Here is a 57671-nt window from a genome sequence, read left to right as displayed (position 1 = left end):
CCGAACGCAGGAAGTACAGGTCGCCGGTGGCGTTGGCGTAGGTGCGGATCGGGTGGTTCTGGAGGTACTCGTGCACCCGCGGGTTCTGCTTGTCCCAGTTGGTGTGCGGCACGCACTGCAGCATCCCGCCCACCTCGGGGCCGGGCGCCTGGATGATCCAGATCAGTGTGTAGCTGAAATCTCCCCAGTGCCATCCATGGGTGTCGCCCGGCTGGTCCTGACGGATGATGACGTACTTCTCGCCCTCCCACGGGCACAGCAGTACGTCCGCCTGGGCGATCTGGCCCAGCACATCGCGGATGCTCGCGGAGTCGTAAATCGCGGAAATGAGCTGGGAGTCGCGGGCGATGTCGGACGCGCTGACCGTGTGCATCTTGCGCGGCGAATTCCCGGTCTCTTTGAGTTCGATGTCGATACGTTGGGCGTGCTGGTCCAGCAGGCGGTTGACTTCACTGGTGACCTCGGCGAACAGGTCCGTCGACACCAGACCGGCGAGCTTGACGTAACCTTCCCGGCGGAACTGCTGCGAGTACTCAAGGATGGGGGCGTTCTCGGAGAATTCCTTGAGGTGGCGGTCGAATGCGTCCTGGTCGAGCGTACGGACACCGGTTGCAGGCGTATTCGTGGTCATCGCTATCTCCCTGGGTTGGGGATGAGATCTACGACGGCCGGGGCATGACAAATTGTCCCCGCTGGCGGGCGACACTATCCCGCCAGATCGGCCTTCCTCAATCCGATTTACGACCGGGCGCTATCCGTTTTTCGCACGCCGGACCAACGTCGACTCTGCACGCTGCCGCACCGTCGGCGCCTGCTGGCGTATTGCACCAGCCAAACCAGCGGCTGCGTACATGACGCACCTACGAGCGAGGGACCACGAAGGAGACGTGACCCGGTTCGAATGTCCCGAGGCGTGATCGTCACCGACAGGACGTCAACTACCAAACCTGCGGCAGGTACATGCAGTTACCCGGGGCATTGCGGTGGTCACCAGGCGTTGATAAATTGACGAAGGCCGTGGACTTCGCTGGATGTCCAGACTGGATTGGATCTTCACCCGTCGAGGCGTGACTCAGGACGCCTTGCCGTCTGGGCTGCCGGCCTGGATCGTCGACTGTCGTAGTGCAAAGGATAGAGCAAGTCATGCAATCAGCCGGCTGTGGGCTCAAGCTGACGATTTTCGCCAGGGATGACGACGTGTGGAACCACCGGCCCCTGTACTACGAGATCGTGCGGAGAGCTCGGAACGCCGGATTATCCAGGGCAATTGTGCTTCGCGGCATAGAAGGCTACGGCGCGGATGGCATCGTGCACACCTCTCGCCTGCTCTCGCTGTCACACTCACTGCCGCTTCTGGTGGTCATCGTCGATGCGGAAGACCGGATACGCCGCTTCGTTCCTCAATTGTCAGAACTGATTGAGGAAGGAATGGCGACTCTGGAGAAAGTCGAGATTATCACGTACGCGCCGACCCCGAGGTAGAGCAACCGGTCCATTGAACCAGCCGCAGATCAGGGTCGCGCCGCAGCACCAAGGCCCTGCGCCGACCCAGCGGTGGTCAACTCCGTCGGGCCGAAGCGCAGCTCCATGCCCCCGGCAGGTCTCATCAGCCAACAGGCCGAGGCCGGGATACCCATGGCGTTCAGGGCCGGGCGAGGCCGAGATGCTCGCGCAGGGTAGTGCCCTGGTAGGTTGCGCGGGCATACCCTCGCTCCTGCAACAGGGGTATGACCTCGCTGAGCAGACGGCGTCCGTCCACGCGCTGCGAGGGAGGAATGAGGATGAAGCCGTCGGCCGCGGCAGCCTCGAAATAGGTGATCATCTCGTTGGCCATGCGTTCCACATCGCCGACGGCCACCTGGAGCCCCGCCGCCGTGGCCTCGACCTCAGTCAGGCGCCGCAGGGTTTCACCGTCTTCGATCAACTGCCGGTAAAGATCGAAGCGGCCCTGCCTGCGGTTGATGGTCGTCGGGTCCGGCAGGACGTCCAGCGGCAGCTTCTCGTCGAGGTCGTAGTTGGTCAGGTCGATCCCGCCGAGCTGGAAAGCCACCAGTTGTTTGGCATAGTCGATGTTGAGGAGGCCGGCCAGGGCGCGCTGCCGCTCCTCAGCGTCCTTCTGGGTGTCACCGAGGATGGGGCTCAGACCGAACAGGACCTTGATCGAGTCCGGGTCGCGGCCCAGCCGCTTCGCACCGTTCTTGATCTCGTCGTAGTAGCGCTTCGCCATGGGGAGTCCCTGATGCGCCGAGAAGACGACCTCGGCGTGCCTGGACGCGAAGGCCATGCCATCAGCGGACGTTCCGGCCTGCACCAGCACGGGGTGCACTTGCGGTGGCCGGGGAATGTTCAGTGGCCCGGAGACCGTCAGGTGTTCGCCCTGGAAGTTGATCGGATGCACCCGTTCCGATCTGGCGTACACGCCGGAATCCCTGTCCACCGCCAAGGCGTCGGCGTCCCAACTGCGCCACAGTGCCTTGGTCACCTCCACGAATTCCCCGGCGCGTTCGTAACGGGACGCGTGCGAGGGGAGGGGGTCGGAGCCGAAGTTCTCCTCACCGAACGCCGAGGTCACGATGTTCCAACCGGCTCGGCCCCGGCTGAGGTGGTCCAGTGAGGCGAACTGGCGCGCTACGTTGAAGGGCTCGTTGAACGTCGTGCTGGCAGAACCCACCAGGCCGATCGATTCCGTACGCATGCTCAGGGCCGACAGCACGGTCACTGGTTCCAGATGCTGTGCCGGCGCGTGCGCCTCCCGGCCCAGCATCGCAAGGTGGTCAGCGATGAAGACGGCATCCAGCTTCGCGGCCTCGGCCCGCTGCGCCACCTCGGCGTGGAAATCGATCGAGTCGGCCAGTTCGATGCCGCTGTCCGGTTCGCGCCACGCGCCATGATGCTGGCCGACGTTGCCGATGACGAGAAAGAGATGCATGTGCCGTGGCTTGCCTGTCATGGGAGAACCTCCTTTATACCTGGTGCTTCGGAACGCAGTGGCGTGCGTTCCCCGGGCCGGTGGTAGGAGAAGAAAGTCGCCGTCTGTCCCAGGAACAGTCGATTCAGCCGGACGTGCAAACGCCGTGGCCCCGAGCTTCCCATATGACGCTTACGCAGGGATGGTCTACCCCGACTCCCAGGTGACACGTCGCGGGAGGCACAGGACGAGCAGGGCGGCCAGGACACTCATCGCAGTGAGAGCCCACCAGAGCAAGGTCGGCCAGCTATCGAGCAGGGTCGCCGCCAGTAACGGAGCAAGCGCGGCGCCCACGCCGACGAAGAGCTGGTTAAAGGCCATGTAGCTACCCAGCTCGGGCTGCGGAGGAAGGCTTGTCAGCATCACCAGACCGGCCTGCGAGACAGCCATCTCTCCCAGCGTGTACACGGTCATGGCCACCAGCAGGACCCCCAGTCCGACAGCACGAGGAGCGGATCCGATCATCACCACCGTCACGTACAACGCGACGAAGGCGCACCCTCCAACAGCCAGTACGGGACCTGGGCGGAAACGTTCGAGGAAGCGGCTCACCGGCAATTGCAGCAGCGTGAGCAAGGTGGTGTTGACGATGAAGAGCACGCTCACTGTCCATGTGGGCAGGACCAGTTCATGAAGGACGAAGACCGGCAGCGCAGTCTCCACCACCAGAATCGATGTCCGCAGGACGGCATTGGCGCCCGCCACGTGCAAGAAGGAGGTATTGCACCACGGGCGGCTGCGCACGGCGCCCACTGCCTTCGAAGCCGTGGTTCGTGTGGGGGGTACCCGAACGGAAAGCTGCAGGTAAAGCAGAGCGGTCAACACGAAACTGACCGCGTTGGCCACGCCGAGCACGGCGAATCCTGATGGTGAGTCCATGACGAGCAGCCCTGCGACCAGGGCACCTGCCCCGATCCCGGCGTTGAAGACTACCCGGGACAGAGCGAGCCACCGGCCGCTCTGTCCCTTCCCGGCCAAGTCCACCGCGAGTGGCAGAACTGCGGCCTGTTCGGCGCGGTTCCCCACGGCGAAAGCGATGTTGAACAGGGCAAGTGGCACGATGCCCCGCATCGAGACAAAGCCTACGAAGCAGCCGGCGCGCAGCAGAGCCGCCACGATGAGCACCTGGCGCGGCCCGAACTTGTCTATGAGCAGACCGACAACAGGTAATCCCGGCAATGCGGCAAGCGCGGTGATCGTGAGCACCACCCCCACTGTGCTCAGCGACAGACCCGACAGCTCCGCGAAGAACAGGAGCGCGAACGGGTAGAAGAATCCGGTGCCAAACGCATTGACGAATCCTGAGGCGCCGAACCACACAACTCCCGGGCCGCGGGGGAGTATGCGCGTCGGCCTGTCCGCATCCGTGGCTTCTGCCGTGGTCACGTGTCGTTACCCGAAGCGGCGAGCAGTTCGGCGACGGTCGCCCCGGGCGTGGCTGCCGCCGACTCGGCCAGTGCGATGAGGAGGTCGGTCAAGCGCTGGGCATCGGTGTCCTCGATGAACCTCCGGTCATGAACGATGTGCACAGTGAGGCGCTCCGGGGTCTCCAGGAGCTCGACGATGAGAGGAGCTGCCGGCTCGGTGGCTCCCACACTCAGTGGGGACATACGCACCTGGTCGAGTACGGGAGTGATCGAGGCATTGAGTAGGTCCGCCGCGATGAAGTTAACCATCGCGTATGGCTGGGAGGACGGTATGCCGAATGCTTCGGGGTCCAGCCTGCGTACGACTTCCGCCAGCGCCAGGCGCTGGCGGGCCAAGACCTCCATCGTCTGCCCCGCGGCCTGCTCGACCTGATGCGTGAAGGGCTTTTCGGGAGCAACGTCCTGATGTACCGGCAGGCCGTGTGCGGCGTACGCGACGAGCCGATCCGAGCCTGCTGCTTCACGGTTCGCCATGGGGATAATCGCCCCGATGCGCTCCTGACCGGTCATCCCGGACAGACCTATGGCGACCAGTGCCAGCAGGGCGTGGGCCAGGGACGCGCCATGTTTGCCGGCCGTAGCCGCCAGGCGGTCGGTGACAGTGTGGGGCAGATATACAGTCATCGATCCGGCCACGGGCTCGTGCGCAGCTCTCTCCGTAGGCCGGGACAGGCCCTTGAGTAGGCAGTACGGCGCTTCACCGGTGAGATTTTCGCGCCACGCCGCCAGGGCTTCGTCGGTTTCCGGTGACGCCAGCCACGCTGCCTCTTCCAGAAGGAAGGCTCGGTAGGTCGGATCCGGGCCATCCCACGGCGCTGCTGTGCCAGCGAGCCGCGCGGCGTAAGCACGCTGCAGATCACCGATAATTACGGCCATCGAGACCAGGTCGGTGACCACGTGGTCGCACACGAGCAGGAGAACGCCCGTACCGTTGCCGCAAGCCCAGTGGGCCGCCCGAAGCAGCAGGCCGGAGCCGAGATCGAAAGGTTCATTGGCCACTTGAACGACCGCCGACGAAGGCATGCCCTGCCCAGGGGATGCGGTTTCGCGGCGGATACGTATCGATTGGACGAGAGCGATCTCCTGGCGTACGGCGCCTGTTTCATCCCAGAGGAACCGTGCTCGAAGAGCCTCGTGGCGGTTCACCACATCGGTCAGGGCCTGCTCCAGCTTGTCCAAGTTCAAGGGGCCCTCGACTGTGCACGCAATGGAGACGTTGTGGGTCCCGGGGCCGAGGTCGTGCTCCAGCCGCCGCTGCTCCTTGGCCAGGCGGAGGTGCTGTTCTGGCGAGACCGGCAAGAGCGACTTCGGCGCCCTGGCGTATGTCGGCGTCGTAGCCGATGTCGGTGGTGTCTGGTCGATGCGCTCGGCCAGGTCTGCCAGGACGGGAGCGTCGATAAGGTCTCGTACCGTAGCCGCCGCGCCCATCTCCTCGCGGATGCGGGCGACCAGCTGCATCGAAAGCAGCGAATGCCCGCCGAGGGCGAAGAAGTCCTCCTCACGGGACACCGACCGGTGGTTCAACACCTTTTCCCACAGCTGGGCCAGTGCACGCTCGGTCGGCGTACGCGGGGCAGAACCGGACCGGTCCTGGTCCGTGGCGACGCCGGGGTCCGGCAACCGGTTGCGGTCGATCTTGTAAGTGGCGGTACGCGGCCACTCGGCGACCTGGACGACGGTGGACGGCACCATGTACTTCGGAAGCCGATCAGCGAGAAAATCAAGCAGCTGACCTGTGGAAATCTCACCATCTCCAACAGGCCGGACATAGGCGACCAATTGGACACCGGCTGCCCCGGGGAGGGTGCGCGGTACCACCACAGCGCTCTCCACACCCTTGTGCGCCGAAAGTTGGTTTTCCACCTCGCCGGGCTCGATGCGATGCCCTCTGATCTTGACCTGGTCGTCCGCCCTCCCGAACAGTTCGATAGTCCCGTCCATCCGTTGGCGACCCAGGTCGCCGGTTCGGTAGAACCGTTCTGTAGGTGGATCACCTGGGATCGTGCGAAAACGATCTGCCGTCAGTTCGTCCCGTCCGCGATAACCGACACCGACCCCTGTGCCGCCGATCCAGAGCTCTCCGACCTCACCCCGCGGCTTACTAGCCAAGTCCTCACCGAGGACGCGGACTTCGGTATCAGGCAGGGGTCGGCCCACAGGAACGTTCCCGGTGTCCCCGGGGCCGACTCGATGTGCACTGGCATAGATGGTGGTCTCGGTCGGTCCGTAGGCGTTCCACACTTCGTCACAGCGCTCGTACAGGGCCTTCGCGAGGACCGGGTGCATCACCTCACCAGCGCACAGCGCGAGGCGCAACCGCCCTGTCCAGCCGTCCTCGAGCAGCATCCGCCAGGTCAGAGGAGTAGCCTGCAATACCGTCGCGTGGCTCTCTGCCAGCAGAGTATGCAACGCATCTCCTGCCACGACCTGGTCGTTGTCCGCGATGACGATTCGTCCTTGGGTCAGCAGAGGAAGAAAAAGGTCCAGCAGACTTGGGTCAAAGGACGGGGAGGTGACCGACAGCCAGACATCATCGTTCTTCGGACTCACCACCGAGGCCATCACCAACACGCCCTTGAGAAACGCCTGGTGGCCGATCTCAACACCCTTAGGGCGCCCGGTGGAGCCCGAGGTGTACATGATGTATGCGAGGTCGGTGGGACGGACAGTGGGCAGACTGGTTTCCGCAACGTCGGTGCGGAGTGCATCGATGAGGATGACCGGGCGGGTGCCGTCCACCTCGCCGAGTAACCGGCTCAGGGTCACCGTCGCTCGCGCGCGCGAATCCTGATGCATGTAAGCGCGGCGCTGGGCTGGGTAGTCGGGGTCGACGGGCACGAAGGCGGCGCCGCTTCGCATCACTCCCAGCAGTGCGGCCGGCAGGTGCGCACTGCGGTCCAGGACGACGGCGACCACGTCGCCGCTGCCGATGCCGGCTGCGGCGAGTTCGGCGGCGATCCGGGCGCTGCGACGGTCGACTTCCCCCAGGGTCATGCGGGTGCCGCCGCGCTCCACGGCTGTTCGGTCAGGAGCCTCACGAACGGCCTCGGCAAAGAGCTCCAGAATCGTCCGTCCGGTCCATGGGTAGGTGTCCAGGGAGGCAGGGGCATGCGCCATTACTCGACCTCGATCCCTATCTGGCCAATCGCCGCATCAGCCCTCTGGAGGGCCTCGCCGCCGTTTTGACCGCACGCCACGATGCTGCCAAGCAAATCAACGCTGTTCTCCGGGATCCGCACCTCGTCGCCAGGCGCCACGTGCAGGTCCACCTCTACCACGCCCGGGATGCGTCCGAGCAAGTCAGTCCCGTGCACCGCGCGCACCGTGCCGCTTCGGGGCGCGAAGAGGAACCGCGCCGCCGCGACGCCGAGCGGGCGCAACGTAAGGTCCGGTTCTTCTCCCGTGTGCATTCGTATTTGCTCGCGCTGGAGGTGGAGCCCGGTGCTCTCACGTATGAGACGGGTGATCTGCCCTCCGGGCATTCGGGCGTTGATCTCGATGAGCTTGGGGCCGGAAGCCGTCATCCTGACCTCGACGTGGGCGCACCCGAAGTCGTGTCCGACGGCATCGAGCGCAGCGAACGCCGTGCTGACTAACTCCTTTTGGACGCTCTGCGGAAGAAGCGAGGGAAAGACTTCACCGGCTTCGACGAAGTAGGGATGCGCACCGAGCCCCTTGTCGGTCACACCGATCAGGGTGCGCTCACCGCGGAAGGTAAAGCACTCGACGCTCACTTCGAACCCAACGAGGTACTCCTCCACCAGCGCCCCGGGAATGCGCTGCCCGCCAAAGTAGTCGGTGGGAACCGAGGCGATGGAGTGGTACTGCGCGGCCACTTCCTCGGCTGTGCGGCACAGTTTGACGTCCAGGCTGCCGCCGTCTGTCATCGGCTTGACCACGCAAGGCAGCCCGATGCGCTCGGCGGTGGTCACGGCCTCCTCCTCCGAGCGAACCCAGGCCCACGCGGGGACTCCCACACCGTCCGCTTCCGCGGCTCGCCTTGTCTGCAGCTTGTTGCGGCAAGCGTAGGCCGCGGTGGGGTTGAGCCCGGGCAGTCCTAGAGTGCGCGCGGCCTCAGCCACGACCGGGACGTAGTGGTCGAGGGTTGTGTAGACGCCGCGCAGATCACTCCGCTCGTAAGCCTGATCGAGAGCCGTGACCACCGCGGCGCTGTCGTGTACGTCCGCCTCGATCACATCGTCGACGCATGACTCGAACGCCTCACGGGCCTGGCGGTTCGGGGTGTAGCGGGACACATCGCGGGTCACGAATGCGATGTGCAGTCCTTGGGCGCGTGCCGCATGCAGTGGTGTGCGCCCCAAGGCTCCCATGAAGCTTTCGATGACTGCGAACACATGTTGCTTGCTGTTGTGCGGCACACCGGCCCTTTCGGTGTTTTGAATTGTCAAGATGGCCTGCCCTCACAGGCTCAGCACGTAGCAGAACTGATCGGTGGCTACGCAGCCGCGTGAGCGCTTGGTGTCCTCGCTGCCGTGTCCGTAGTAGACGGTGGTGACGCCCGCCGCGGCGGCCTCCTCTACGAGCCGGTAGTAGAGGAGCTCGAAGTACAGCGGCAGCCGCTTGTGTCGCTGGTACGCGTAGTCGAAGCCGCTCTGCCGTGCGTACCAGTGATCGTTGTGCCGCAGAATCAAGGCGAACCCGCGGATCAGCCCGTCGGCCCGGGCGACGAGCGCGAAGGCGTCGTCGCCGAAGCGGTCTCGGATGTGGGTGTACGTAGGCAACGACTGGTCGTCTCGCCACTCGATGCCGTACTTACGCATCAGCTCCGCTTCGAGTTCGGCGAAGCGGACAAGGTCGGCGCCGCCGAAAGGCTTTACGGAGATTCGGCAGCCCTCGTCGTACAGCTTGCGGCGCTCAGCGGCGATGGACACGCGCCGTTTGCGTGGAAATGCGGCAAGGTACCCGGGGAATCCGTCCGCTGGTACGCGCAGAGAGCTGTAGCGCCCTGACGTGTAGTGCCGGTACCCGCGTCGGACCAGAGCGCTCATCAGCTCGTGATCCGTCTCGTCCACGTGCAGGAAGGCAACGCTCGCCGCATCGGTGGTCCGGGCCAGGCCTTCCGCAGCGGCGAGGAGAGTGTCGAGGTCATCGGCTGATGCCTGTGCTCCGCACAGGACACGGGTGTTACCGAGATGACGGCCACCCGCCAGAAGCGACGGCATCAGGGCCGCGGTGGGCTCCTCCGGCAGACCGGCGAGGAAATCCGCCGCATGGGGCAACCCTGCCGCAACGCTCTTCCTCAGGACATGGTCGGGACGGCCAAGCGGCCAAGGCACCACTTCGCTGGCCAGGGCGGTGGCAAGCCCCGCGACGAGTTGGCCCCCGCGTTCGATCCATAGGTAGGCCATGGGGGCCCCAGCCGTGCTCTCCGCCACGTCCAGCCAACGGGTGGTGAGGAAGAGGTCGGACGGACGGGTCAGCGCGTCCCACCTCTGCCGGGGAAGAGCTGCGGCATGTCGTACCGCACGGACACCGTCTGGGAGTCGCACTGTGCTCAAGTCCACGGCTGCACGCCCGTGTCAGAGTGGTCCGCTTCCAGGAAAAGACAACGTAAATAAGCTGGAGCGGACATGTTCGTCAACAAACCTACCCCCGTATTACTCACCAGTCCTGCTGACATGCAGCGCCCCTGATCGCCATAGATCAAGTTGCGCGTTAATCTACACCAGACGTGTCACTCCCGACATAATATTCGAGCAATTTCGGGCGCCGACCCGTCAGTGAGGTCCCTGCTGATCTTGGGCATACGATCTCCGGGCCGCGAAGGCGTGTTGGTGCGCTGCCTTCACTCGCGGGCAAAAGGATCAAGCGCCCAAGATCGCAAGAAATGCCAGTCGGTGGTGTGCACGCGGTCCCCGACCTGGCCGAGGCCCTCGGAGGGGCTCACACCGTAGCCTGCTCCAGCGGTTCGAGCGCCTGGGCACCAGTCTCCGGGGCCAGGCAGGCGGCGGTGACGGTCAGTACGGACAGTGCCCCGAAGTAGACGACTATCAGCCACGGTCGGCCAGAGCCGGCCATCAGCAGGAACACCGCCACAAGTGGCAGGATCCCACCGCCGAGCACGGCACCGATCTGATAGCTCATGCCCACACCACTGCCTCGTACCACGGTGGGAAACAGTTCGCTGAGCCAGGCTGGTTGGGGCGCGGACATGGCGTCATGGAAGACGTTGAGCCCGCAGACCACACCCAATCCGATCAGCACCGGCGACCGTGTATCGACGAGAAGGAAGAAGGGCACGATGAACAACGCGCTGCCGATGGCGCCGAACAGATACCAGCGGCGTCGTCCGGCCCGGTCCGAGACCACGCCCCAGAAGGGGGCGCTGACCAGGCTCAGCGCCGAGCTGACCGCTACCGAGGCCGACCCGACTGAGGAGGTCCTGCCCAGCACCACACCGACGTAGTACACCGAGAACACGGTGTAGAAGTACGACGCGGTGGTCTGCGAGATCCGTAGGCCGATGCCGAGCGCAAGTTGTTTCCGGTGGTTGTGCAGGAGGTCGACGAGGACGTGCGGCCTGGTCGTGGTCACTTCCTGGGTGCGCTCGAAGACTTCCGGCTCCGGAACCTTTGCTCGGATGATCAGCCCGATGATGATGAGCACGGGGCTGACCAGGAACGGAATGCGCCAAGCGCCGCTCATTATGTCTGGAGTACTGACGAAGTGCTGGAGCAGAAAGAACGCGCCCGAGGCGAACAGCAGTCCCAGTCCCGCCCCTGAGGTTGCCAAGCTGCCCCACATGCCGCGCTGGCGGGCACCCGAGTGCTCTACCATGAACACTGCGGCCCCGCCCTGCTCAGCTCCGGCCGCCAGGCCCTGGATCAGGCGCAGGAGCACCAACGCGGTCGGTGCCGCCACGCCCACCTGACGGTAAGTAGGCAGTGCTCCGACCAGAGTGGTGACCACGCCCATGATGACCAGTGACAAGATGAGCACGCGTCGGCGGCCGTGCCGATCTGCGATCTGGCCGGCGAGCACGGCGCCGAGTGGACGGGCCACAAAGCCGACTGCGTAGGTGGCGAAGGCAGCCAGTTGGCCGACAGCGGGATCGAGGGCCGTGAAGAAGATCTTGTTGAACACCAGCGCGGTGGCTATGCCGTACAGGTAGAAGTCGTACCACTCGAAGACCGCCCCCACCATGCTGGCGACGGCTGCACGCCGCGCATACGGATGATTGGCAGGCTTGCCCGACGGCTTTGCCGTCGTCATCCGCCGCGCGAGCGTTTCGCGTCGCCTCATTTGGCGGGCTTCCGCGCGATGACCACGCTCCGATCGCTGGTGGTGTCCTTGTACCGGACATCGACAAACCCGCTGTCGGCAAGCATCGTCCCCAGCTCCGACACGGCCCAGCACTTGCCCTGTGTCCCATGCATCATCATCACCGAGTACTCGGCCACGGGAAGTGGACCGGTCTTGTCCGCGTTGATGTGCGCATCGTGGTCGACGATCCAGCCGCCGGGCTCCAGCGCGGCGTACGACGCGGCGAGCAAACCGCGAACCTGCTCCTCGGACCAGTCGTGCAGGACGTGCGAGTAGATATGCAGGTCGAATCCCGCGGGCAACGGGCCGTTGAACATGTCGCCGGTGATGACGTTCACCCGATCGGCGTAGCCGCGTTCGGCCAGCAACTCCTGGGCTATCTGATCCACCGGTGAGCGCTCTAAGATCGAGGCACGCACTTCGGGTCTGCGGTCGACCAGGGCGCACGAGTACACGCCCGAGTCACCGCCGATGTCCAGCGACCGGCTGATGCCGGTGAGCTGGTCCAGGGCGGCGGCGAACTCCGCTCCGAGAAACTGGCCGCGGGAGTCCATGGCCGCGACGACGCGGCGTGCCCAGCCCGGATCGACCAGCCGGTCTGACCAGTTCCGGCTGTCATCGGGAGAACTGGACCATGAGGCAGTCTTCCCCGTGCGCAGGGCGGTCAGCATCTCGACGCAGCCGGGACGTTCGCTCAGAGAACCGAAGTATGCCCGCATGTCCCACGGTGAGTCGGCGACCAGGTGCTCGGCGGCCAGTGGGGTGAGCCGCACCGTCTCGCCCGGACCGCGCTCGAGCAACCCGAGAGCGACGAGGTAGGTGATCAGCACATCGAGCGCGCGCGGGTCAAGCCGAAGCTCCTTCTCGATGTCCGCGACGCGCACCGGCCCTGTCTGGCCGATCCACGTGAAGAGGTCGAGTTCCACAATCGCCGCAATGAGCAGATCTGTGGCGTAAATGCCTTCCCGGAGGCGGTAGAGCGATACCGGATCGATCGACGGTCGCGTGTGGTTTCCCGTGACGTTGGGATTCACCTTGCTCACCCAGTTCCTGATTTGAGGCAGTATCAAAAACGTGGAAGGGTTTCGAAGAGGCTGTCAGCAGCGTATCCAGGCTGATCCTTCCCCGGCAAGAACGCGGGAGCTCGTACGCGCCGCGGCGGCCCGTGACTGTCAGGAACGGTGCCCGGCGACAAGTGCGGGAATCAGTGGACCCCTGACTGAACCAGCGCCATCCGTCGAGGCACTGAGCGGGCGGGATGAGCATTCCGTCGACAGCGTCGGTCCCGAAGTGGTTGATCAGTGTCTTTGCCGGCCTCAAATTCCGGGACTCCGCTATTGATCTTTTGGGCTTATGCGGTGGCGGTGGCGGTGCAGAGGGCGTGGAAGCATGTTGATCGGCGACGGACGGTCCTCGGCCCGGCGATCCGGTCGGGGACGCGGATGAGATTTCGGGCCAGAGCGGTCACGACATGCTGGACGTGGGTTCCTGCCAGGCCACGGCAGCGGGACCGGCGCAGGCCGCAGGCGCGCACGTTCTGAGAGAGGACGGCCTGGACGCCGGCCCGGGTACGTACCCTCCCCTGGGCTGAACAGTTCCCGTTCCCCCGCTGGCCAGCCACCAGGGCGTGTGCCGAGTTCAGATCACGAGTTTGGTCGTTCTGCTGTCCCGGATGGGTCCGGGGCGGTGGACAGGCGGGATGGCTCGGGGTGATCTCACCGACGGCGAGTGGGGGGTGATCGAGCCGCTGCTGCCGCTGGGCGAGCGCGGCCCGATTCCTGGCCTGCGGCGACTGGTGAACGGTGTGATGTGGCGGTTCCGTACGCGCAGTCCGTGGCGGGACATGCCCGAGCGGTCGGCTCCTGGTCCACCGTCTACGGGCGGTTCCATCTGTGGGCCGGTGCGGGGACCTTCCAGGTGCTGATGGAAGCGGTGATCGCCGAGGCCGCCGCGTGGGGGCAGGCGGAGCTCGGGCTGGTAAGCGTGGACTCCACGTCGGCCCGGGCCCACCACCACGCCGCCGGGATGATCCTGGACCCGGAGCTGCTGGAGACGCTGGAGAAGGCCGTCGCCGAGGAAAAGGGGCTTCCCCAAAGGGGCAAAACACCCCGGTAGCCGACCGGGACGAGACGCCGGACGAGGCCCGCGAGGAGCGTCGGCGCCTACGCCGGCGTCGCAAGGCCCGTCTCCGCGCCGCCGAACTGGACCGCTCCCGTGGCGGGTTGACAAGCAAGGTGCACCTGCCGGCAGACCGCCGCTGCCGTCCGCTGTCCTTTGTCCTCACGCCCGGCCAGGCCGCCGACAGCCCCCGCTTCACCGCCGTCCTGGAACGCATCAGGGTGCGCGGGCCGGTGGGCCGCCCCCGCACCCGTCCCGGCGCCGTCGCCGCGGACAAGGCGTATTCGTCCCGCGCCAACCGCGCCTGCCTGCGTAGACGCAAGATCCGGGCAGTGATTCCGGAGAAGACCGACCAGGCCGCCAACCGCAACAAGCGCGGCTCGCGTGGTGGACGCCCCGTCAGCCACGATGCGGCCCTGTACAAGGAGCGAAACACGGCCGAACGCTGCATCAACAAGATCAAGGAGTGGCGCGGGCTCGCTACCCGCTACGACAAGACCCCGGCCAGCTACCTGGCCGGACTCCACTTACGCGGCGCCATCATCTGGCTCCGCAGCCTCCAGCCCGCCTGAAGATCTCAACTCGGCACACGCCCTGGCTGCCGCGGAAGGGCGACGCAAGTCCTTCCGGCTCATCCGGGAGTGCCTGGCGCCGCAACCATGAGCTTGGGGGCTGTCCGCGGCTTGCCCGGCTGTCAGGGCGAACGCAGTGGCCGAACGCTTACGTCCGGCGGCGACCTCCTCAAGAGCCTCCATGACGTCGTTCCCCACGAGCATCCCGGCGGCGTCGTGGTGGGCGCGAGCGGTCCCGGAAAGGACTCGAGCCACGGGTACCTCGTCGGCGGCCCGCTTCACTCGAAGCGGCACTGAGCCCTTTCAGAGTGGCCACCGATCGGGTGAGGGACTGAGGGTGCGAAACGGACAGGGCCCCGGTGCTGTTGAGGGAGGTGTTCGAAGTCTCAACTCGCCAGCACTGGAGCCCTGTTGGTTCCTCATCCTGCCGCCCTCGACCTGCCGCATGCACTCGTCGAGTGGCTCACGATGCTCATCGTCACCCGCGAGAGTGACCGCCGCTGCAAGCTCCGCCCGTCCCAGCGCGCGCTGGTCGCTCTGGTCTACCTGCGCAAGCACGAGCCCCTGGCACAGATCGCCGCGGCCTTCGGGATCTCGCTCGGCACGGCCCACGCCTACACCTCGGCCGCCGTCAGCCTGCCCGCCGGGCGAGCACCGGGCCTGCTGAAGGCCCTGCGCGAGGCGGACCCGGACTACGTGCTGGTCGACGGAACGCTCGCCGAGTGCGACCGGGTCGACGACAGCCGTGCCGACAACTGGGCCAAGCACCGCCGGCACGGAGTGAACTTCCATCTGGTGAGCGACCAGGACGGACGACTGCTGTGGATCTCCCCGGCTCTGCCCGGACGCCCCCATGACCCGCCGGCCGCCCGGACCCACCCGATCATCCGGATCTGCGAGCACCAGGGCGTCCCGATCCTGGCCGACTGCGCCTACATCGGGGCTGGCTCCTGGGTCACCACCCCACAACGGCGCCCTCCCGGAGGGGAGCTGACACCGACCCAGCAGACCATCAACCGAGCGCTGTCGCGGACCAGGGCAGCCGTCGAGCGCGGCCCGGCCCGACTCAAGACCTGGAAGATCTTCCGCAAGGCGCGATGCAGCCCGAATCGAATGACGTCAATCGCCAAGGCCGTCCCCACCCTGGAGCGTCAACGCTGAAAGGGCTCAGTGACAGGAATCGGAGCTGCCGCCACCGCGCCAGCCCCGACCCTACTCACCGGCATGACGAACATAGCCATCACACTTCGGCACAACACCCGCGATGCCCGCCGATCGTTCGCCCTCTCGGGCTCACATGGCCATGAACCGGGCATCACGACACTTTGCCGAGGCTCTGTGCTGATCGTGCGTGCTGGAAGCCTGAAAACCCCATAATCGCCGGCCACAAGGCACTTCCGCGTTCCCGGCCTCGATCACCCGGCATTACCGATCGGTGGGTCCGGGGTGAGCGACTCCAATGGCAGGAAATCCGCCAAGCGAGTCAGCCCCTCAAAGTCATGAACACGTCCCTCGGCCCGGTGCAACGCCTTTGCGCGGAGCGAGATGTTCAACTGATCCACTCCGGCCTCTCTGTAGCGCTCAATAAGATCGCTCATCTCGTCTTGGTTTCCGAACAGCGTCGCCTTGCGGATTTCATCTGCCCGGCGACCGAACTGGCCGACCAGCGATTCTTCGGACCAGGCCAAACCAATGTTGACCGAGCACATGACCTCACTGATATCCCTGCCGGCAAATTCGCAGGCCTCGGCCAGTACCGATCGCTTCTTCGCGCACATCTCGGGAGACAGAAAAGGCGCATTCCAGCCGTCCGCCAGCCGGGCAGCCATGGGCAGCGTCCGACGTTCACCGGTGCCACCTATCCAGATCGGCAGTCGCGACTGCACGGGCTGAGGTTCGCAGACGGCCGCGTCTGTAGAGAAGTGCGAACCTGTGAAGGTGACCGGGTCGTTGCTGCTCAGGAGCGACCGGACAACTGCGACATACTCTTCCAGCTGGTTACTGCGCTCGACAGGGGGAAGAAACGGCAGCCCAAATGAAGAAAATTCTCTGCGGTTCCATCCGGCGCCAAGCCCAAGCGTGATCCGACCGCCGCTGATTTGGTCCATTGTCGCGATCGACTTGGCGAGCGTGCCCGGCGGGCGGTAGCCGGCTACATACACCAGGCAACCGATACGCACCCGCTTCGTGACCGTCGCTAAGAATGTCTGCATCGTCACTGCCTCGAGGCAGTGACGATCGGAGGTACCATTACTTGAGTACATGTGGTCGAAGATCGAGATCCAGTCGAAGTTGAGATCCTCGATCTGCTGTGCAAGGTCCTTGACCTCGGCCGGCGTCGTGTACGGAAGCCCCAAGTGTATTCCGAATTTCATCAATTTCCCACTTCTGTGTTCTTCGTCGTGGTCGGAGGTTTTGACCCAAGGCAATGGTCTTGGACAGTCAAGCCCAGATGGCCTGCGCGAGGGCCGTGCCGGTGAACGCGGCCCCCAGGCCGGTGACCACACTGGCGATGATGTTGACGGCGGCAAAGAACTTCGCGCCGGTCTCGGCCAGCCGCAGTGTCTCGAAGGAGAAGGTCGAGTACGTGGTAAGCGCCCCGCACAACCCGGTGCCGATCGGCAGTTGTACAAAGCGGGAGGCGGCGCCGTAGGTGACCGCGCCGGTCAGCGTGCCAAGGACCAAGGAGCCAACCAGGTTGACCATCAAAGTACCCCAGGGGAAGACGCTGTCGTGGCGGGCCTGGACGGCACGGTCGGTCAGATATCTCAGTGGCGCCCCGACCGCGGCACCGGCGACGACGAGCAGCCAGTTCACCGCTTGTCCTTTCCGTCCCGGCCGATGCAGCGGATGGCCTCGACCTCGTCGAGGATGACCAGTTCCTCCTCCACCAGTTCGTCCAGCTGTGGCAGGAACGCGCGGATGCGGGCAACCTCGTCGACGATGACGACCGCCACCGGCACGTCTTCGCTTGGTGGCAGCGGTCGGCTGGTGTGGACCGGCAAAGAGGCGCGGAAGCCCTCGACGCCGCGGTAGACGCTTGCCCCGGCCAGCCCTGCCTGGTGGGCCCGGTGGACGATCTCGCCGTAGAGCGGCTTGTGGTGCCGGGTATCGCTTTCCCCGATGAAAATCATCACTCGCAGTGAGGCGCCGTGCAGCCGTCTCATGCCTGCCTCCAGACGATCAGGCGGCGGGTTGCGGCGGCCGCACACCACACCGCAGCCAGCGCTGCGGCCATAGTCAGCGCGAGGTAGGCCAGGCCCATGCGCGCGTGTCCCTCCTGGACCAAGTGCTGGACGTCGACCGCGTGGGTGGAAAATGTGGTGAAGCCGCCCAGCACGCCGGTGCCGAAGAACGGATGCACCAGCCGATGGGCTGCCCACACTTCGGTGATGATCACCATGAACACGCCGACCACCGCGCAGCCGACCACATTGACACCCAGCGTCGTCCAGGGGAACGCGTCCGGCGCGGTGGGCCACAGCAGTCCCAATCCATAGCGGGCACAGGCCCCGAGCGCGCCGCCGGCCGCGACCACGGCCGCTACCGGCCACTGCCCGTGCAGCGGCGTGCCAGGCCGCCGGGCAGGCACAGGCGGTCCGGTGAAGGGGGCACCCGGTTCGGCCGTATGAGGACGGGGGGGTGATGGGGACATACCTCTCCTACTCGTGCGGCGCCCACAGATTGTCGGCGCGTGTAGTCACAAGCAGGGACCGTTGGCGGCAGCGCTGCTGCGGTTCGGGTACGGCGGGCCCCACCGCCGCGCGGCTACCCGTCGGGGTCTGCCGCCGTCTGCCAGGATAGCCGGTGGCGTTGGTCTTCAAAAACCTTCGCCAGCTGAAGATCGCTCTGTGAGGCCGCCCGGACCCGAAGAGCCTTCAAGAATTCCATCGTGAACCTGGGTCATTCAACGACCTGAGACGACCGTTTTCTGACATGGCCCGGGGCATGGCCGCCCTCGAACCGGCCGACCGCCAAGACTTCCTCGGCGCAGAGCCGCTCGTCCGCATCGAAATCAAGATCGATTACGCCCGATAGCCGGGCATGAGACGTGTCCGGTCGATCGATGTCGACTGTGCGCCTGACGGTTTGCCGCCCACGTCGGCGGGAGTGCGCGAGGTTGTGTCTCACGTAATCGAAGTCGCGGCCGGCGGCCGTGATGACGACACGGTGGTCGTCCCCTCTCATGGTGTCGCTCCTGGTTCGTGGACCGGTTGGGGCGATGCATTGCGGCGGCTGACATCGGCGGCGTAGGCGGCCCAGTCCCCGGCTGATGCTTTCTGCCACTGGACGGCGACCTTGATGTGGACGCCGAGCATCCGGGCGAGGATCGCGGCGGGGGGGTCGGTGGCGAGGGTGAACAGTGCTGTCGACCCTGTTTGGGCCTTATTCCGATCTTGTGGAGGCGCTCGCCGATCCGGTCGTCGCCGAGGGGCTGTCCGGGGCGCCCTCCAGGGAAGAGTCATGCGACGTCGTCTGGAGTGCCGATCTTGGCCTTGCCGCGGCGGGTCACGATGAGCTCGCGGACCAGGCTGGCCAGCGGTGCGGGGAGGACGATCGGCGAGCTGCCGAACGTGATCGTGACGGTGTCGCCGTCGAAGTGGACATCGTCGACGGCGAGTTGGCTGATGATGGAGATCTTCTGCGCGTAGAGGATCAGCAGCAGTCCGGCGACGCGGTCCGGGGTCGGCAATGTGTCGTCGTTGAGGAGGCGCCGGGCGCCGGCCCAGCGCTTCTCGCTGTCGACGGTGCCCTGCGGGCCGGTCCATCGGACGGTGCCGTAGGTGAGCCCGCGGGCATGCCGGTGCTGTACCGACCAGCGGACGAAGTGGCCGGTCTCGTCGCGGTAGCTGACCGTGGCATCGGCCATCCCCCGTTCCAGGTCCGGCTGGGTGCAGGTTCCCAGCGTGAGTCCTTCGCCGGTGAGCCAGGTGAGGAAGTTGTCGGCTGCGGTGACGTGACAGCGCACGTTCAGGTCCTTGGAGCCGGGTGGTGTGGCCTTCGCCGAGGCGTCGTCGGAGTCGGCGCATGTGGTGCCAGACCGCGTAGCCGTGCAGGATCCGGCGCTCGGCTAGGGTCTGTTGCGAAAGTGCTGGTCACAGCCACTCGTTGAGGACTGCGACCAGCACGGTTGCTTCGTAGCGGACGGCGAGTTTGTCGTATCTCGTGGCGACCGCGCGGTGCCGCTTGAGTCGGTTGATTCCGCACTCGACCGCGTGCCGATGCTTGTAGTCGGTTTTGTCGAACCTCGGCGGCCGTCCGCCGCGCGAGCCGCGCTTCTGCCGGTTGCGGACGCGGTCCGCAGGGACCGGTATCGTCGCTTTGATGCCGCGTCTGCGCAGGTAGGAGCGATTCTTGCGGGAGTCGTACGCCTTGTCGGCGCGCACTCGATCCGGCCTCTTGCGTGGCCGTCCCCGGCCACGCCTGGGCACCCGGATCGCTTCCAGGACAGGCTCGAACTGAGCGGAATCGCCCCGCTGCCCCGCGGTGATCACCACCGACAACGGCTTCTGGCCCTGCTCGGCCGCGAGGTGAACCTTGCTGGTCAGTCCGCCCCGGGGAGCGTCCGAGCCCGTGGTCGGCCGGCTCGACGATGATCCCGCCGGGCGGTTCCTTCTGAAGGTCCCCCTTTTCGCCGCCCCAGCGGCGTGCTGGTGGGCACGGCAGACCGTGGAGTCGACGTTCACGTCCCAGGTGATCAGGCCCTTCGCGTCGGCCTCGGCCTGGAGCTGCATGACGATCCGAGCCCACGTTCCGTCTCGCTGCCGGCGCCGGAACAGGTCATAGACCCGGTCCCACGGCCCGTAACGTTCCGGCACATCACGCCAGGGAGCACCGGTGCGGGTCCGCCACCGTATGCCGTCTATCAGCTGCCGCCGCGTCCACACCTGCGGACGGCCCGACTTGATGCCCCGCGGCAGCAGCGGCTCAAGCCGGGCCCACTGGCCATTCGTCAAATCCCCACGTCCCACAAGACATGATCAACAACGAGCAAGATCAACTTTCGCAACACGCCCTAGATCAGTGCGGGCCTGGACCGTTTCGGCGCTCCATTTCTCCAGGGCAATGAGCCGTTCGTCGCGGGGCGCGAGGGCACCGGTCGCGACCAGGACACTGCGCAGGTGAGCCAGCACTTTGCCCGGGGGCAGTTCGTCGAGAACCCCATGGGTGACGGGCCGCTCGTCGCGTCCTATGTGCTCCAGGAGGTCTCGGGCCTTCGAGCGGGAGACCCAAGCGAAGGCGGCGTCCGGGCGTTCGGCGGTCGTCAATGCCTCGTGGGACGGGGCGAGTTCGGGGCGGAGAGCCCCAGTGTCGTCGCCTAGGAGGTCACGTACTCGCTGGTCGAGGACGCATCGCCGACAGGGGCGGGTGCTCAGCTGCCAGGTGGTGGTGCAGACCGGGCAGCGGCCCCAGAAGTCTGGGTCGGGGTTGGTGCACTTCGCGCACAACGGCGCCTCCCAGGTGCCGCTGCGGGCCTGGGCGACGGTGCCGCAGCCGCTGCAGGCCACCCACCGTTGCTGGCAGCGGTCGCACCAGGGCTGGCCGGTGGCCCGGGATATGTCGCAGAGTGCTGTCCGCCCGCAGATGCCGCACTCCGCGGTGATCCGGGGCCGGCAGTTCTGGCAGCGCGGGCCGTCGGGCAGCCGGTTCGCAACGGGCTTGCGCCGACCGCAGCCGACGCATTTCTCCAGGTTATCGGGCTGCCTGATCATGCAGTTCGGACACAACGGCCGGCCTTCGGCGTCGCGGGTGGCGGGCTCGCGCACGGCGCCGCAGCCGAAGCAGGGGACAGCCGCGTGGTGGGCAGAGCAGGCCCGGCAGATCCTCTTGCCCTCCGCCAACTTGGACAGCGCTTTCACTTCGTGGCAGCGCGGACAGGCGGGACGGACGACCTTGGTCGCCCCGGCCTCGGCGAGCTCGTTGATGAACCGCAGGACGGCCGGGGCGGGGGCTTCGTAACCAGCGCCGGTCAGCAGCTCGGGGCGAGCGAGGACGGCCCAGGCCAGGCGACGCTGCCCGGCGGGCCGGACCGTGGCGCGTCCGAGCGCGGCCAGGACCGCATTGGCATCGAGGGCAGGATCCAGGACCGTGACGAGTTCGGTGAGCTCCTGAAGTGGATCGCCGTCGGTGCCGGGGCAGTTCGCGCAACGGGATTTCCCCGTTGCGGTCCCGGCTGGTGACGCGTCGTTCTTCGTGGCACCCCGCGCAGACGGCCGGTTTGTCGAAGCAGGGCGAGCATCCCCACCGTCCTCCTCCGGTGCCGCTGCCGACGTAGCGGCATGCGCGGCCGCACTCGCCGCAGCGGGGCAGTGCGATGTCCTGGGCACCGGCGTCGTGCAGGGCCATGAGGAGTTTGGCGACGCAGTAGGGCGCCGGCGGCTGCCCGGTCCGCAACAGCGACGGGTCGTCGTGCAGAGCCTGGGCGAGGCTGCGGCGGCCGACGCGTGCGCGTTCGACCCCGAGGACGATGTCGCGGACCTGCTCGGCGGGCAGGTGCTTTTCGACGTTCCCCCACCAGACGCACGGCCAGGCCGACCGGATCCGCGAGGACTTCCCCGGCAAGACCGGTCACCGCTCGACTCCGCTGATCCGGGCCCGCCGGGGCCGCAGGTCACCGACTCCTTCGGAGACCGAAGTCCCGCCCGCAGCAGCCTCCTTCGGCTTCGTCGCGGAGCCGGCCACGGCGATGGGCTCGATGAGGTCGTCCATGGTGCAGTCGAGGATGTCGAGCAGGGCCATGAGGATCTTCGGACTCAGTCGCTCCGGTCGCTCGACGACGAGCCGGTAGACCTGGCTCGACGACAGCGTGATGCCGCGTTCCTTCAGCGGCGGGTGAGGTCGGTGGTGGAGAACATCCCGCGGTCCGGCGACGCTGACATGCTTGAGGTGCAGTTTCACGGCCATCAGGCCGTGTCGGGCGCTGGGCGATGGCCATCGCGAGCGTGCGCCGCAGGGCTCGGGGATGAGGCTGCCCGAGCGCGTAGTCGTGGAAGTGAGGCTCAGGCGGCCCAGCCGATGGAGGAGACGTGGGTGTAGGCGTCCCAATCGGTGCCGAGGGCGCTTTGGATGATGTCGTCCCAGATGGCTTCGAGTTCCTGCGTGTCTTCGGTGATCCAGGCGTCGACAGCGCGGTCCCAGACGGCGCCGCGTACGTTGATGTTGCGGGTCCGCAGGTCGCGCTGGTGTCCATGTTGGACGCGGGACTGGTCGACGGGGTCGATCTCGATGCGGGTTCCGCGGCCGTGGTTGTTGAGCCGACGCTTGAGGCCGGCGGCGACGCTGCGGCGGCGCAGGTCCCAGTACGCGGCGTCCAGGCGGGCGAGGTTGGCCTTGCTGGGGGTCTGTTCCCCGGCCAGCCAGGCGATGAGGGTGCGGGGTCTGACGTGGATGCCCGCGCGGTCCATGGCCTCGTAGCCGGCGTTGCTGGCGGTGAGGTAGCGCAGGCGGGCGGCCAGACCGCGCTCGGAGCCGACGGGGGACTCGATGCCGGTGACCATCCGGTCGATGCCTTCGGCCAGGGCCACTCCCCCGTGGACGCCTCGGGCGCGGAAGGCGCCCAGGTCCCTCCACCGGCCGCTGGTGCCGGCCATCAGCGGGCCGCCGTGCCGACGGTGTACTCACCGGACGCCTTGGCCTCGCTGTGCTTGATCTTCATCTGGGCGACGCCCCGTCCCTCGGGGAAGACTTGCCGCCAGTCGCCGGTGACGTGCAGCTCGTCGGTGCCCATCATGGCGATGACGTCCAGACCGGCCTGGTGGGCCTTGTATGCCTTGCCCCAGAGGTTGGCGTACGCCTGGCTGTGGATGATGTGCATCCAGTCCGGGCGCACCATCTCGCGGTTATGAACCGACTCGCCCATCGTGGAGATGAACTTCGAGTACATCGCCTTGATGTATTCCAGAGTGATGGTGTCGTGCTCGGAGATAGCCGTCTCCCGCGTGGCAGTGAGCGTCTTTCGCAGGGCGTCCAGGAAATTCTCGGTCGCGCCGGACGTCCACGATTCGTGGATGACCGGCGGGTCGAGAAGCCCGTGCTTCGGCCCGGATAGGCGCAGCAGGAGGCGCAGGGTGGCGTTGGTGACCCATACGGGGCCGGGCTGGTCGCGGTCGCCGAGGGGGTCGGGCAGGTGGGGGTGGTGCCAGGGTGAGGGGGTGATCAGGTGGACTCCGGAGCGCTTGGGGTCCACGCCGTCCGTGCCGGTGGAGTGTTCCAGTTTCCCGATCGGCAGCCAGACTTTGAGGGCGGAGAGGTAGGCGGCGTTGACGTCCAGGGCGGTGACCGCGATGCTCCCACGGCTTTTGAGGGAGTAGTCGGGGTGGTGGAAGTTGGGGCGGGCCTCCCAGATCTGGTCCGGCTCCTTCTTCGAGGGCTTCTTGAGGATGTCGGGCAGGGCCGGGTAGGCGGTGTAGGTATAGCGGGCGGTGGCCCGGGTTTCCTCGAACAGGCGCATGACGTCCGGGATGGCACGCTTGACCAGGGCCTTCATCGCGGCGTCGGCGTCGCCTTGAGCGCGTTCCAGCTCTTCGTGCACGGCCTGGCCGATGAGGCCGGCGGTCTCCGCCTGCGCGCGGGCCGCGGCCTTCGCCCGGCGCTGCGGCCGCGAGGGAGCCAGCGCGGGAGGCGGTGAGGGTGCGCTGACCGGGGCGGGCGTGGCGGCGGCCTGAGGCGGCGCCACGGCGGCTGGGGGCTGGCACATGGCACCGGGGTGCAGGGAACGGCCGTCGGTGGCCTTATAGGGCGTCGTAACGCCGCAGCGGAGACAGGAGCCCTCGCCCTGCACGGCCAGCCCGTCGGGGCCCCACGCGGTCTCCGGAACAGCGGATCCTGCGACCGGGGCGCCACTCGGGGCGGCCGTCTCGGCGGGTCCTTGGGCCGGGGCGGGGGCGGGGTGGATCTGGGCCAGGCCCTCCAGCAGCCGCAGGTACTTAAAGCGTCCCGGCGGCTGCGGATCGGTGGTGCCGTCCTCCCAGTTGGCGACCGTCTGCCGACCGACCCCCACCGCTGCCGCCACCTGGGCACGGGAAAGACCGGCTGCCTGACGCAGCCGCAGACGCTCGGCCGGGTCCGGCATACGCGCCGTCAGCCGTGCCTCCTCCAACAATGCCTCCACACTGTCGAATTGCTCATCGCTCATACCTCAAGGTTACATCCGCCTAGGCATAGACTGGAGATCACTTAGGCAAATATTGGGCGCTAATTTGCATGATCTAATGGCGCCGCTCCGGAGCGATCGTCATCCCGGACACAGGCTGATGAGCCTGGAGCCCGGCAGGGGCAGAGAGCGATGCTGGGGAGGGCACGGCAGCGGCTGGTGCGTAGGCGGTGGACAGCCAGCCCGTGGTCGGGGTCGCCGATCTCCTCGCACAGCGGTGCCAGACGGTCGGTTTCCTGGTCCCTCGGAAAAGCAGCCGGGGACGACTTCGAGCATCAGGCGCCAACGGCGAGAACCCCTGCGCGTCTGATCTCACCTCGCACTCCCATCACGCGGCGAGCTGCATCTTCCGGACTGCCTGCGCCTGCCCCGAGGTTTCATGTCCGGGTGCTCGTGACAGCACCCACACTCCTTGGGAAGCGGCCTGTACAGCGGCACACCGCGTAACACGATCAGCAGCGGCGGACCGCCGGCCGCCGAGCCACTCACACTTTGGAAGCCGATCGGGCTCGTAAGCCCCGTCCTACACGATGTCGCCCGTACGAGTGGTGTGCATGCTGCCGGTGAACCAGCCTCGCGCCGGCAACATCACGTAAGGCATGGACCACATCGACGAGTGCACGTATGCGAGCCAGGCCTGGTCGTCCTCGACATCACGGCCCAGACGAGGACACCGTAAGGGCAGTGACGTCCCGACTGGATGAGCTGTGGGCGACATCCGGCATCGGACCGGTGCGGCGCCTCGCGGGTGAACCAGGGGTACGGGCCCGCTTGTATGCGGACGCCCGACGTTCGGGCACTGGTGGCCCGGTGTAGAAGTTTTGGACTGGCGCGCCCGAGAGCCAGCGAGAATTGCGTTCAACTCACCTCCGCCCCGCCCGACACCGCTTTCCCCGGCCGCAGCCACGAGTCAAAGCCCATCGGCCCATCACGAAACGCTGCGGGCCCAGCGGATGGCCGACCCGAGGTGGCCCGGCCTGCGCGGTGCCACCTCCGTGCACAGGCAGGCGGTGTGGCGTATCGAGGTCCAGCGGCAGCGGCGCGTGGGCGAACTGTCGGACACCCGGGTGGCCGGGGCAGCTTTCAGCGGCCCCACCAAGGTCAATGGCTGCATCGGTCTGTTTTCGTGCCACGGGAGGTGATCCGTAAACGGTGCGCTTTGTATATGAAGCGCGGGAAACCGGCGTTCCGCAGCGCACTGATACACGATCAGGACCGGGGTCGCCGCGACACCCTCGCATTCGTCGCTCGGCACCCGTGCCGGGCGCCGACTCGCCCTGACCGTGGCGGACGGCGCATCACTGGCCCGGTTGCTCGCTCCCGGGGTCCCGGTGCCCTCGTCGACGTCGCCGCACCCACGTCCGGCGTACATCCGAGGCGCTGTATGCGCGCATACATACAGGCCAGCCCGACGGCTATGGCCACCGCCGGTCCTTGGCTGCGTTTTCCGGCGGCGGCCACCGCAAGCTGCTCCCTGTCTCAGGTCAGCGGCAATGAGAGCGCGCTGGAGGACGGGGCCTTGCCCGGCTTCAGCGGCGGCCGGGCGAGCAAGAGCGTCACTGTGCGGCCGGGCGGCGGGTATCCCCCAGAGCGCTCAGTGAGGAAGTCGGCTGCCAGGATTCTACGAGGCCCTGCACCCGTTGCCTGATCAAGCTTGCCACTGACCAGCAGCTCCTCGGCCAACTCATCGAGGCGACACTCATATTCCGCGTAGACCCCCCGGGCGGCTGCCTGGACGGCGGCGTGGGCGGTCGCGAGAGCGCGGTTGAGCCGGAAGGAGTGACGGTAATCTTCGCTGTCCTGCGGCTTGGGGAAGACGTGTTCCGCAATCTCGCGGCGTGCTCCTGCGTTCTTGGCCGAGCGGAAATCGGGGCGTTCAGCCAGGAGCGCGGCCATGGTTGCCTGCTGCTCTTCGTCTGCCTGCCGCTCTGCCACCCTGGCCTGGTGCCGGTCCTCGTACTGTTCCTGTTGGGCGCTGCGCTGCAGCACATGGACGTCGTCACACTCGGCGACTAATGCGGTGTACCAGGGTGCTACCGCTTCCCAGATGTGGGCGACGGCGCCGTGCACGAAACTCACCTCGACACGGGCGGTCTTGCCGTCGTATGGGCGGGCCTTGGTCCGGATGGTAGTCAGGGCCTGCTGGACAGCATCGTCCAAGGGCTTGTCTTCCTGCTTCTCGCTGTCGGTGTGTACGTTGGGGGCGGTGTAACAGTCGACGTGTTCGCCGACGTCGAAGCAGTCGATGTCCTGGTAGAGGACACGTACTCCGAGAGTGGATGCCAGGTGGCAGAAGCCTTCGATGCCCATGTCCTGAGGACCAAGCTGCACTGCGTACTGGCTGTCCGACGCCGATAACGCGGGCAGCAGGAACCCGTCGTGGTCTGCGGCCCATTGCTTGATGAAGTCCGGCAGATTGTCCACGGTGACAGTCGGCTCATCCACAGTGATCTCTTTCCTCGCTTGATGCGGTAGCGCCTCACGGTGTGTGGCGCGCTGGCGGCAGAAACGTACGGAGCGGGTCTGACAGGGCACGCAGTCCGCCGGTGATCCCCACCGCCCGACAGCTAGAGCGGCCGCAGCAACATCGACGCTGGTCACAAGCCCTCCCACGGTCGGCCCCCGGGCGGCAGACTGCGACCGATTGGCTCGCTGTCCGTCAATCAATTGCTCCGCGTTTCACTCTCGCGGGTGACGAGAAGAGCCCGGAGCAGGGGTGGTGATGGCGCGGAACCACGCTGACCCCAGAGCGACGACGGCTAGGGCGTAAGGGCGGCCCTCGCGGAGCTGTGGTTCGGCGACCTGGAGCGGCCGCCAGGCGGGCCGACCCGCCAGCCCGCGACGGTAAGCCGCCGTCAGCTACACAGTCCGCCGAATGAACCACGAATCGCTCTGCGGAGACGCCCTCTGCCCGCTGCGCGCCTCGCCACCACGACACCCCCGACAGCAGCCTGCTCCACCGTCAACCACCGCCCACCCAGATGCCGCTCCCCCGGCAGACGGCGGTAGCCGTGGAGCTGACATCACCCCGTCCCAGACCGCCTTCACCTCGCGGACCGCTGCTGACCGGGTCAGGTCTCTCAGCTGTCGAGATCGGTTTGAACTCCCAAGGCCTCGCGCAGTCCGGCCTCGATGTCCAGAACATCCTCGAGACTGTCAACGGCGGCGTCGTGGTGGTGCTGAAGCAGCACCTCACGAAGGCCTGCCTCTGTGTCCAGGGCGTGGCCGAGGTCCTCGACCACCGCTTGGCAGCTATCCGCGAGCCACCGCTCCACTGCTTCGTCGTTGCGGAGCCCGTTGCGCACCCGTTCGAGTAGCGTCACCTCTGGTGGGCCGCTGGCGTTGCCGTCGCCCGCCTGGTGGACGGCCACCAGGCCAGCCGCAGCGAGTTCGGCGACGAGGAGGCGGGTGGCTCCGAGCGGAATCGACAGGAGCGCCGACACCTCGGCCACCGACTTGACCTCCCGGCACAGGTCGCAGATGCGCTGCTGACCGGGAAGCAGATCTGCGACCTGAGCAGGGTCGGCCGTTGTGCTCACCAGGGCCTCGATAGCGACCTGGTAGCGCCGCCGGGTCCGGCCGCTAGTCCCGTCCTTCGGACGTACCAGCGGCTGATTGCCTTGACCCTCGAGCTCCGCGTGCAGATAGACACGCTGGTTGTCGGTCACTGCTCCTCCTCCCCCTCCTCGAAACGGGCAGCAGCGGCTCGGCTGGCTCTCATCAGGTGGGCGCGGACCGTTCCTGCGTCCAGCTCCAGTTGCTCTGCGATCTCGGCCGGAGTGAATTCTTGAAGTGTCAACAGCAGGACCTGCCGTTGCCGTGGGGGCAAGGCTTTCAGCACCTGCAGCATCTCGTGCCGGGCTTCGAACTCCGCCAGCGCATCGGGCTTGGGCACCAGGGACGTCGACTCGGGTAACGCGTCGACGGGCGCTTCCATCCGCACCTTCGCGGCCCGACGGCCCCACATCCGTACCGCAGCCTTGTAGACGTAAGCCCGCGGATGACTGACGCGCTCCCACCGTTTGAACAGCTCGATCATGCAGTCCTGGGCGGTTTCCGCAGCGATCGCCGCAGGCGCGCCGCTGACGATCACATACGCGATCAACGGCTTGATGTGTCACGGTAGAACGCAGAAAAGGCCTGTGGGGCCGCTGCCCGCTCAGCACCACGGTCATGGATACTCACGCCGCGTTCTTCTCCACCGAACCCCTGGTGATCTTGATGCGGACCCTGTGTCCGTCGGGCCGCTGCTCCACGACCTCCCCTTGACCACCTTGCACGATCGACCGGGTCAACGAGGTGAGGTGCTCGCGTTGTACATGCTCGTGCCGAGTCCGCCACCGCAGACGAAGCCACACCCCGACGAGCAGACAGACCTTGCCGGTGACGATCGAGGCGATCGTCAGGATGACGGTTGCTGTATCCAACCCGGTTGCCCTCCCAGAAATGTGCCGGACCACCGCAGCCCGGCACATGTTGAGAGGCCCGGCGGCGCGTCACCGTGTAACCGCGTTGGTGGGTTTGTTGAACCACCGCCAGCGTCTCCGGGCGGTGGCGGGCTTGGTCGGCAGGTCGAGAGAGGTAAGACGGGCCTCGCTCCGCGAACTTCTTCTTGGCTACGCGAGTGTTCTTCGAATTCGGCGGCGAGGGCTGGGTCGGGCCGGGGGACGAGTCCGTAGTCGTCGTCGGTGGCGGCCTCCAGGCGGCACACGGCGTCCACGATCTTCGCTACGCACGCCTCAGTGTGCAACGCGGCTGTGCCGTCGCCGCCCGAGTCGTGCGAGCGCCTGCAGATGGGGCCCTGGCGTCCGGTGCCGGGAAGAAGGCAACCTTTGGAGCAGGCCGGCTGTGCAGCAGTGAATGAGGCACACTCTGCGCCGGAATCGTCTGCGAGACGCCGATGAGCTGCCCCCGTCAGCCTGCCTGGCTCCTCACCGGCATGCCGTCGCAGGTGCGTGCTGACCATCACCAGACTTCGGACCCGCTGCGTCTGCGTCACGCGGCAGAGCAAAACACATGCCTTTTCCGTACTATCACTACGACATTGCCGTGCGGGAGTACCTGCTCCCGGCACACCTGGCAGCAGGCCCCACAGCACACGCATGAGATGCGCCTACGCCACGAGCTGCGTCTCGTCGGCCGTGGCACCCAGAAAGGGATGTAAGCACATGCCCGAAACCACTGCTCCGCCCACCCAGTTGACCTCGCAGTACAGCACGCAGGTTGCGGATGACCTCAAGCGCAACCTCAAGGAACAGGAACGAATCAGCGGTGAAATCGACGCGCTGAAAGCACAGTTGATCGCTCTGAAGCAGGACCACACCGTCCTGGTGAACATCCAGCAGGCCATCGGGACCTCAGCATCAGCGCCCGCTGTATCCGAGTCCAGCACAGCAGTGCGCGCGCCCCGCAAGAAGAAGACTGCGGCGTCGAAGGCCGACAAGCAGCCCCGGGCAAAGAAGTCCGCCAACCCGGCCCGCCAGCAGAACGCGTCCGAGGCATCCGCCGCACGATCGGCCCAGCCCACCCTCGTCGGCTTGGTCCGCGAGCACCTGACAGGCCAGGGCGAGCCTCGCTCCGCAGCCGAAATCACCGCCGCGCTCGACAAGCAGCACCCCGAGCGCAACGTCAAGACCACCGTCGTGCGCACCACGCTCGAAAACCTCGTGGCCAAGAACCAGGCCCAGCGCACCAAGCAGGGCGCGTCCGTCTTCTACACCGCCCCAGAGGCTCCCGGAACTGCCACGGAGGAGAAGTCGGCGGAGCAGCAGTCTGCGAGCTGAACCGCAGTGACGGTGTCGTCGTCGATATCGAGCAGGTCGACCGCCTTGTGGTCAGGGCCGACGGCTCGTCTCGGGTCTGTCAAACGAGTGGTGTAACTGGGGCTGATGGTTACTGACGGGCTGCGGAGAGGCGGCCGTCGAAGGTGATGTCGAAGGCGTTCAGCGCGGTCTTCCAACGCATGGTCCAGCGTGCCTGGCCCTTGCCGGTGGGGTCGAGGGACATGATCGCCATGTAGACGCACTTCAGGGCGGCCTGCTCGTTGGGGAAGTGGCCGCGAGCCTTGACCGCCCGGCGGATGCGGGCGTTGACCGACTCGATCGCGTTCGTCGTGCAGACGATGCGGCGGATCTCGGTGTCGAACCGCAGGAACGGGATGAACTCCTCCCAGGCGTTCTCCCACAGCTTCACGATCGCCGGATACTTCCGGCCCCAGGCATCGGCGAACTCGGCGAACCGCTCCAGGGCGGCCTCTTCGGTCGGCGCCGTGTAGACGGGCTTCAGAAGCTTGGCGATCTTGTCCCAGTCCTGGCGGGCGGCATAGCGGAAGGAGTTCCGCAGCAGGTGCACCACGCAGGTCTGCACGATCGTCCGCGGCCAGAGGGTCTCCACTGCCTCGGGCAGGCCCTTGAGCCCGTCGCAGACGAGCATGAGCACATCACTGACGCCGCGGTTCTTGATTTCGGTGAGGATGTGCAGCCAGTGCTTGGCGCCCTCGCCGCCGTCGCCGGCCCATAGTCCCAGGATGTCGCGCCGGCCCTCGGCGGTGACGGCCAGGGCCACGTAGACGGGCCGGTTGGCGACCGCGCCGTCGCGGATCTTCACGTGGATGGCGTCGATGAAGACCACCGGATAGACGGCGTCGAGGGGGCGGCTCTGCCATTCGGCCATGCCCTCCAGCACCTTGTCCGTGATGGTGGAGATTGTCTGGCGGGAGACCTCGGCACCATAGACCTCCGCCAGGTGGGCCTGGACCTCGCCGGTGGTCAGGCCCTTCGCGGCCAGCGAGATGACCATCTCATCGACGCCGGTCAGACGCTTCTGCCGCTTCTTGACAATCTTCGGCTCGAAGGAGCCGTCGCGGTCGCGGGGCACGGTTATCTCCACAGGTCCGACGTCGGTCAGGACTGTCTTGGAGCGTTTGCCGTTGCGGGAGTTGCCGCCGTTCTTGCCCGCCGGGTCGTGCTTGTCATAGCCGAGGTGGTCGGTGATTTCACCCTCCAGGGCGGACTCCAACAGCCGCTTGGTCAGCTGCTGCAGCAGCCCGCCCTCACCAGTCAACTGCAGACCCCCGGCCTGGGCCCGGCCCACCAGCTCGTCGATCAACTGGTCGTCCACGGCCTTCGCCGGCACAGCCTCCACGGGCTCGACAGAGCCGGACACGTTCTCACTGGTCATCGATGTATCTTCCATGATCGGGAGTTACACCGAACGTTTTACAGTCCCCTCGTCTCCCGACTGCTCGGCTTCCTGCTCATGTGAGTGGTTCTCCGGAAGCACTCCGCGGCCATCATGCTGAGATGTGGCCTAACGTTCAGGGAAGCCTGTCAGCCGAAACGGTTTCACGCCGCCCGCGCCTCATGCCGTATTTCCTGAGCAGCGATTGCACCTTGTGGCCTGCCGTCAGCTCGTGCAGGCGAAGAACACGGTTCCGGCGACCGCCTGGCCCCGGTTCTGTGCATCGGCCAGTAGGACTTGCCACTCCCGATGGCTACCGGGAGCCGCCTGCGGCAGTCCAAAGGCGCCCAGGTACAGCCTGCAGCAGCCGTTCCCGGATGGTCTCCATGATGGTGGTGCGGCCTGTGAAGTCGGTCAGTGCTGCCGGGAGCTGTGCCGGGCGCGGCATGGCCGGGCACGCGGTTCCCCCGCTGGCCGGGTCTCCCTGGGGGGCGGCGAGGGTGGGGTCTGCGCGCAGGATACGTTGATGAAGTCGCGCGAGTTCGGGGCTTGGGTCCAAGCCGAGTTCGTCGGCGAGGATGCGGCGGGTGTCGTTGTACACGCCGAGTGCCTCGGTTCGTCGTCCGCTGCGGTACAGGGCCAGCATCAGCAGTGCGCGCGGTCGTTCCCGCATAGGGCCTTCGGCACATAGCGTGGTGAGTTCTGAGACGGCCTCTGTGTGCAGGCCCAGTTCGAGGTCGAGTTCTACGCCAGCTTCCAGAAGCGCCAAGCGCCGCTGTGCAAGGCGGCTGCGCTGGGTGTACGCGTAGGGGCCAGGGACCCCAGCGAGCGGCTCACCGCTCCATAAGGCCGCCGCCCGGCGCAGGAGGTTCTGGGCGCCGGATAGGTCGCCTTCTGCTCTGGCGCGCTTCGCGGCCGCCTCGTATGCCTCGCATTCGGTGAGTCCAGTGCTTGGGGTGGTATACGGACCGCGTAGCCACCGGCATCAGAAACCACCAGGTCGGGGCCAAGCACCTTGCGCAGCCGGAAAGCGTACGTGCGCAGTGCGGCGATCGCGCGACGCGGTGAGTGTTCCCCCCACACCGCGTCCACCAACTCGTCTGAGGTCGCCGTCCGACCCTGGCGCAGCAGCAGCGCACACAGCACAGCGCGCTCTTGCGGCTGGCCGGGCGGCAGCATCCGCTTTCCGCGCCAGACCCGCACCGGGCCCAGCACTGCGAAGCGCAGCAGGGCAGAAGATTCTTTGTGGGGCGGGGCGGACTGACGGGGCGGGCTGTCCTGCCCCGGTCTTTGCGGACCTGCCGTCCTTGAGGTGCCGGACACGGCAGGAGATGTAGCCGCGGGTCGCCGGCGGGGGGGGGGACAGTGAAGCCAAGCTGTTCGAGCGGCATTCCGAACATCTCTTGCAGTACACGCTGACTCGAGGGCCGTGGACACGGCGGATCGGGCTGCCGCCACCGATGAAACTGCCGCGAGGTGACCTTCTGCGGCTCTCCCAACCGCTCGGCCACCGCTGCATATATGCCTCGAGGAAGACCGCAGGCTGACCCCACTGGCGCTCCTCGCAGGCCTGCACGAAGACTGCCTGCTTCATCTCCGCTGCCCTCCCGCCCCGGCCGTCATGCCAAGAACACACCGTAGCCCGGAGTAATACCGCTCACGGCCAGAACAACCAGCCGAAAGTCCGCCTCAAAGTCCGGTCGCCCGGCGGCCTTGCACGTCGCTGCTGCCAGCGGCAAGCCGTCCATGCTTGCCAGAGCTTGGACACCTGCGACAGGAACGAATCCGGTGTGACTGGCCGCAGTGAGAAGAGATTGATTGGTCCCTTATCACCAGCCGCTGAGATGGATGACGAAGCCGAACACAGAAGGGAATCGGATATGAGCATGCACAAGCGGCTCGCACTCACAGCAGCGGCCGTGGCGTTGGGCGCCGGGCTGTCCGGACCGCGTCGGCGCAGGCCGACCAGCCGTCCGCCCAGACCCAGGCCGCGGCACAACGCCGGGACATCTGCTTCTCCGGGGCCTGCGGCAGCGCGACCGTCACCTTCCAGAGCCACTACTCCGCCAGGGTCAGCATGTCGGTCGCGGACAACCGCTGCGACGGTCACCCCGCCAAGGTGCGGATCCTGGCGCACCAGTACCACCTCAGCACCGGGGCACAGGTGAAGTTTCCCCGTGGTCGACCCTGCTGGCCAATTCACATGGCGGTTCAGCTGTTCTTCGACGGGGGATCACGGATGCGTAAGTCTGGCGCGGGGAGCCGATGAACGGGGTTCCTCGATGTCTATGTGGCCGCGGTCTGTGCGTGAGGTTCCGGAGTGGACGGCTGTGGTGGCTCGTGCCGCCTTCCCGCGTGGGACGTTCGCGATGCGGGTCCGGGACGCGCTGGGTGAGATCTTCACGGATGCGCAGTTCGCCGATCTGTTTGCGCGACGAGGGCATCCGGCCTTGTCGCCGGGGTTCCTGGGGATGGTAGCGGTTCTGCAGTACGCCGAGGGACTGACCGACCGGCAGGCCGCCGACGCGGTACGCGGCAGGATCGACTGGAAGTACTGTCTGGGGCTGGAGTTGACCGATGCCGGCTTCGACTCTTCCGTGCTCAGCGAGTTCCGTACCCGCCTGGTCGAGCAGGAGTCCGCGGGCCGTCTTCTGGAGCGGACCCTTGAGTTGCTCGCCGAACGGCAGCTGCTCGGGGCCGGGGGTGTGCAGCGCACCGATGCCACGCACGTGGTGGCGAATATCCGGTTGCTTAACCGGCTGGAGCTCGTGGTGGAGACCATGCGGGCCGCGCTGGAGGCCCTGGCGGCAGCCGCGCCTGGGTGGCTGATCCTGCACACCTCGCTCGACTGGTGGGACCGTTACGAGCGGCGGGCCAGCGACTATCGGCTGCCGAGGACCGAGGCCACCCGTGATGCGCTCGCCCGCACGGTCGGCCAGGATGGCCGGCGCCTGCTGGCCGCCGCCTACGCGGCGCATGCGCCGGGCTGGATCCGGGAAGTTCCCGCCGTACAGGTGCTGCGACAGGTCTGGGTCCAGCAGTACCAGTGCGCCGACAACGGGGCCTGCGTGCTGCGGGCAGCCAAGGACCTGCCGCCGGGATCGCTCTCGATCGGCAGCCCGTACGACACCGAGGCCCGCTACAGCATCAAGCGGGGCATGGCCTGGCGCGGCTACAAGGCCCACTTCACCGAGACCGCCACGCCCGACAAGCCCCGCCTGATCGTGCACGTCGAGACCACCGAGGCCAGCCGCGCGGACGTGGAGACCACCGCTGGACGCCACCAGGCCCTCACGGCCGCCGGGCGGGCGCCCAAGGAGGAACTCGTGGACGCCGCCTACGTCAGCGTCGACCACGTCATCACCGCCGCGAACAACGGCATCACTCTGACCGGGCCGCTCCCACCCGACTCGGGCTGGCAGGCCCGCGACCCCGACGCGTTCGACCTGCGCGACTTCACCATCGACTTCGACAACCGGCACGTCACCTGCCCCAACGGCAAACAGAGCCGGTACTGGCGCGAAGCCCACAGCCGCGACGGACTCCCCATCATCCAGGTCACCTTCCGTCTCCCGGACTGCACCACCTGCCCGGACCGATCCCGCTGCACCCGCTCCGAGCGCAACGCGCGCGCCATGACTTTCCGGCCCCGTGAGCAGTTGGAGACACAGCAGCGGATCCGCGCCGAGCAGGCCACCGACGCGTGGAAGGAGCGCTATGCGCTGCGGGCCGGCGTCGAGAGCACCATGGCCCAGGCGTCCAGCCGCTGTGATGTCCACCGGGCCCGTTACCGCGGGCTCGCCCGCACTCATCTCCAGCACATGCTGACTGCGACCGCCCTCAACCTCGTCCGCACCGACGCCTGGCTCGCCGGTATCCCACCCTCCGGAGCCTGGACCTCACGCCTCACGCGCCTCCGCCGCGAACTCGCAGCCGCCATGTGAATTGGCCAGCAGGGTCGTGGTCCTGGACACTCTTCTTCTACGCTGCGAGTACGTGGTCGTTACGGAACCGCTGTCGCGTCTCGTGGGGTGTGAGGTACCCGAAGAGAGGGTGCTTGCGGAGGCGGCGCCGGTTGTAGAAGGTCTCGATGAAGGCGAAGGCCTCGGCGCGGGCGGTGGCCCGGTCGGGCCAGAGCCGGATGCCGATCTCTTCCTTGAGTACGGCCCAGAAGCTCTCGGCTGCGGCGTTGTCAAAGCATGAGCCGGTCCGGCCGGTGCTTTGCCGAAGTCCCAACCTGCTTATCTCGGCCCGGAATTCAGCCGAGGTGTATTCGCTACCGCGGTCGCTGTGCATGATGCGGCCGGGTTATGGGTCGCCCCGGCCGTGGGCCGTCCGCAGCGCGTCGACTACCAGGGAGGCGCGGTGGTGGTCGGCCATCGCGTAGCCGACCACCTCGCGCGTAGCCAGGTCCAGCCAGCAGGCCAGGTACAGCCAGCCCTCGCGGGTGGGCAGGTACGTGATGTCCCCGACCAGCCGGGTGCCTGGCCGGGTGGCGGTGAAATCATGCCCGATCAGGTCTGGGGCCGGCCGTGCCTGCCGGTCGGGGCGGGTCAGCGAGCGGCGTTTTCGGCGCGTGACACCGGTGATCCGGCGTTCGCGCATGATCCGCTCAACCCGCTTGCGGTTGATGGTCCGGCCCAGTCGCCGCAGCTCGGCGTGCACGCGCGGGACACCGTAGGCACCCTTCGAAGCGAGGTGGATCACTGTGATCTCGTGGGCCAGGGCCTCATCCGCGCGCTCGCGTTCCTGCCGCGCCTCCTCGGCCTCCAGCCAGGCATAAGGAGCGGGCCACAGCCAGGACACGGCACGGCACGGCACGGCAGGGCCACCGGATACGTGGCCTTCTCCGCAGCGATGAACCGGCAGACCTCGTTCACCGGTCGCTGTCCTGGGCGAAGAAGGCCGCAGCTTTTTTCAGGATCTCGATCGTCTTCTGCTGCTCGACATTCTGCCTGCGCAACTGCTTGAGCTCTTCGCGCTCGGCGCTGGTCAGCTCACCCGCCCCGCTCTCACCACGGTCGATCCGGTCACGCTTGACCCAGCCGCGCAGGCTCTCAGGGCTCACCCCAGATCCCGCGCGACCTCCGTGATCGTCTTGCTGGAGGAACGGGCCAACGCGATCGCGTCCCGCTTGAACTCCTCCGAATACCGCTTCGAGTACTGACTACCCACCTGGCACTACTTCCTCCGGAACCTCATGTTCCAGTCTCCAGGTGTCCAGTCACCAGGGGAAGCTTCACCCCACCCCGGCCTCTCACAGGGCCTGCTTGCCTGAGGCTCATCGTGGTGCCCGCCGGCGTTCGGGCCATCGGCCTGTCCTCCGGAACTCCTTGATCTTGGTGTTGGGGTAGGAGCGATGCATTCGGCGGTGAGCACCAGGGGCAGGGCTACTCGGTGCGTGTCACCGCCTCGCTCGCGCTCCACCATGCCGCTTTGGAGCAGTGCATCCCCTCGCCGACGACAGCTCCACCCCGGCCGGGCGCAAGGCGCACCGCGACATACTCCGACCGGATCGCCGCGGCATCACCCTGAAGGGCGGACTGCTGCTGTCCCAAGGGCTGCCCCCGGGTGTCTGAATCGGGGCAGGGCGCCGCGGGTGAGGGCAGGGGTCAGCCGCGGATGATCTGGGCAGTGGTGACGGCGCCGTACTCAAGGCCCCAGTTGGTATGAATCTTGCCGTACTCGCCGCTTTCGGCGCCGAGGGTCACCAGGTGCAGCACTGAGCGCGTTTCCAACAGCTGGCCCCGGGACGGGGCGTCGGCACGGCGAGCATTCTCACAAGGGGCCCCGGCACGACTGGGCGGAATCCGGGGCCTACTTGCTGCTGTCCGGCTTTGGGTCTTCGAACTTCGAGGAGGCATAGAACCGGACGAGACGGATGAACTCTCTCGCCGCCAGCGGGTTAGCGGGGCGAATATCCCAGCTGTCGAAGTCTGCTTGCTTGGTCCCCGGAGCGATGCGCACGGTGAGTGCCTTCGTGCCGGCCTTCACGTATACCTTGGTGATGTCGTCCCAGCTTCGGTCCACCACCTTCCCGCCGCGCCCGAGTTTGGAGAGGGCGACACCATCGACCTGCAGCCTCAACGGCGACGCCAAAACTCCTATGAGTCCACCAATGACCCCCAGGACGACCGTACAGGGACCAAATATCAGGGTGAGGAAGAGAACGAGCTGTACGGCTTGCAGCCCGATCCCCCCGGACAGGTTTTCGTCCGGGCCATTAAACTTTATGCCGAGAAAGTCCCACACAGTAGGCACCATGTGGTACGCCAAAAACTGGTAGTACGCGGGTATCACCAGCAACAGGATGCTCCAGGGGCCGGCATAGCCCCAGTTGCCGGCCCACTCCCAGATTGTGCTTCCGCGCCCTTCGATGAGTGTCACTGATCCGCGCGTGGTCGGCGGCGGGTCGGATTCGAGGTGACGCGGGGAGGGCGTCTGGGTGGCGGGTTCGGCAGTCGGCTTCTTCCTGATGCCGGCAAGGGGGGCGCGCAGGAGGTCAGGCGCTGGGGGGATCGCGGGTCTTGGCCGAGGACGGTTCTTCTTTCGGCGGGCGATGGCGACGTCGCCCTCCCCGGCGAAGCTCAGCTGTGGGGGCAGGGGGGTGCTCTTGGTCATCCAGTGGTGCACCTGGTCGTAGAGCTCACGGACCGTGAGGTAGCTGGTGGACTGGGCGTGCCGCAGGCCGTGCACGAGCATTCCGGTGAATGGGCTGGGCTGCCCCTCTACTTCGGCATCGCGTGCGAGCTGCGTGGCCCTGTTGCTGGCCAGGACGTACCGGCCCTTGCCTGCCACCGGAGAGGCCAGGCTGGCGCCTGTCTTGAACGTGCCGCTGTGGCAGCAGTCGAGCACGATGATAGTGGTCGCGGCGGCTGAGCTGTCGATCATGTTGTTGATCTCCGCGGCGCTCAGCGTCGTGGCGCGGAGCCGGTCCGGCGTGGTGTCGCCGGCGCACAGGTACAGGCGCCCGTGTTCATCGAGCTGGCCGTGGCCGCTGTAATACAGCAGCAGCACGTCCTCGCGCCCTGCAGTGGTGAAGAATTGGTCTAGCTCTTCCCGCAGTTCCTGAACTCCCTTGTCCGGCAGGGACAGGACGTTGTCAGGAGGGAACAGCCCGACCTTGTCATCGGTCAGTGCTTGTCCGAGTTTCTCGATGTCGACCAACGGTCCGCGCAGAGTCAGCAGCGCATGGGGGTCGCGAGGGAAAGTAGCGTTTCCGATCAGCAACGCGCGGTAGTGCGGGTCGGCCGGCATCAGTCGGCTCCGAGACGCCTGCCGACGCCCTCCGCCAGGGCCTGGAATGATGCTTGATCGACGTTGTTGCCGGTGACCGTCAGCGTCTGCTCGGCGCCCTGGTCATCGGTCCACGTCACCGTCAGGGCCCGTGTCTTGTCCCGCGCCAGCCAGGTCCGGAAGCACGCCACCGCAGCGGTCAACGCGCCGGACGAGCCCAGGGCGAGGATCACGGCCTCCACAGCACCCTTCGCGCCTGGCTCCGGGACACCTCGCCGGGATATTGTCCCGGCCTCCCCGCGCAGGGCGGCGTGCAGTGTCGCTACTTGATCTAACCAGCGCTGGTCCTCCAGAGCGAACTTCGCCGTGCCCGTCGTGATCGTCAGCTCTACATCGGAAGCCATTCCTACCCCCACCCCGTTCATACCAAGCCGAGCATAGCGATCGACCAACTCGTGTCATGGCTGGCCACGCCGTCCACACCGCCGCCGGCGCTGTCCCGGGGGCAGGAGGGGGGTTCATCGCGTTCTGCAACGGCTCCCGGGCCGCCTCCAGCTGCCCCGCCTGCGCCGCCAGCGTGTCCACGTCTCCGGTAGCGACCGCGTCCTGGCTGGCGGAGATCACGCCGAGCAGCGTGTGCAGCCCCGTCGTCGCGTGCGCGGCGGCCAGCGGGACCCGGGCCGACCTCATGGTGTGCGACATCCCGGGAGTTCCCCTGAGCCCCGCTGAGTCCTTGCCCCTGTGGCCAGGGGGTTCTTCCTCCTTCGTGTGCTCTGTGGTCTTGTGACGTAACTTCGGGATTCTTGAAGCGTTCTCACCGTGTCCGACCTCCGCAGTCGGGCCGAAGGCGAGGAGGCTCGGGTTGGCGGCGCTGGCAGTCGTACGGGACCTGCGTGAGCGCTGGGCGCCCGCGACGGCGGAGGAACTGGAGCGGTTCGAGACCGACGTGCTGTCCGGGTTCGTCCTCGCGCGGGCCTCGGCCGGCCTGGCGGACGGCACGATCCGCGGGGACGTCGGGCACCTGGACCAGATCAGGACCTGGTTCGGCCGGCCCCTGTGGGACATGGAGCCTGCCGACGCGGACGCGTACTTCGGGAAGGTGCTGCGGCACTCGCCCAGCGGCACTCGGCTGGGCCGGTCACAGGCACTGAGCACGTACTTCATGTTCCTGGAGCTGCGGCACAAGGTCGAAATCCACCGGATGACCGGCCGGGTAGTCGAGTGCCCGATCGACGAGATGAACCGGCCGCGAGGCGCCAAGGACGCCCAGCTGCGGATCCCTCCGAGCGAGCCGGAGGTCGAGACACTGTTCACCGGCTGGGGCGGCGAGCTGGCCACCTGCCGCAAGTTCGCCCCGACCGCCCGGAACTACACGGCCTCGAAGCTGATGTCACAGGTCGGCCTGCGGGTGAGCGAAGCGTGCAAGCTCGACTTGGCCGACATTAAGTGGGACCTGGGCCGCTTCGGCAAGCTCCACGTCCGCCACGGCAAGGGCGCCCGCGGATCTGGGCCGCGCGAGCGCATGGTGCCGCTGATCAACGGCGCCGACCGCACGCTGCGATGGTTCATCGAGGACGTGTGGGGCCAGTTCGACGACGACCACACCCGCCCCGGCGCCCCGCTGTTCCCCTCCGAGCGCAGATGCGCCGACGGCTCCTCGCGCCGGGTGGGCGACGACGCCCTGCGCGGCGGGCTCAAGGGGGCGGCCAAGGCGCATCTGCCGGGCTGGGGCGAGAAGCTGACGCCGCACGTCCTGCGGCATTTCTGTGCATCCCAGCTCTATGCGAACGGGCTGGACCTGCTCGCAATTCAGGAGGTTCTGGGACATTCCTGGATCGCCACGACGATGCGATACGTCCACGTCCAGCAGACCCGGGTCGAGGACGCCTGGGTCGCCGGGACCGAGCGGGCCGCGAAGCGGCTGGAAGGGCTGGTCCGATGAGGTGGAACCTGCGGCTGACCGCCGCGAACAAGGGTATCTGGAAGGCGTCCGAGCTCCAACGAAGCCTGGCCGAACACGGGTTGGTGATCTCGGCGGGGAAGATGTCCGGGCTGTGGTCCGGTCAGCCGGTCTCCCTCAAGCTGGAGGACCTGGATGTCATCTGCGTCGTGCTCGGCTGCGAGATCGGTGACCTGCTGATTCCCGAGCCGGAGAAGGTCAACCGCCCCGGGCGAGAGGATGTCGGCCAAGCCGCGGTCGGCTCCAGAACCGTCGCCCCGGCGGTGGTCCCCAAGCGCCGCGACGGCCGGTCGCTGCCGCCAGCATGAGCCGGTATCCGAAGGGCCATCGCAAGCCCACCGACTCCTGCGGCAGCTGTCTGGCCTGGGGGAACTTCAGCGGACGCCTCTGCCCTGCCTGCTACATGTTCGGCCGCAGCCACAAGACAGCCGCCTGCGTCGGCTGCCGCCGTGTCCAACCGCTGAAGTGGGACTACTGCCGTCTGTGCTGGTGCCAGGCCCGCTTCAGTGCCAAGGCCGTCGCCGGCCAACAAGCAGACGAGGCGGACGTGAGGGACCGGCTCGGCGCCGTCCGGCACCACCAGCTGTTTTTCATGGGCATGCACCACCGCCACGGATCGGTACCCACCCCTCGGCCGCACGGAGGACGGTGGGGTGCCTCGTGCAAGCCGCCGCCCGCACCGGCCTGGAGGCCGAATCCTGGCTGGAGGCAGCTGCCGCTGTTCGAGCAGATCCCGCGGGACTACAGCCGACTCGACCCGGCCGTCGCCGACCTGGTCAGCCCCTGGCTGGCCTGGGCGAAGTACCTCGCTCACCAGCTTGCCGAGGCCCGGGGCTGGGGACGCGACATCCGCTTCGCCGTCAACCGCGGCCTGGCCCTCGTCCTCACCGGGTACGTCGAGGGCGACGTCATCCGACACAGCGAGATCTTCGCCCTGCTCCGGACCCGCGATCTTCCCGTCCTCCACACAGTCACAGTCCTGGAGGAGATGGGGATCTTCGAGGACGACAGCGAACCCTCCTTCGAACGCTGGCTCGCCGAGAGACTGGAGGGCCTCGCACCCGGCATCCGCTCGGAGGCCGAGCGGTGGACCCGAGTCCTACGCGATGGCGGTCCCCGCAGCCTCCCGCGGCAATCAGGCACGGTCTGGCTCCACCTCAACCGGGTCCGACCAGCCTTGCTGGAGTGGTCGAACCGCTACGACCACCTGCGAGAGGTGACCCGCGACGACGTCCTCGCCCACGCCCAGACGCTGCACGGGCGCCAGCGCCACGATCAACTCGTCGCCCTGCGTTCGCTGTTCGCCTGGGCCAAGCGGGCCGGGCTGATCTTTCGCAACCCCACCAGCAGGATCAAGGTGGGGCAATATCAGTACGCTGTCCTCTGGTCTGCAAACCAGAGAACTCGGGACGAACCCACTCATTGCGTGCATCGCATGGTCAGGGCCCGGCTTCCTCCGGGCCTTTGACATGTCCGGGGGTTACCGCTGGTCGAGGGCCTTGCCTGCAACCTTCCCCGCCACGTCCAGCACCTTGAGCCACAGCTCGTGGCGCCGGTTCTTGCGACGCTCCGCCTGATCTGCGCTTTCCGACTCGGGCTCCCGGGCCGACTGCTGACTCTCAGGCATCGCGTGCCACCTCCTGCTGCACGGCGAAGAGATCCGCAGGACACCCGGCCGTGTTTTCGGGTGTCCCGTCGATCCATCCGACGAAGGCGACGAGCCCGGCTCTAGCTGCTTTCCGGCAGCGAGAGAAATCCTCAATACGCCTCTCACCTGCGAAAATGTCGCGGGTTCCAGTGAATCCCTCGCTGGTTCCTGTAACTTTCTTCGCAGGCTTTTGGCGATCTCGCAGGTCACAGCGGTGTCAGGTTTATGGGGCTGTGAGCAGCATGTAGCCACAAATGCGCCATCACATCGCAAAGTTGGCTCGATCATTGCGCCGAAGCAGGCTACGACCCTGCACGAGTTGCTCCCGAAGCGCTGGAGGAGCTCGGCCTCAACTTCTATGCGACCGCCAGCGATGTCGGCCAGGAAGCCGCGGCACGAGCACTCGCAGTTCACGTGGAAGGCCGCCACCTCGCAGCTATGAACTCCCGCGTTCCCACCGAACCGGCCGACACTCCCAGCTGATGCACACGGACCGACCCGCGAGTTCCCGCTGAACAGGCTTCAGTTTCGCTGAACTCACGGGGCTCTTCGGGGTCGAGTAGGAGCCATGCAGAGAGTCCAGTTTGGGTCACCCGGCACGTGCGCGTGCCGTTCAACCACGCCGCCGAGGTCCGGCCGGGCACGAGCCTTCCGGTACGGACCGATCGCGCCGACCTGCGCGCGATGATCGTCGAGTGGGAGTGCCTCCACTGACCGTCAGGCCTGAAAGGCACCGGCACCACTGGAACCGGCCGATTACTGGATGAGCGTGCGCAGAAGGGCGGTGTGCTCATTGGGCCCGGTGACCTCCCTGGAAGGCAACGCTGTCCCCTTGTGCTGAAGAACGGCTGGAGGGGACGGTACCGCTCCCACCCAGCTCCCCGTGCCGGGCGGGAGCTCTCCGCGCAGCACACTGCAAGCCCCAGCCCTCCGGCCGACCGCGCTGAGCTGCCTGACTGGCTCCAGGAGGAGCTGGACCGGCAGGGGCCGCCCGGCCCGCGGTGAAGCGCCTCTCGTGAACATCGGTACTGGAGGGGGTCAGGCTGCGTCCTCGACCTTGAGGAGGAGCAGGCCGAACTCGGGGCCGTCGGCGGTGTTGCGGTAGGGGCCGGCATACTCCTAGCCGAGCCGGGCGTACAGGTCCTGGCCGCGCCGGTTGGAGGGCAGCGCGAGCAAGGACGCCCACTCCGGGGCGATGGCCTTGAGGAGCTCGGCGTGCAGGAGTACGGTCGGCAACTTCCGCCGTCGCTACCAGGCCGAAGGGCTGCTGGGGCCGGCCGACCGGCGCCCGGTGCGCAGGAAGCCGCAGTCCGGCACAGTCGATGACGCGGTGGTCGAGGCCATGCGGAAGGCGATCAAAGAGGGCGAGGACGACTCCACCCGCACCGGCACCTACATCATCTGGCGGACCGGCGAAATCCTGCGGGAGAAGGGTGAGACGGCTGGGCTGCCGTCTCGAGCAACGCTCTGCCGACTGCTGGCCAAGCTGTCGCAGGGCAGTCCCGTCTCGGGAACGGCCCGCGACCGGCGCTCGCGCGCCCACGGGGCGAAGGCCCCGTTCGGGCAGTGGACGGTGTTCGCGCCGGGCGAGGTGGTGCAGATCGACTCCACTCCGCTGGACGTGCTGGTCCGCCTCGATGACGGGGGGGTCGGAAAAGTCGAACTCAACTGGCATGGTCGATGTCACGACCAGGACGGTGACCGCAGCGGTGCTGCGGCCCACCACGAAGGCGGTCGACACAAGCGTGCCGCCGGCCCGCACGGTCACCCCGGAACTGATGCGGCCGGGCCGGGCCGACGCCCTGCGGATGTCGCGATCGGTGCTGCCGCACCGGCGGCTGCTGGACATCGATGAACGCCTGGAACACGCTGCCGCGAGGCCGGTGATCGTGCCAGAGATGATCGTCTGCGATCACGGCAAAGCGTTCATCTCCCCGGCACGTCAAGGCGTCCTGCCGCTTCCTGGAGACCGACTTCCAGCCCACGCACACGGCGTCCCCGTTCCAGAAGGGGCACGTGGAGAAGATGCCTGACTCCGTCGGCACGCTCTTCGCTCAGTTCGCCGCGCGGGCCACACCGGACGCAGTGCCGACCACCGCGGCCGCAACCTGGACAAGCAACCGCTCTGGTCGCTGCCCCAGCTGCAGGAACTTCTCGACGAATGGCTTGCCGCCACGTGGCAAAACCGCGAACACGACGGGCTGCGTGACCCGTTGCACCCGAGCGGGTCTCCAGCCCGGACAGGTCATCGCTCAACCCGCCGGCCACGTCCGGGCGGACGAGGACGGCGCCGTGGTGGTCACCCCGTCCACCCCGCGCCGGCCGCCACGCGCCCGGACCGGCTCCGGTGTCCCCGCAGCCGCCCGCGCTCTCACTCGGGCCGGGCCGCACCGCCGACCGCGTGCATGTGCCGCAGCCCTTGCCGATAGGAGTCCAGCAGCCCGGTCTCGGCATACGGGAGCCCGAGACTGCGGCAGTGTTCCCGCACCAGAGGCTGTACGAGCCCAAGGTGACACCTGGGCATGTTCGGGAAGAGATGGTGCTCGATCTGGTAGTTCAGCCCGCCCAGAAGCCAGTCCGTGACCGGCCCGCCCCGCACGTTACGCGAAGTCAGGACCTGACGGCGCAGATGACCCCACCGCTCCCCCGCCGGGCCGGGCATCTCCATGCCCTTGTGATTGGGCGCGAAAGCCATTCCCAGATGGAGCCCGAAAAGCGCCTGATGAAGCAGCCCGAACACCACCGCCTTCCCCACCGGCAGGCAGGTCAGCAGCAGGGCACCGTAACCGGCCGCATGCAGCGCCAGCAGCACGCCCTCCACAGCCCGCCCGCCCACCGGCTGCCGCCACAGGTCCTTCACACTGCTCACCTTCAGGGCAATGCCTTCCAGCAGCAGCATCGGGAAGAACAGCCACGCCTGGTGGCGGGTGACCCAACGGGCGAACCCGCGGCGCACAGCCGCCTGCTCCGCAGTCCACACCAGCGCGCCGGCGCCGACGTCCGGGTCCTTCTCGATGTGATTGGGGTTGGCGTGGTGCCGGTTGTGCTTGTCGTTCCACCACGCGTAACTCATGCCCAGAAGCAGATTGCCGTGGAGCAGTCCGATAGCGCGATTCGCCCGGCGGCCCACGGCGATCTGGGCGTGCCCGGCATCGTGGCCGACGTAAGCGGTGCGGGCAGACCAGACGGCCAGCGGCACAGCCAACAACAGCGTCCACCAGGTGTCCCCGGCCAGGACCAACCCCGTCACCACCGCGGCCAGGACCAGGAGGTTCACGGCGATCATCCGCGCGTACCAGCCCCTGCGACGCTCCAACAGCCCCCGCCCCCTGACCTTCCGCAGCAGCGCAGTGAACTCACTCCCCCGCTGCCCGGCGGCGCCACCGGGTGCGGTGGACACAGACAGCGCGACGGTCTCAGACATGGAAGACTCCGGTCCTGAATCGGCCAACAACGCACTGACCTGCTCAAACGTACGGACCAGGGGTCATGCTGCGCCATGGCGCCAACACCCCCGCCACACCGGGGGCCAACCCCAGCACCCCCAAGGGGGCCAGCAACACCCCCCACCCCAGCTCCCAGAGACCACCACGCCGGAAAACCCGCGCCACGCCGGCGTCCTGGAGGAACCACTCCTGCCACGCCGCACCACGATCACCACCGCACCACGATCACCGCTGCGCGCCGGCCACCATGCCGGTGGTGCGGGACACGGCCCACCGCGAAGATGCCCCGGCCCCCACCGGCCACGAGCGTGCCAGCCCCCCGTTCAGCCCGAACCACACCATGGAGTAAGGCCCGTTGTGGCAGAGTGCGGCAGCGCGGCCGTGATCATTCGCCAGGCAGGCCGGACCCGTGCCCCAGCCTCGACGCAGACTCGCAAGGAAGCGCCAGAGCGCCCAGCGAAGCCACTCCGGCCGGACAGACACAGGCACGGGCGCCGGGAAGGGCACCGACCTGGGCCCAGGCACGGGCACGGGCACGGGCGCCGGGACGGACGCCGAGACGAGCGGAGACGACTACATGCAGCGCCTGGAGGCAGGGGCTCCCTGGCCGCCTTCCACGCGCACGGGCCGGGCGCCGACTGGGCCAGCACCGTCGGCCAGGACACCACGAATTACTCGACGACATGGTCGACGGCCTCCTCCGCGCCCGCCGCCCGCCGACCGCGCGAGGACCGGCCGCCGCGGCAGACCACCGCAGCAGACCACCGTGCGCGACACCCAGGGGAAGGTGCGCGAGCACTGCTGCGGAGGGGACTCCCGTCTGGACCGGATCCTCACCCAGGCGATGGCCGACGGCACCGTGGTGTCCGCCGGCCGCCTGCACGACAAGGACGAGGACGAGGGTGGGCGGGCCAACGTGCTGCAGCACGCCACCATCGCGCTCGACCCGCGGGAGCACTTCCCCACCCCCTCACGCCATCAGTGCCGACCTGCGCCAGCTCACCGCCCACGACCAGCCCGTGCGCGACACGGTCATGGGGACCCCCGGGCGTGCGGCAGGTCCTCGCCACGACCGCCCCGCAGGTCCAGGGCCGCCGAGCCGGCCTGAGTCCGGCCGGCACCCGACATCGATGCGTCGTCACGGCTCGGAGGGCATGTCGCAGAACGCGATGTGCCCTCCGGGCGTGAGGACGCGCAGCGCCCGCACCCTGCCGACGCCCGAGGTTCCCACGTGATCCTGCACGAGCATCTCCCCGCCGCGCGCCACGCCGTCGAGAACGCGCTCACCCGGTACCTGGCCGCGGTCGACGCCCGCGGCCTCGAGGGCGTCCTGGCCGTCCTCGAGCACGCCACGGTCGGCTTCGGCGGCGGCCCGACCCGGGGGCGCGACGATCTGGCGACCACCTACGGCGGCGTGTTCGCCGCCGGCCGCGCCACCCGACACCTGCTCTTCGCCGTCCACGTCGACGTCGACGACGAGAACCCGACCCTGCTGCGCGCCCGCGCGACGTACCAACGGTGGTCGCTCGACGAGGCCCCACCTCGGCTGGTCGCCCTCGGTGACTACACCGCCGGGTTCGCCTGCGTCGACGGCCCAGGCTCCACCACCGTGCAGGTGGCGCTGCAGTCGCTCACCGTCAGCCGGGACTGGCAGGAGATCTGACCGCGCTCAGCTCGGCAGCGCCAGCAGACGCTCGGCGTTGAGATGGGCGATCTTCTCCGTGGCGAGCGGGGGCAGGTTCGCCTGACGGAGGAACGCCTCCGCGCCGTCATTGCCCAGGAACGGGTAGTCGACACTGAACATGATCCGTTCGATCCCGACCGTCTCCACGCAGAACTGGAGCTGGGCCTGGCTGAACATCCCACTCGGCGTGATGTGGGCGTTCTCGCGGAAGTAGGCCCCGACCGGGCGGTCGAGGTGTGTGATCTGCTGCGGCAGGGCCTCCTCGATGCGCTCGAGGAAGAAGGGAACCATCTCGCCCCAGTGGCCGAGGATGACCTGCAGGTCCGGGTACCGATCGAACACCCCGGCGAGGACGAGGTGCAGGAAGTGGATGCCCGTCTCGACGTGCCAGCCCCAGGCGCTCGTCTGCAGGCGGGCAGTGACGATCGGGTCGAGGCCACCCTCGTAGTTCGACCGTGAGGTCTCGACCGGCGGGACGCCCGGGTGCAGATAGACGGGCACCCGCAGCTCCGCTGACCGGCGCAGGACGGCGTCGAACCGGGGCGCGTCGAGGAACGCGTCCCCGGTCCGGCCGTTGATCATGGACCCGACGAAGCCGAGCTCACCGACCGCGCGGTCGAGCTCGTCGGCCGCGGCCTCCGGCACGGTCGTCGGCAGCGCGGCGAAGGCGGCGAAGCGGTCCGGGCGCGCCGCGACGGCCGCCGCCGCGCGGTCGTTGACCTTCCGGACGAGCTCCACGGCGACGTCGGCAGGCAGCTGCTGCGTGGAAAGGCTGGACAGGACCTGCATGGAGATGCCGTGGGCGTCCATGTCGGCGACCCGCCCCTCCTCCAGGTCGAGGAGCACCTCGGGCGCTGGCGAGTAGTTGTACCCCTGGCCGGCGCCGTACGCCGCGGCGAAGGCGGGGCTGAGCCGCTCAGCCTCGGGCCTGCTCGCCCGCGCGATGTCGAGATCGAGGAAGTGTTCCTCGATGGCGATGATCCGCATGTCCTCTCCGTCCTGCGTCGAACGTCCCGGCGCGCGTCGGGCCTGGATGAGCCCGGATCGTCGAGCGCTCAGTGGCCGCGGGCGACCCATTCCTCGAGGTGGGGAGCCTCGGCGCCGATGGCGGTGGCGTCGCCGTGTCCGGTCCGGACCACGGTGTCGCCGGGGAGCGTCAAGAGGGTCCCACTAATCGAGTCGATGATCGTGTCGAAGCTCGAGTAGGAGCGGCCGGTGGCCCCGGGACCGCCGGCGAACAGGGTGTCGCCCGTGAGGACTGTGCCCAGCTCGGGGATGTACAGACAGGTCGAGCCGGGCGAATGGCCGGGCGTCAGCAGGGCCTCGATCTCGATGCCGCCCACCGTGAGGATCTGCCCGTGCGCGATGCTTTCGTCCGGCTTGTGGTCCAGCCAGGTCATCTCCCACAGCGGGGCCTCGGCCGGGTTCAGCAGGATCGGCGCGGAGAAGCGGTCCGCCAGCGCGGGGGCCTGGTTGACGTGGTCGTCGTGCGCGTGGGTGCAGACGATCGCCTTCACCCGCCGGTCCCCGACGGCGGCCGCGATGGCCTCCGCGTCGTGCGCGGCGTCGACGATGATCACCTCAGTGTCGTCACCGACGATCCAGACGTTGTTGTCGACGTCCCAAGTGCCCCCGTCCAGCGAGAACGTCCCCGAGGTGAGCACATGATCGATGCCCGCCATCAGAACACCACGACCGAGCGCAGCACGTCCCCGTGGTGCATCTTGGCGAAGGCGGTCTCGATGTCGTCCAGCCCGATGGTCTCGGAGACGAACTTCTCCAGCGGCAGCCGGCCCTGCAGGTGCAGGTCGACGAGCATCGGGAAGTCCCGCGAGGGCAGGCAGTCGCCGTACCAGCTGGACTTGAGCGCGCCGCCGCGGCCGAAGTACTCGATCAGCGGCAGCTCCGGGGCGGTCATGTCCGGCGTCGGGACGCCGACCAGGACGACGGTGCCGGCGAGGTCGCGGGCGAGGAAGGCCTGCTTCCAGGTCTCCGGCCGCCCGACGGCGTCGACCACGAGGTCCGCGCCGAACCCGTCGGTGGCGGCCTGGATGGCCTCGACCGCGTCGGTCTCCTTCGCGTTCACGGTGTGCGTGGCGCCGAAGCCCTTGGCCAGCTCCAGCTTCCGGTCGTCGGTGTCCACGGCGATGATCGTGGAGGCGCCGGCGAGCTGGGCGCCCGCGATGGCCGCGTCCCCGACCCCGCCGCAGCCGATGACGGCGATGGAGTCGCCGCGGCCGATGCCGCCGGTGTTGATCGCGGCGCCGATGCCGGCCATCACGCCGCAGCCGAGCAGGCCCGCGACCTGGGGCTTCACCGCGGGGTTGACCTTGGTGCATTGTCCGGCGGCGACGAGGGTCTTCTCGGCGAATGCGCCGATCCCGAGGGCGGGGGACAGCTCCCGCCCGGACTGCAGGGTCATCTTCTGGGTGGCGTTGTGGGTGTTGAAGCAGTACCAGGGCTTGCCCTTCCGACAGGCCCGACACTGTCCGCACACCGCACGCCAGTTCAGGATGACGAAGTCGCCCGGGGCGACCTCGGTGACGCCCTCACCGACGGACTCCACGACCCCGGCGGCCTCGTGGCCGAGCAGGAACGGGAACTCGTCGTTGATCCCGCCCTCGCGGTAGTGCAGGTCGGTGTGGCACACCCCGCAGGCCTGCACCTGGACGACGGCCTCGCCCGGACCCGGGTCCGGGACGACGATCGTCTCGACGGTAACCGGCTCACTCTTCTTCAGAGAGACGACCCCACGGACCTTTTGAGACATCGACACCTTCCAATGACGAGGGGAGCGACCGGCTACGGGGCCAACCAGCCCCGCGGGCAGGTCCTTGAGGGGCCGACGACGTGTCGGCCAAGAGGGCCGGCGCCACCGCGGACGCCTTTTCGATCAGTTTCCTGCCCTGGACGAAGTCCTTCACCGCGTTGACACAGTCCAGAGCGATGACCCGCCCATTCCGGAGATAGATTACCGAGAATGAGCGCTGTGCCGGGTCGCCCCGTACGACCGTCGTATCGAAACTCGTAGACAGTCCTATCGTCTGAAGCTTCAGATCGTACTGATTCGACCAGAACCACGGCATCGCGGTGTATTCTTCGGGCTTCCCGCAGATCGACTTCGCGGCGACCACGGCCATGTCGTTCGCATTCTGCACCGATTCAAGCCGGATGACCGCGCCGTCGGCGAAACTGTTCGCATGGGCCGCGCAGTCGCCGATGGCGTAGACGTCGGGCAACGACGTGCGGCACTCCCCGTCGACGTCAACACCGACCCCACCGGCGGCACCGGCCTCGAGCAGGGGCCCGACGGAGGGCACGATACCGATGCCGACGACGACGATGTCGCACTCCAGGACGGATCCGTCGGAGAGCCGGACGCCCGTGACCGTGTCCCGGCCCTCGATCCGGTCGACCACCGCCCCGGTGCGCAAGTCGACGCCCCTGGAGCGGTGCTCAGCCTCGTAGAAGGAGGACAGCTCCTCCCCCGCCACGCGCGCCAGGACACGGGGCAGGGCCTCGAGGAGTGTCACCGAGAGGCCGAGCTTTGTGAGTACCGCCGCCGCCTCCAGCCCGATGTAGCCACCCCCGACGATGACCACCCGCCGGGCTCCGGCCTCGATCGCCGCCATCAGCCCGTCGACATCGGCACGGTGCCGCACCGTGTGCACGCCCGCGAGCTCCGCGCCTTCGCAGACCAGGCGGCGGGCGTCTCCGCCCGCAGCCCAGATCAGCGTCCCGAAGCCCACCCGGGCGCCGTCGTCGAGCGTCACCGTCTTCGTGGCCGCGTCGACCTCGACGACCGTCTGGCCGAGGCGGAGGTCGATGTCCTTCTCACCCCAGACCTCACGCGGACGGAGATGCAACCGCTCGAACGCCTTGTCCCCGGCGAGGTACTCCTTGCTCAGCGGTGGGCGTTGGTAGGGCGGCTCGTGCTCGCGCCCGACGATCGTGACCGTGCCGGAGAACCCCTGCTGGCGCAACGACAACGCGGCGTTGGCGCCGGCATGGCCGCCACCGACGATCAGGACGTCCGAGTGACCGGACACTCCCTCAGACATGGCGCTCATTCCTCCTCGGCGATCTGCACCTTCAGACCCGCGACCTTCGCCGACAGCAGGATCTGACACGACAGCCGCGAGGTCTCCCCCCGGTGCTCGGTACTGTCGAGCAGGTCGTTCTCGTCGTCGGTCAGCGGCGGCAGCTCGTGTGCGGACTCGGTGTCGACGTAGACGTGGCAGGTCGCGCACGAGCAGCATCCGCCACACAGCGCGTCCAGCTCGTCGATGCCGGAGTCGCGGATCGCCTCCATGAGGCTGATGCCCTCATCCCCCTCGATCAGGCGGACGTCGCCCGTGCGGGTGGTCACAGTGATCTCAACACTCATCGGTCAGCTTTCGATCCTCGAGGTGACGGGCGGACACCGGGTGTCGCCACGGGTGAGCACGGATGGGCAGGAACGGGCGGCGTGCGGGGCCGGCCCTGGAACGCGTTCTCTCTCGCCGCGGCGTTGCGACCGGCGATGTGTCCGAAGACGAGCGCCGGCCCCACGGTTCCGCCACCGCCGGGGTAGGCCATCCCAGTGAACCCGGCGCTGACGTTGCCGGCCGCGTAGAGACCGTCGATGGGCTCACCTCGCGTGTCGAGCACCTCCGACCGGGCATTGATCTTGGCTCCGCCCTTGGTCCCCAGGACACCCGAGTAGACGCGACAGGCGTAGAACGGCGCGTTCTCGATTGGGCCGAGGGTCTGCAGCGCGCCCCGGCGGGAACGGTCCGCGAAGGCGAGGTCGTAGCGGCTGGTGCCGCGACCGAAGTCGGGATCCCACCCCCTCGCCACATGGTCGTTGAACCGCTCGACGGTCGCCTCCAGACCGTCCGGGTCAACCCCGATCCTCCCGGCGAGCTCGCGCAGGGTCGCCCCCGTCTCCAGCCAGTCGGGAACGGGCTCGCCGGGCAGCCGCGGACCGAAGGGGTACCGCTTCATGAAGTCGTCGTCGACGACGATCCAGGCGGGCAGGTTCGGGTAGTCGAAGGCCATCTCGTCGAAGTTGTGCATGGCACGCCCGACGTCGCTGTAGTTGTGCGCCTCGTTGACGAAGCGCTTCCCCGCCCGGTTGACCATGATCGACCGGGGGTCGGCCCGCTCGCCAGCGGTCAGTCGGTAGAGCTGCCGCCCGTCGTACTCCTCGCCGGGGATGCCGAGAGCAGGCATCCAGTAGGCCTCCTTCGTGTTGGCGATGGCCGCCCGGGCCTCCATCGCCATGATGAGACCATCCCCCTCGTTGAACGGCGGGCTCAGCGACGCCTCGACCGGGCCGGCGACATGGTCCTTCACCAGCTCCTCGTTCCACTCGAACCCCCCGCTGGCCAGGATCACCGCGCGGCGGGCGGCGATGGTCCGGGTCTTGCCCCCGGCCTCGTATTCCAGCCCGACGACCGTGCCGTCCTCGATCACGAGGCGGCGGGCCCGCGCGTTGCGGCGGAACTCGACCCCCTTGTCCACGGCCCCCTTGATCAGTCCCGCCATGAGCGCCTCGCCGGTCCCGACCAGTCCCTTGGCGATGCGGTCGCCGACGGCTTGGAGGTCGAGCGAGTCGAAGCCGTCCTGCAGGTCCTGCCAGCACAGCGGGATCGGGATGCAGGGCGTCGACCGCAGGTGGGGACGCAGGTCGCCGAGCTCGCCGACCGGGAAGAGCGCGGGCTCCACCGACCGCCCAGCCGTGCCGCCGGGCTTCTCGGGGTGGTAGTCGGGCAGGCTGATCGCGCTGAAGGACAGGGGGGTCTCGGTCTCCAGGAACTGGAGGAGCTCCGGCGCCTCGTCGACGTAGACCTCCGCCAGCTCCAGGTCCATCCCGCCCAGGGACAGGGCCCGCAGGTAGGTGAGCGCCTGCTCGCGGGAGTCGCTCGACCCAATCTCGTCCATGTGGTGGTTGTTCGGGATCCACGGGACACCGGCCGAGACGGCGGTGGTGCCCCCCAGCTTGTCGCTACGCTCCAGCACCACTGCGGTCACGCCGTGGTGCCGCGCGCTCAGCGCCGCCGCGACACCGGCGCCACCGGAGCCGACCACCACGACGTCGAAGGACTCGTCCGCACCTGACATCACATCGTCCTCTCGCCGAAAGACGCGCCACCCGGGCGAATCGTCGTGGTCATGGCTTCGGGGTGAAGGTCACGCGGCAGGTCTTGGGGGCGATCAGGGTTCCGGCCTCGACGTGGTAGTCGGGGCCGGACTCGACGAGCTGGACGTCCGGCAGCCGACGCAGCAGCTGCCGGAAGGCGATCGTCATCTCGACGCGGGCGAGCGGCGCCCCGAGGCAGACGTGGCGCCCGAAGCCGAAGCCGAGATGGGTGGTGAACGCGCGGTCCGGGTCGAACTCCTCGGGCCGGTCGAAGACCTCGGGGTCCCGGTTCGCGGCCCCCCAGCACAGCCGGACCGTCTCGTCGGCCGGGATGGTGGCCTCGCCGACCTCGCCCTGCGCCGTCGTCGTGCGGTGGAAGGCCTGGAACGGCGAGAACAGTCGCACGGACTCCTCGATCGCCGCGGTCATCACCTTGTCGTCGGCCAGCATCCGAGCCCGCAGGTCGGGGTTCGGCAACGTGTGGAGCAGGAGCGTGCCCAGGGCGGACGTGGTTGTCTCGTGGCCCGCCACGAAGAAGCCGGTCATGAAGGTCGCCAGCTCGCCGTCGGTGAGCAGCCGCCCCTCGAACTCCACCTGCGCGATCCGCGTCAGGTAGTCCTCCCGCGGCCGCTCCCGCCGCTCGGTGATCTCCTGGAGCACCGTCATGCCGATCTGCTGCATGACGGCGCCCTGGGTCGCCACGTCGGACTGGGTGAACCGGTCGGCGAGCTCGTGGATGCGCTCGACCGACACGCCGGTCATCCCGATGGTCTCGCAGATGCCCAGCACCGGCAGCGGCCTGGTGAACTCCTGGACCAGGTCACACTCCCCCGCGCTGGCGAACCGGTCGATGAGGCCGTCCGCCAGCGCCTCCAGGCGCGGTACCACCCACTTGAGCTTGGCGGGCGTGACCGCCTCCATGTAGAGGCGCCGCCAGAACCCCTGTTCGGGCGGGTCCATCTCGATGGACGGCAGCCTCCCTGTGGAGACGTCCGCCGGCAGCCGGACGCCCTTGAGCCCGGAGGAGAACTGCTTGTAGTCGAGCGCCGCGGCGCGAACGTCCTGGTAGCGAGACAGCCAGTAGAAGCCTCCCTGCGCCTCGCTGTGGCTCACTGGGCAGGACCGAAGCTCGCCGTAGAGCTGGTACATCTCGTCGAGATCTCGCATCTCGAGCGGATCCTCGACACGGCGGGCGGGCGTCGCCGTGGCATCGCTGTCTGGTCGCTGACTCATCCTCATCCTCTCATTTGCTCATCGTGCGAAGCCGCACCTGGCGAGTCACGCACCGCTTCTCATTTGTCAAGAATGCGGATTGATGCGATGCCGCCGCGATGGAAAGCATGCGGCCTCGCACAGGGTTGCAAAGACGTTCAACGTCGTTACTCATGGCGTCGTGTCGTCCGCGATGACTGCGTCCTTGCGCTCCGAGGTGGAGCCCCAACTGTCCATATGCTCCTTGAGTAGCGCCAGTGAGAACGGCCGGATCTCATCGAATCGACTCTGCCGAATCTTGGTGGCAAAATCCGCGTCAGCTATACTGCTGCGTCCGATCGCCAGCAAGTCGAATTCCCCCGCCAGAAAGCGTCGCCGCACCGCCATGAGGCTGGCCATCAGGCGCGGAGAAGATTCCCGCCCCAACAGCATGTCGGTGATGTCGCCTTTTATCCCCACACCGCCGACCGCCATGACCGTGGCGTCAGTGAATTTCTTCGCCCAGCCTGCCAAGCTCAAGTCGCCTGACCACTCCGGCCGATCGAACCGACGCGTAGAGATGTTGAAAATATCAGCACCGGCATGCCTGATGAGCGCAAGCAAGAGTTCTAGTTCGTCAGGACTGCGGACGATGCTGGCTTCGAAGTCGGTGGTTTTCCATTGGGAGAGTCTGAAACTTATGATGAAGTCGTGTCGCACATCGGCTCGAACGGCGGCGACGACCTCCGCGGGAAACCGCGCCCGATCTTGTATATCCGGGCCGCCGTAGCCATCGGCGCGGAGGTTGGTCTCTGCCCACAGGAACTGGTCGAGCAAGTATCCATGCGCCGCGTGGATCTCGACGCCGCTGAACCCGATCTCCTGCGCCAACAATGCCGATCTGACGTAGGCTTCACGAAGAGAGCGCAAGTCTTCCGTCGTAGCGGCGCGACCGTTGACTTTTCCCTTTTGCGTCAGACCCGAAGGGCTGATTGTCGGATACGTCGACCAAGCGTCGTCGCCTTCTGCCGCACGCATGGCGCCCTCATGCCAGAGTTGCAGCAGCAGGTGCCCTCCGGCGCTCTTCACCTCCTTGACGCAATGCCGCCAACTCTCGGCCGTATCAGGCCGTATCCACGCGGCCGCCGGCTGCCTCGTGGCGGACTCGTGGTCGATTGCAGTGGATTCGCTTATAATCAGACCGAATCCGCCTTCTACCCGTCTCCTGTAGTACTGGGCCAGTGACGGGAGGGGTGAACCATCCTTGCACATGGCGCGCTGCATCCCCGGGACCACGAAACGACCAGCAAGAGTGAGCGACCTTATGGTGTGTGGCGTGAAGAGCGGAGACAGATCGATCTCGGACATTGTTACTGCCTGAGCGCGGGGATGTCATTGTGAGGTCGTAGTTGCTCAACATCGACCGGCACGCCGACTTGAGCGGCGTCGTCGGTCCGTTGCTGCGGTGAAGGGTTCAGGAGCTTCGCAAGAGCGCTCTCGAGCGTCGCGTACGGATCTGCCGGCCCTGATTGAAAACGGCAGGCAATGTAGCGGTCAGGTCGCACGAGGAGCGCGCCGTCGGCCTCGATCTCGCTCAGAGCGGACCACGAGCGTGCCGGATCGCCGAAGTCGCCACCTGGGGCAATGCGATAGGCCTCGATGGGAACGCCCGAGCTGGCCGACAGGCGCTCGGCGGCTTCGCACCAGGCTGCGCCGTCGGGACCGGTGAGCAGGATGAAAGTCCCGATGCCGCCGATGTCATGGGTGGAAAGTCGCTTGCCGCGGTCGTTCAGCCAAGCGTGGGGAAGCCGGTGGCCCGGCCGCGTCGTCGGGGTGTAGATGACCCCCATCGGATCTCTGGACGGGGCCGCGGTCCCGTCGGGGAGAACGACCCCTTCCTCGTAGTGGAAGCCGATCTCGCGGTCATGGGGGTCGAGCTCCATGCGCCCGGTGTTGAACACCTCGTGGCCCACTGCCCGTCGTGTTCGCCCCATGGGGCTGTCCTCGAGGTACTTGAGCAGCACGGTCCTGCGCTCCTCGGGCGTCCGGGCGTGAGTAAGTCCCATGCCTGCTTCAAAGGCGAACTGGTTCTGGAAGGCGAAGAGCGCGTATTCGATATTGTCCTGGATGACGGGCCTGCGCTCGGTCTCGTACGTGTCCAGGATGGACGGGTCCGCCCACCCCTTGAGCACCGCGGCGAGCTTCCATGCCAGGTTGTCGGCATCTTGGATCGCCGACTGCAGGCCGAGCCCGGAGGTGGGCGGCTGGCGGTGCGCCGCGTCACCGATGAAGAAGATGTTGCCGATGCGGCTCTTCTCAATGTGGACGGACTCGATGTGCCAGGGGCTGACGCCGAGGATCTCCGCGTCGAGGTCGGGGAGGTTGAGCACCTCCCGCAGACGGGCCAGGGCGCGCTCGTTGGTGAGGTTCTGGGCGTCGGGGTCGTCCGGCGGGATCATCAGGTGGATGGTCCAGGTCTCGGAGTGGCTGTCCCAGTTCTTCGGGCCGGCCTTTACCAGACATCCACCGGCCCACGATCCAAACCGTGGGCCGACGAACCAGTGGACCATCACGTCGTCGTTGACGTAGGCGGAGAGGTCCGCCCGGAAGTACAAGCTGGTCATCGTCGCGAGGCCGGTCTGCCCGACCATCGTGACGTCGAACATCGGTCCGACGGCCCG

52 protein-coding genes and 6 pseudogenes (2 of these 58 cut by a window edge) are annotated in these 57671 nt (G+C 67.3%); 13 read left to right on the top strand and 45 right to left on the bottom strand.

The genetic code is table 11. The features are described from left to right. Window positions 1-631, bottom strand: the 5' portion of a protein-coding gene (locus STRVI_RS21340; protein WP_014057727.1) for a HalD/BesD family halogenase. The gene continues 134 nt to the left of window position 1, outside the view; only the first 631 of its 765 coding nucleotides appear in the window; its start codon is at window positions 629-631; its stop codon lies beyond the left edge, outside the window. Window positions 632-1143: 512 nt separating this feature from the next. Here STRVI_RS21340 and STRVI_RS21335 point away from each other — a divergent pair. Next, window positions 1144-1482, top strand: coding sequence for a DUF190 domain-containing protein (locus STRVI_RS21335; RefSeq protein ID WP_014057726.1), 339 nt, complete (start codon window positions 1144-1146; stop codon window positions 1480-1482). A 160-nt stretch (window positions 1483-1642) separates the two neighbouring features. Here STRVI_RS21335 and STRVI_RS21330 read toward each other — a convergent pair whose 3' ends face one another. From STRVI_RS21330 to STRVI_RS21300, 7 genes are all read right to left on the bottom strand, one after another. Next, complete coding sequence (locus STRVI_RS21330; RefSeq protein WP_014057725.1) at window positions 1643-2950, bottom strand: NtaA/DmoA family FMN-dependent monooxygenase; 1308 nt, start codon at window positions 2948-2950, stop codon at window positions 1643-1645. A 165-nt stretch (window positions 2951-3115) separates the two neighbouring features. Next, complete coding sequence (locus STRVI_RS21325; protein ID WP_014057724.1) at window positions 3116-4354, bottom strand: MFS transporter; 1239 nt, start codon at window positions 4352-4354, stop codon at window positions 3116-3118. Then, window positions 4351-7512 (bottom strand): non-ribosomal peptide synthetase, encoded by a 3162-nt coding sequence (locus tag STRVI_RS46450; RefSeq protein ID WP_014057723.1) that lies wholly within the window; start codon window positions 7510-7512, stop codon window positions 4351-4353. Before STRVI_RS46450 ends, STRVI_RS21325 begins: the two co-directional genes overlap by 4 nt. Further along, window positions 7512-8804 (bottom strand): ATP-grasp domain-containing protein, encoded by a 1293-nt coding sequence (locus STRVI_RS21315; protein ID WP_014057722.1) that lies wholly within the window; start codon window positions 8802-8804, stop codon window positions 7512-7514. Before STRVI_RS21315 ends, STRVI_RS46450 begins: the two co-directional genes overlap by 1 nt. Before the next feature lie 12 nt (window positions 8805-8816). Further along, complete coding sequence (locus tag STRVI_RS21310) at window positions 8817-9791, bottom strand: GNAT family N-acetyltransferase (protein WP_251982696.1); 975 nt, start codon at window positions 9789-9791, stop codon at window positions 8817-8819. Window positions 9792-10299: 508 nt separating this feature from the next. Next, window positions 10300-11628, bottom strand: a complete 1329-nt coding sequence (locus STRVI_RS21305) for an MFS transporter (RefSeq protein ID WP_043236264.1) — start codon at window positions 11626-11628, stop codon at window positions 10300-10302. 26 nt (window positions 11629-11654) lie between these two features. Continuing rightward, entirely contained in the window at window positions 11655-12722 is a 1068-nt protein-coding gene (locus tag STRVI_RS21300) for a methyltransferase (RefSeq protein WP_014057719.1), read from the bottom strand. 656 nt (window positions 12723-13378) lie between these two features. Between STRVI_RS21300 and STRVI_RS48215 the strand changes: the two are divergent. Together STRVI_RS48215 and STRVI_RS21285 are read left to right on the top strand one after the other, a co-directional pair. Continuing rightward, window positions 13379-14369 (top strand): annotated as a pseudogene (locus STRVI_RS48215) (IS5 family transposase). Between the two features lie 411 nt (window positions 14370-14780). Then, entirely contained in the window at window positions 14781-15530 is a 750-nt protein-coding gene (locus STRVI_RS21285) for an IS5/IS1182 family transposase (protein ID WP_014057717.1), read from the top strand. Between the two features lie 254 nt (window positions 15531-15784). Here the strand turns inward: STRVI_RS21285 and STRVI_RS21280 are convergent, their stop codons facing one another. The 11 genes and pseudogenes from STRVI_RS21280 to STRVI_RS21230 all read right to left on the bottom strand — a co-directional run bounded on the left by STRVI_RS21280 (window position 15785) and on the right by STRVI_RS21230 (window position 24504). Further along, window positions 15785-16744, bottom strand: coding sequence for a TIGR03619 family F420-dependent LLM class oxidoreductase (locus STRVI_RS21280; protein WP_014057716.1), 960 nt, complete (start codon window positions 16742-16744; stop codon window positions 15785-15787). A 67-nt stretch (window positions 16745-16811) separates the two neighbouring features. Further along, a complete protein-coding gene (locus tag STRVI_RS21275) occupies window positions 16812-17186 on the bottom strand; it encodes a fluoride efflux transporter FluC (RefSeq protein WP_014057715.1) in 375 nt (124 codons plus the stop codon). Beyond that, window positions 17183-17536: a DUF190 domain-containing protein gene (locus tag STRVI_RS21270; protein ID WP_014057714.1), complete on the bottom strand. Its 354-nt coding sequence runs from the start codon at window positions 17534-17536 to the stop codon at window positions 17183-17185. The genes STRVI_RS21275 and STRVI_RS21270 overlap by 4 nt, the downstream gene beginning before the upstream one ends. Then, a complete protein-coding gene (gene crcB / locus STRVI_RS21265; RefSeq protein ID WP_014057713.1) occupies window positions 17533-18024 on the bottom strand; it encodes a fluoride efflux transporter CrcB in 492 nt (163 codons plus the stop codon). The genes STRVI_RS21270 and crcB overlap by 4 nt, the downstream gene beginning before the upstream one ends. Before the next feature lie 248 nt (window positions 18025-18272). Continuing rightward, window positions 18273-18557 carry a hypothetical protein gene (locus STRVI_RS52115; protein ID WP_014057712.1) on the bottom strand — a complete coding sequence of 95 codons (285 nt, stop codon included), beginning with the start codon at window positions 18555-18557 and terminating at the stop codon, window positions 18273-18275. A 274-nt stretch (window positions 18558-18831) separates the two neighbouring features. Continuing rightward, window positions 18832-19338, bottom strand: coding sequence for a hypothetical protein (locus STRVI_RS54610; protein WP_050993713.1), 507 nt, complete (start codon window positions 19336-19338; stop codon window positions 18832-18834). A 127-nt stretch (window positions 19339-19465) separates the two neighbouring features. After that, complete coding sequence (locus STRVI_RS21255) at window positions 19466-20341, bottom strand: IS5 family transposase (protein ID WP_208949156.1); 876 nt, start codon at window positions 20339-20341, stop codon at window positions 19466-19468. Between the two features lie 9 nt (window positions 20342-20350). Further along, entirely contained in the window at window positions 20351-21697 is a 1347-nt protein-coding gene (locus STRVI_RS48205) for a hypothetical protein (protein WP_251982695.1), read from the bottom strand. Between the two features lie 241 nt (window positions 21698-21938). Further along, window positions 21939-22249: pseudogene (locus tag STRVI_RS21240) on the bottom strand (helix-turn-helix domain-containing protein). Between the two features lie 120 nt (window positions 22250-22369). Continuing rightward, window positions 22370-22960 carry a hypothetical protein gene (locus STRVI_RS21235; protein ID WP_014057709.1) on the bottom strand — a complete coding sequence of 197 codons (591 nt, stop codon included), beginning with the start codon at window positions 22958-22960 and terminating at the stop codon, window positions 22370-22372. Beyond that, the gene (locus STRVI_RS21230; protein ID WP_014057708.1) at window positions 22960-24504 is read right to left on the bottom strand and encodes a helix-turn-helix domain-containing protein; all 1545 of its coding nucleotides are present in this window, start codon (window positions 24502-24504) and stop codon (window positions 22960-22962) included. Before STRVI_RS21230 ends, STRVI_RS21235 begins: the two co-directional genes overlap by 1 nt. Window positions 24505-25146: 642 nt before the next feature. On the opposite strand from STRVI_RS21230, the gene STRVI_RS54605 reads away from it, so the two are divergent. Beyond that, the gene (locus tag STRVI_RS54605) at window positions 25147-25338 is read left to right on the top strand and encodes a DUF6207 family protein (RefSeq protein WP_251982693.1); all 192 of its coding nucleotides are present in this window, start codon (window positions 25147-25149) and stop codon (window positions 25336-25338) included. A 663-nt stretch (window positions 25339-26001) separates the two neighbouring features. Here STRVI_RS54605 and STRVI_RS21220 read toward each other — a convergent pair. The 4 genes and pseudogenes from STRVI_RS21220 to STRVI_RS21205 all read right to left on the bottom strand — a co-directional run bounded on the left by STRVI_RS21220 (window position 26002) and on the right by STRVI_RS21205 (window position 28949). Next, window positions 26002-26967, bottom strand: coding sequence for a hypothetical protein (locus STRVI_RS21220; protein ID WP_014057706.1), 966 nt, complete (start codon window positions 26965-26967; stop codon window positions 26002-26004). An 842-nt stretch (window positions 26968-27809) separates the two neighbouring features. Beyond that, a pseudogene (locus STRVI_RS54600) lies at window positions 27810-28190 on the bottom strand (DUF742 domain-containing protein); the annotation flags it as partial. Beyond that, window positions 28187-28627, bottom strand: coding sequence for an RNA polymerase sigma factor (locus tag STRVI_RS21210; RefSeq protein ID WP_050993712.1), 441 nt, complete (start codon window positions 28625-28627; stop codon window positions 28187-28189). The gene STRVI_RS21210 and the pseudogene STRVI_RS54600, both read right to left, overlap by 4 nt. Before the next feature lie 76 nt (window positions 28628-28703). After that, window positions 28704-28949: a hypothetical protein gene (locus STRVI_RS21205; RefSeq protein ID WP_014057704.1), complete on the bottom strand. Its 246-nt coding sequence runs from the start codon at window positions 28947-28949 to the stop codon at window positions 28704-28706. Between the two features lie 741 nt (window positions 28950-29690). On the opposite strand from STRVI_RS21205, the gene STRVI_RS21200 reads away from it, so the two are divergent. Continuing rightward, window positions 29691-30305, top strand: coding sequence for a hypothetical protein (locus STRVI_RS21200; protein ID WP_014057702.1), 615 nt, complete (start codon window positions 29691-29693; stop codon window positions 30303-30305). Window positions 30306-30414: 109 nt separating this feature from the next. On the opposite strand, the gene STRVI_RS21195 is transcribed toward STRVI_RS21200, so the two are convergent. The 3 genes and pseudogenes from STRVI_RS21195 to STRVI_RS56410 all read right to left on the bottom strand — a co-directional run. Then, window positions 30415-31701, bottom strand: a complete 1287-nt coding sequence (locus STRVI_RS21195) for an IS256 family transposase (protein ID WP_014055863.1) — start codon at window positions 31699-31701, stop codon at window positions 30415-30417. A gap of 313 nt (window positions 31702-32014) precedes the next feature. Beyond that, window positions 32015-32581: pseudogene (locus tag STRVI_RS56415) on the bottom strand (AfsR/SARP family transcriptional regulator); the annotation flags it as partial. 179 nt (window positions 32582-32760) lie between these two features. Continuing rightward, window positions 32761-32880, bottom strand: a pseudogene (locus STRVI_RS56410) (transcriptional regulator MoaR1); the annotation flags it as partial. Window positions 32881-33983: 1103 nt separating this feature from the next. On the opposite strand from STRVI_RS56410, the gene STRVI_RS21185 reads away from it, so the two are divergent. Beyond that, window positions 33984-35645 (top strand): IS1182 family transposase, encoded by a 1662-nt coding sequence (locus tag STRVI_RS21185; RefSeq protein WP_043236252.1) that lies wholly within the window; start codon window positions 33984-33986, stop codon window positions 35643-35645. A 37-nt stretch (window positions 35646-35682) separates the two neighbouring features. On the opposite strand, the gene STRVI_RS50760 is transcribed toward STRVI_RS21185, so the two are convergent. The 4 genes from STRVI_RS50760 to STRVI_RS48185 form a co-directional block, all read right to left on the bottom strand. Continuing rightward, complete coding sequence (locus STRVI_RS50760; protein WP_167543214.1) at window positions 35683-35937, bottom strand: integrase core domain-containing protein; 255 nt, start codon at window positions 35935-35937, stop codon at window positions 35683-35685. A gap of 72 nt (window positions 35938-36009) precedes the next feature. Then, the gene (locus tag STRVI_RS50755; protein ID WP_150112905.1) at window positions 36010-36507 is read right to left on the bottom strand and encodes an IS3 family transposase; all 498 of its coding nucleotides are present in this window, start codon (window positions 36505-36507) and stop codon (window positions 36010-36012) included. Window positions 36508-36577: 70 nt separating this feature from the next. Beyond that, the gene (locus tag STRVI_RS48190; protein WP_078505319.1) at window positions 36578-36769 is read right to left on the bottom strand and encodes a hypothetical protein; all 192 of its coding nucleotides are present in this window, start codon (window positions 36767-36769) and stop codon (window positions 36578-36580) included. Then, window positions 36766-36876 (bottom strand): transposase, encoded by a 111-nt coding sequence (locus STRVI_RS48185; protein WP_078505316.1) that lies wholly within the window; start codon window positions 36874-36876, stop codon window positions 36766-36768. Before STRVI_RS48185 ends, STRVI_RS48190 begins: the two co-directional genes overlap by 4 nt. Before the next feature lie 269 nt (window positions 36877-37145). Between STRVI_RS48185 and STRVI_RS55605 the strand changes: the two genes are divergently transcribed. Continuing rightward, window positions 37146-37280, top strand: a complete 135-nt coding sequence (locus tag STRVI_RS55605) for a hypothetical protein (protein ID WP_286012058.1) — start codon at window positions 37146-37148, stop codon at window positions 37278-37280. Between the two features lie 238 nt (window positions 37281-37518). On the opposite strand, the gene STRVI_RS46440 is transcribed toward STRVI_RS55605, so the two are convergent. From STRVI_RS46440 to STRVI_RS56020, 3 genes and pseudogenes are all read right to left on the bottom strand, one after another. Further along, window positions 37519-38958, bottom strand: a complete 1440-nt coding sequence (locus STRVI_RS46440) for a caspase family protein (RefSeq protein WP_014057699.1) — start codon at window positions 38956-38958, stop codon at window positions 37519-37521. Continuing rightward, on the bottom strand, window positions 38958-39341 hold the full coding sequence (locus tag STRVI_RS52110) for an effector-associated constant component EACC1 (RefSeq protein ID WP_014057698.1): 384 nt from the start codon (window positions 39339-39341) through the stop codon (window positions 38958-38960). The genes STRVI_RS46440 and STRVI_RS52110 overlap by 1 nt, the downstream gene beginning before the upstream one ends. A gap of 124 nt (window positions 39342-39465) precedes the next feature. After that, window positions 39466-39639: pseudogene (locus STRVI_RS56020) on the bottom strand (DUF6245 family protein); the annotation flags it as partial. Window positions 39640-39799: 160 nt separating this feature from the next. Between STRVI_RS56020 and STRVI_RS21155 the strand changes: the two are divergent. Genes STRVI_RS21155 through STRVI_RS21145 form a run of 3 tightly spaced genes read left to right on the top strand, consistent with a single transcriptional unit; the run spans window position 39800 to window position 42365 of the window. Next, complete coding sequence (locus STRVI_RS21155) at window positions 39800-40879, top strand: tyrosine-type recombinase/integrase (RefSeq protein ID WP_014057697.1); 1080 nt, start codon at window positions 39800-39802, stop codon at window positions 40877-40879. Then, window positions 40876-41205, top strand: coding sequence for a helix-turn-helix domain-containing protein (locus STRVI_RS21150; RefSeq protein ID WP_014057696.1), 330 nt, complete (start codon window positions 40876-40878; stop codon window positions 41203-41205). The genes STRVI_RS21155 and STRVI_RS21150 overlap by 4 nt, the downstream gene beginning before the upstream one ends. Then, window positions 41202-42365 (top strand): hypothetical protein, encoded by a 1164-nt coding sequence (locus STRVI_RS21145; protein WP_014057695.1) that lies wholly within the window; start codon window positions 41202-41204, stop codon window positions 42363-42365. Before STRVI_RS21150 ends, STRVI_RS21145 begins: the two co-directional genes overlap by 4 nt. A gap of 12 nt (window positions 42366-42377) precedes the next feature. Here the strand turns inward: STRVI_RS21145 and STRVI_RS52795 are convergent, their stop codons facing one another. Further along, window positions 42378-42524 carry a hypothetical protein gene (locus STRVI_RS52795; RefSeq protein WP_014057694.1) on the bottom strand — a complete coding sequence of 49 codons (147 nt, stop codon included), beginning with the start codon at window positions 42522-42524 and terminating at the stop codon, window positions 42378-42380. Window positions 42525-43836: 1312 nt separating this feature from the next. Between STRVI_RS52795 and STRVI_RS54595 the strand changes: the two genes are divergently transcribed. Then, entirely contained in the window at window positions 43837-44400 is a 564-nt protein-coding gene (locus tag STRVI_RS54595) for a hypothetical protein (RefSeq protein WP_251982692.1), read from the top strand. A 199-nt stretch (window positions 44401-44599) separates the two neighbouring features. On the opposite strand, the gene STRVI_RS54590 is transcribed toward STRVI_RS54595, so the two are convergent. Then, window positions 44600-44764, bottom strand: a complete 165-nt coding sequence (locus STRVI_RS54590) for a hypothetical protein (protein WP_251982691.1) — start codon at window positions 44762-44764, stop codon at window positions 44600-44602. A gap of 152 nt (window positions 44765-44916) precedes the next feature. After that, on the bottom strand, window positions 44917-45969 hold the full coding sequence (locus STRVI_RS21135; RefSeq protein WP_014057693.1) for a fatty acid desaturase family protein: 1053 nt from the start codon (window positions 45967-45969) through the stop codon (window positions 44917-44919). Between the two features lie 788 nt (window positions 45970-46757). Here STRVI_RS21135 and STRVI_RS52105 point away from each other — a divergent pair. Both STRVI_RS52105 and STRVI_RS21130 read left to right on the top strand, forming a co-directional pair. Further along, the gene (locus tag STRVI_RS52105) at window positions 46758-47099 is read left to right on the top strand and encodes a hypothetical protein (RefSeq protein ID WP_150112904.1); all 342 of its coding nucleotides are present in this window, start codon (window positions 46758-46760) and stop codon (window positions 47097-47099) included. Window positions 47100-47222: 123 nt separating this feature from the next. Beyond that, window positions 47223-47654, top strand: a complete 432-nt coding sequence (locus STRVI_RS21130) for a nuclear transport factor 2 family protein (RefSeq protein WP_014057691.1) — start codon at window positions 47223-47225, stop codon at window positions 47652-47654. 6 nt (window positions 47655-47660) lie between these two features. Here the strand turns inward: STRVI_RS21130 and STRVI_RS21125 are convergent, their stop codons facing one another. From STRVI_RS21125 to STRVI_RS21085, 9 genes are all read right to left on the bottom strand, one after another. Next, a complete protein-coding gene (locus STRVI_RS21125) occupies window positions 47661-48662 on the bottom strand; it encodes an amidohydrolase family protein (RefSeq protein ID WP_014057690.1) in 1002 nt (333 codons plus the stop codon). A 68-nt stretch (window positions 48663-48730) separates the two neighbouring features. Beyond that, on the bottom strand, window positions 48731-49360 hold the full coding sequence (locus STRVI_RS21120; RefSeq protein WP_208949261.1) for an MBL fold metallo-hydrolase: 630 nt from the start codon (window positions 49358-49360) through the stop codon (window positions 48731-48733). Then, window positions 49357-50445 carry an S-(hydroxymethyl)mycothiol dehydrogenase gene (locus tag STRVI_RS21115; RefSeq protein ID WP_014057688.1) on the bottom strand — a complete coding sequence of 363 codons (1089 nt, stop codon included), beginning with the start codon at window positions 50443-50445 and terminating at the stop codon, window positions 49357-49359. Before STRVI_RS21115 ends, STRVI_RS21120 begins: the two co-directional genes overlap by 4 nt. Beyond that, the gene (locus STRVI_RS21110) at window positions 50402-51805 is read right to left on the bottom strand and encodes an NAD(P)/FAD-dependent oxidoreductase (protein ID WP_208949155.1); all 1404 of its coding nucleotides are present in this window, start codon (window positions 51803-51805) and stop codon (window positions 50402-50404) included. The genes STRVI_RS21115 and STRVI_RS21110 overlap by 44 nt, the downstream gene beginning before the upstream one ends. Continuing rightward, on the bottom strand, window positions 51742-52062 hold the full coding sequence (locus tag STRVI_RS21105) for a 2Fe-2S iron-sulfur cluster-binding protein (RefSeq protein WP_014057686.1): 321 nt from the start codon (window positions 52060-52062) through the stop codon (window positions 51742-51744). The genes STRVI_RS21110 and STRVI_RS21105 overlap by 64 nt, the downstream gene beginning before the upstream one ends. Beyond that, window positions 52059-53780, bottom strand: coding sequence for an FAD-dependent oxidoreductase (locus tag STRVI_RS21100; RefSeq protein ID WP_014057685.1), 1722 nt, complete (start codon window positions 53778-53780; stop codon window positions 52059-52061). Before STRVI_RS21100 ends, STRVI_RS21105 begins: the two co-directional genes overlap by 4 nt. A 49-nt stretch (window positions 53781-53829) precedes the next feature. Then, window positions 53830-55032, bottom strand: coding sequence for a cytochrome P450 (locus tag STRVI_RS21095; protein WP_167543213.1), 1203 nt, complete (start codon window positions 55030-55032; stop codon window positions 53830-53832). Between the two features lie 150 nt (window positions 55033-55182). After that, a complete protein-coding gene (locus STRVI_RS47095; RefSeq protein ID WP_014057683.1) occupies window positions 55183-56358 on the bottom strand; it encodes an NADH:flavin oxidoreductase in 1176 nt (391 codons plus the stop codon). Between the two features lie 2 nt (window positions 56359-56360). After that, window positions 56361-57671: the 3' portion of an FAD-dependent monooxygenase gene (locus STRVI_RS21085; protein ID WP_014057682.1), read on the bottom strand. Its footprint extends 555 nt past the window's final position; the window shows 1311 of its 1866 coding nt (coding positions 556-1866); its start codon lies beyond the right edge, outside the window; its stop codon occupies window positions 56361-56363.

The organism is Streptomyces violaceusniger Tu 4113 (genome assembly GCF_000147815.2).
Taxonomy (GTDB): domain Bacteria; phylum Actinomycetota; class Actinomycetes; order Streptomycetales; family Streptomycetaceae; genus Streptomyces; species Streptomyces violaceusniger_A.
The sequence above is the reverse complement of the archived record's forward strand: the minus strand, read 5'-3'. Positions and strand labels throughout refer to the sequence as shown.

Bases quoted from the DNA above. Each gene is read 5' to 3' on its own strand.
- STRVI_RS21200 (WP_014057702.1), top strand. From the start codon at position 29,691: ATGCCCGAAACCACTGCTCCGCCCACCCAGTTGACCTCGCAGTACAGC.
- crcB (WP_014057713.1), bottom strand. From the start codon at position 18,024: ATGTCCCCATCACCCCCCCGTCCTCATACGGCCGAACCGGGTGCCCCC.
- STRVI_RS21335 (WP_014057726.1), top strand. From the start codon at position 1,144: ATGCAATCAGCCGGCTGTGGGCTCAAGCTGACGATTTTCGCCAGGGAT.
- STRVI_RS21150 (WP_014057696.1), top strand. From the start codon at position 40,876: ATGAGGTGGAACCTGCGGCTGACCGCCGCGAACAAGGGTATCTGGAAG.
- STRVI_RS21230 (WP_014057708.1), bottom strand. From the start codon at position 24,504: ATGAGCGATGAGCAATTCGACAGTGTGGAGGCATTGTTGGAGGAGGCA.
- STRVI_RS21330 (WP_014057725.1), bottom strand. From the start codon at position 2,950: ATGACAGGCAAGCCACGGCACATGCATCTCTTTCTCGTCATCGGCAAC.
- STRVI_RS54605 (WP_251982693.1), top strand. From the start codon at position 25,147: ATGCGAGCCAGGCCTGGTCGTCCTCGACATCACGGCCCAGACGAGGAC.
- STRVI_RS21135 (WP_014057693.1), bottom strand. From the start codon at position 45,969: ATGTCTGAGACCGTCGCGCTGTCTGTGTCCACCGCACCCGGTGGCGCC.
- STRVI_RS21115 (WP_014057688.1), bottom strand. From the start codon at position 50,445: ATGTCTCAAAAGGTCCGTGGGGTCGTCTCTCTGAAGAAGAGTGAGCCG.
- STRVI_RS21280 (WP_014057716.1), bottom strand. From the start codon at position 16,744: ATGAAATTCGGAATACACTTGGGGCTTCCGTACACGACGCCGGCCGAG.
- STRVI_RS21235 (WP_014057709.1), bottom strand. From the start codon at position 22,960: ATGGCCGGCACCAGCGGCCGGTGGAGGGACCTGGGCGCCTTCCGCGCC.
- STRVI_RS21185 (WP_043236252.1), top strand. From the start codon at position 33,984: ATGTCTATGTGGCCGCGGTCTGTGCGTGAGGTTCCGGAGTGGACGGCT.
- STRVI_RS47095 (WP_014057683.1), bottom strand. From the start codon at position 56,358: ATGTCCGAGATCGATCTGTCTCCGCTCTTCACGCCACACACCATAAGG.
- STRVI_RS52795 (WP_014057694.1), bottom strand. From the start codon at position 42,524: ATGCCTGAGAGTCAGCAGTCGGCCCGGGAGCCCGAGTCGGAAAGCGCA.
- STRVI_RS21105 (WP_014057686.1), bottom strand. From the start codon at position 52,062: ATGAGTGTTGAGATCACTGTGACCACCCGCACGGGCGACGTCCGCCTG.
- STRVI_RS21095 (WP_167543213.1), bottom strand. From the start codon at position 55,032: ATGAGTCAGCGACCAGACAGCGATGCCACGGCGACGCCCGCCCGCCGT.
- STRVI_RS21270 (WP_014057714.1), bottom strand. From the start codon at position 17,536: ATGAGACGGCTGCACGGCGCCTCACTGCGAGTGATGATTTTCATCGGG.
- STRVI_RS21145 (WP_014057695.1), top strand. From the start codon at position 41,202: ATGAGCCGGTATCCGAAGGGCCATCGCAAGCCCACCGACTCCTGCGGC.
- STRVI_RS46440 (WP_014057699.1), bottom strand. From the start codon at position 38,958: ATGCCGGCCGACCCGCACTACCGCGCGTTGCTGATCGGAAACGCTACT.
- STRVI_RS21100 (WP_014057685.1), bottom strand. From the start codon at position 53,780: ATGTCAGGTGCGGACGAGTCCTTCGACGTCGTGGTGGTCGGCTCCGGT.
- STRVI_RS52115 (WP_014057712.1), bottom strand. From the start codon at position 18,557: ATGAGAGGGGACGACCACCGTGTCGTCATCACGGCCGCCGGCCGCGAC.
- STRVI_RS21305 (WP_043236264.1), bottom strand. From the start codon at position 11,628: ATGACGACGGCAAAGCCGTCGGGCAAGCCTGCCAATCATCCGTATGCG.
- STRVI_RS46450 (WP_014057723.1), bottom strand. From the start codon at position 7,512: ATGGCGCATGCCCCTGCCTCCCTGGACACCTACCCATGGACCGGACGG.
- STRVI_RS52110 (WP_014057698.1), bottom strand. From the start codon at position 39,341: ATGGCTTCCGATGTAGAGCTGACGATCACGACGGGCACGGCGAAGTTC.
- STRVI_RS21195 (WP_014055863.1), bottom strand. From the start codon at position 31,701: ATGACCAGTGAGAACGTGTCCGGCTCTGTCGAGCCCGTGGAGGCTGTG.
- STRVI_RS21125 (WP_014057690.1), bottom strand. From the start codon at position 48,662: ATGCGGATCATCGCCATCGAGGAACACTTCCTCGATCTCGACATCGCG.